Origin of the sequence: Thauera butanivorans (assembly GCF_048398245.1) — a bacterium.
Taxonomy (GTDB): domain Bacteria; phylum Pseudomonadota; class Gammaproteobacteria; order Burkholderiales; family Rhodocyclaceae; genus Thauera; species Thauera butanivorans.
The window spans coordinates 1,218,099-1,274,712 of sequence record NZ_CP183038.1; the positions used below are offsets into that span (position 1 = coordinate 1,218,099).

Sequence of the window (56,614 nt, forward strand, 5' to 3'; positions counted from 1 at the left end):
GCATCACCGTCGTCGCGACCGGCCTCGGTGCGCCGCGTTCGGCCCGCCAGCCGATCATGGAAGTGGTGAAGGGCACCGGTACCTACGGCCCGGCGATGGGCGGCAGCGGCGCGGTCGACATGAACAGCCTCGACGTGCCGGCGGTGATGCGCACCGGCCGCCGCACCACGGTCGAAGCGATGAGCACCAGCGGCGTCGGCACCTACGACATTCCGGCTTTCCTGCGCCGCCAGGCCGACTGACCGCCGTCTGCGCCGATGCCGGGTGCCGCTTCGCGGTGCCTGAGGTCCGACGGACATCTGCCGTGAACCGCCGCCTCCGGTTCGCGGCAGATGCCCGTTTCGTCCTGGGGCGGCAGTGCTTGCATGCCTGCTCCCCGTTTCCATGGCCCATCCCGCGAGTGGGGGAGAGGAGCTGAGCGGCGGCGGGGGTGTCCATGCAACAGCTTTGCTGCATTGCACCCATAGTCCGTACCGTCGGCGGGTGCGTGCTAAACTGCTGGCCGATATAAGGAATTTAACAATGATCAGGCAGCGCACCCTCAAATCCATCGTCAAGGCCACCGGCGTCGGTCTGCACGGCGGGCGCAAGGTGACGCTGGTGCTGCGTCCGGCGGCACCGGACACCGGCATCGTCTTCCACCGCGTCGATCTCGATCCGCCGCTGACCCTGCCGGCCGATCCCTACGCCGTCTGCGACACGCGGATGTGCTCGGGCCTGGAGAAGAACGGCGAGAAGGTCGGCACCGTCGAGCATCTGATGTCGGCGCTGGCCGGCCTCGGCATCGACAACCTGCACGTCGATGTCGATGCGCCCGAGATCCCCATCCTCGACGGCAGCTCCGCGCCCTTCGTGTTCCTGCTGCAGTCGGCAGGCATCGAGGAGCAGAAGGCGCCGAAGAAGTTCCTGCGCGTGAAGAAGCCGGTCGAATACCGCGAAGGCGACAAGTGGGTGCGCCTCGACCCCTACGACGGCTTCAGCCTCGAATTCTCCATCGTCTTCGACCATCCCGCGATCGACCGCACGGCGACCTCGGTCAAGGTCGATTTCGCCACCCACTCCTACATCCGCGACGTCGCCCGCGCGCGCACCTTCGGCTTCATGCAGGACGTGGAGTTCATGCAGTCCAACGGCCTCGCACTCGGCGGCAGCCTCGACAACGCGATCGTGATGGACGAGTACCGTGTGCTCAACGCCGAGGGGTTGCGCTACGCCGACGAATTCGTCAAGCACAAGGTGCTCGATGCCATCGGCGACCTCTACCTGTGCGGCCATCCGCTGCTGGCGTCCTATACGGCGCACAAGGCCGGCCATGCGCTGAACAACCAGATCCTGCGCGTGCTGCTCGAAGACCGCGAAGCCTGGGAGATCGTCAGCTTCGAGCAGCCCAGGGCCGCGCCGCCGGCCGTCGTCCACCAGTTCGGCGACGCCCTGCCGGCCCGGGCCTGATGCCGGCCACGATCACGGAGCGACGGCGATGCTGATCATGCGTCTGCTGCTGTTGCTGGCGGTGCTCGCCATCGGCGGCTCGGTGATCCTGTGGCTGATCACCGGCAACCCGCGCTTCAAGCTGTGGGCGTGGAAGGCTTTCCGCATCGTCGTCGTGCTGCTGCTGGCCGTGCTGGCCTTGTTCGCCATCGAGCGCGTGCTGGTGCCGATGATCTGAACGGCCTTGGGCCGCCTGTTTTCGCGCCCGCCACTTTTCCCGCTGCTACTCGCGCCCGCGCCTGACCAGGCGCTCGAGAGATTCGCGCAAGGGTGAATCCGGTGGCAGCGAGGCGGCGAACTCCGACAGATTGGCCTTGGCATCGGCCGAAATGTGGCGCTCCGTCGCGGGTGGGCGCCAGGCCGTCTGTTCCGGCGTCCCGACCTTGACCCTGATCGTACCCAGCGCGTGGCCGGCGCGCAGGAAATGCTCCTGCAGGCTGGGCAGCATCTGCTTGAGCCGCACCGCGGTGGCGCCGTTGCGCGTGCTGATGACCAGCACGTCGTCCTTCAGGTTGGCCACATGGCACTGCTCCGCCAGTTGCAGGGGCAGCGCGGCTTCCAGCGTGCCCTGCAGCCGCCGCAGGCGGGCGGCGTGGTCCTGCAGGCGGGCGAGGGATTCGGCGCTGCCGAGAAAACGATGGAGAAGGCGGCTCATGGGGCGTGGGAAAGGAGGAATGCGGAAGGTCGTGCCGTGGTGCGCAGTGGGGCGCCCTGCGCGGCATGATAAACTCGCGCCTTTGCCGAATCGACGTCCACCTCCAACATGATCTCCGGCCTGCTCAAGAAAATCTTCGGTAGTCGCAACGACCGCCTCGTCCGCCAGTATTCCCAGACCGTGCGCAAGATCAACGCGCTCGAGCCGGAAATCTCCGCATTGTCCGATGAGGAGCTGCGCGGCAAGACCGCCGAGTTCAAGCAACGCGTGGCGAACGGCGAAGCGCTCGACATGCTGCTGCCCGAGGCTTTCGCGGTGGTGCGGGAGGCCGGCAAGCGCGTGCATGGCATGCGCCACTTCGACGTCCAGCTGGTCGGCGGCATGGTGTTGCACCATGGCAAGATCGCCGAAATGCGCACCGGCGAGGGCAAGACCCTGGTCGCCACGCTGCCCGCCTACCTGAACGCGCTGTCGGGCAAGGGCGTGCATGTGATCACGGTGAACGACTACCTCGCCAGCCGCGACGCCGAGTGGATGGGACGGATCTACGGCTTCCTCGGCCTTTCCACCGGCTGCAACCTGTCGCGCATGTCGCACGACCAGAAGCAGGCGGCCTACGCGGCCGACATCACCTACGGCACCAACAACGAGTTCGGCTTCGACTACCTGCGCGACAACATGGTCTATGCGGCCAGCGAGCGGGTGCAGCGCGCGCTGAACTTCGCCATCGTCGACGAGGTGGACTCCATCCTGATCGACGAGGCGCGCACGCCGCTGATCATCTCCGGCCAGGCCGAGGACCACACCGAGCTCTACCTGAAGATGAACCAGGTCGCGCCGCTGCTGAAGAAGCAGGAAGGCGAGGGCGACAACATCACCGAGCCGGGCGACTACACCGTCGACCTGAAGTCGCACCAGGTGCTGCTGACCGAGGATGGCCATGAGAATGCCGAGCAGATCCTGATGCGCATGGGCCTGCTGGCCGAAGGCACCAGCCTCTACGATCCGGGCAACATCCTGCTGGTGCATCACCTGTACGCATCGCTGCGCGCCCATGCGCTGTACCACAAGGACCAGCACTACGTGGTGCAGAACGGCGAAGTCGTCATCGTCGACGAATTCACCGGCCGCCTGATGGCCGGCCGGCGCTGGTCCGACGGCCTGCATCAGGCGGTCGAGGCCAAGGAAGGCGTGCGCATCCAGGCCGAGAACCAGACCCTGGCCTCGATCACCTTCCAGAACTACTTCCGCATGTACGGCAAGCTGGCCGGCATGACCGGTACCGCCGACACCGAAGCCTTCGAGTTCCACTCCATCTACGGCCTCGAAACGGTGGTGATCCCGACCAACAGGCCCACCCAGCGCAGGGACGAGAACGACAAGGTCTATCGCACCGCGAAGGAGAAGTGGGACGCGGTGATCGAGGACATCCGCGACTGCGTGCAGCGCGGCCAGCCGGTGCTGGTGGGCACCACCTCGATCGAAACCAACGAATTCCTCTCGAACCTGCTGAAGAAGGCCGGGATCGAGCACCAGTTGCTCAACGCCAAGCAGCACGACAGCGAAGCGCAGATCGTTGCCCAGGCCGGGCGTCCGGGGGTGGTGACCATCGCCACCAACATGGCCGGCCGTGGTACCGACATCGTCCTCGGCGGCAACATCGAGCGGCCGGTCGCCGCGGTGCGCGACGACGACAGCGTGCCGCAGGACGAAAAGGAAGCGAAGATCGCCGCGATGCGCGAGGACTGGGCCAAGGTGCATGAGCAGGTGATCGCCGCCGGCGGCCTGCACATCATCGGCACCGAGCGCCACGAGTCGCGCCGCATCGACAACCAGTTGCGCGGCCGTTCGGGCCGCCAGGGCGATCCGGGCTCCAGTCGCTTCTACCTGTCGCTGGAAGACCCGCTGATGAAGATCTTCGCCGGCGAGCGCCTGAACGCGATCATGGTGCGGCTGAAGATGCCCGAAGGCGAGGCCATCGAGCACGGCATGGTCACCCGCTCGCTCGAATCGGCGCAGCGCAAGGTCGAGCAGCGCAACTTCGACATCCGCAAGCAGTTGCTGGAATACGACGACGTCGCCAACGACCAGCGCAAGGTCATCTACCAGCAGCGCAACGAACTGCTCGAGACCGAGGACATCTCCGACACCGTCCAGGCGATGCGCCAGGGGGTGCTGAATGACGTGCTCCGCCGCTACGTGCCGCTGGACAGCGTCGAGGAGCAGTGGGACATCCCCGGCCTGGAGCTGGCGCTGGCCGCCGAGCTGGCGCTGAAGCTGCCGGTGGGCGAATGGATCAAGGCCGAGCCGAGCCTGGACGACGAGGCGATGCTGGAACGTATCATCGCCGCGGGCGAGGAAGCCTATGCCGCCAAGATCTCGCTGGTCGATGTCTCGGCCTGGCATCAGTTCGAACGCAACGTGATGCTGCAGAGCCTGGATACCCATTGGCGCGAGCACCTCGCCGCGCTCGACCATCTGCGCCAGGGCATCCACCTGCGCGGCTATGCGCAGAAGAACCCCAAGCAGGAATACAAGCGCGAAGCCTTCGAGCTGTTCGAAACCCTGCTCGACGCGATCCGCGCCGACGTTACCAAGATCCTGATGACGGTCCAGGTGCGCACCGAAGCCCAGCTCGACGAGGCAGAAATGCCGCCTGCGCTGGAAAACGTGCAGTACCACCATGCCGACCAGGACGAAGTGCTGGCTGCCGCCAATGCCGCGCAGGCGGCGAAGGGGCCGCAGCCTGCGCAGGCCGGGCCGCGCGTCGGCCGCAACGATCCCTGCCCCTGCGGCTCGGGCAAGAAATACAAGCATTGCCACGGCCAGTTGAATTGAGCCTTTTCCGGAGAAGCACATGGCCGTCAATCTGAATACTCCGAATCCTGCCGATCTGCTGCCGGTTGCCGGCGTCCGTCTGGGTGTTGCCGAAGCTGGCATCCGCAAGGCCGCCCGCCGCGACCTGACCGTGCTCGAACTCGCCGAAGGCAGCCGCGCGGCGGGCGTGTTCACCCGCAACCGCTTCTGCGCGGCACCGGTGCAGGTGTGCCGCGAGCACCTGCCGTCCGGGGCGATCCGGGCGATGGTCATCAACACCGGCAATGCCAATGCCGGCACCGGCGAGCCCGGCCTGGCCGCTGCGCGTGGTACCTGCGCGGCGCTGGCGAAGGAAATGAACATCGCTGCCGGGCAGGTGCTGCCGTTCTCGACCGGCGTGATCCTGGAGCCGCTGCCGGTCGACCGGCTGATCGCCGCCCTGCCGCGCGCGATCGCCGATCTGCGCGCCGACGGCTGGTTCGACGCCGCGCACGCAATCATGACCACCGACACGCTGGCCAAGGCGGTGTCGAAGCAGGTGCAGGTCGGCGGCAGGATCGTGACGCTGACCGGCATCAGCAAGGGCGCCGGCATGATCCGGCCGAACATGGCGACGATGCTTGGCTTCCTCGCCTGCGACGCCGCCGTCGCCCAGCCGGTGCTCGATGCACTGGTCCGGGAAGCGGCTGACCTGTCCTTCAACAGCATCACGGTCGATGGCGACACTTCGACCAACGATTCCTTCATCCTGATCGCCACCGGCCGGGCCGGCAACGCCGAGATCGCCGCCGCCAGCGGCGCCGACTACCAGGCGCTGCGCGATGCGGTGGTCGAGGTGTCGATCGCGCTGGCGCAGGCCATCGTGCGCGACGGCGAGGGCGCGACCAAGTTCATGACGGTCGCGGTCGAAGGCGGCCGCGATCGCGACGAGTGCCGCAAGGTCGGCTATGCGGTGGCGCATTCGCCGTTGGTGAAGACGGCCTTCTTTGCCTCGGATCCCAACCTCGGCCGCATCCTGGCCGCGATCGGCTATGCCGGCATCGACGACCTGGAGGTGTCGAAGCTGCGCGTGTGGCTCGGCAATCCGGACGAAGCCGTGCTGGTCGCCGAGCACGGCGGCCGGGCGGCGTCCTACGTCGAAGAAGCGGGCGCGCGCATCATGCAGCACGCCGAACTGTCGGTGCGCATCGACCTCGCCCGCGGCCAGGCTGCCGCGAGGGTATGGACTTGCGACTTCTCGTACGACTACGTCAGGATCAATGCGGATTACCGCTCCTGAGATCCTGCTCGAAAACGACTGCTGCCTGGCGTGCCACTCGCGCGACATCGAGGCTGAGCGCGAGTCCTGATTCATCCAGCTCGTCGAGCTCGAACCACCTTGCTTCGAGTGCGTCGTCTCCGGCGATCGGCTGGCCCGACTGCCACTTGCACAGCACTGCAATCAGGACGAAGTGCCGGCGCAGCCTGCCGTCGCCATCGCGGTCGAAGACATCGACCGCGGTGAAGACCCGATGCGCCTCGGCGTGAACGCCGGTTTCTTCGAGCAGTTCGCGGACTGCCGCATTCTCGATCGTCTCTCCGGCGTCGATCTTTCCGCCCGGGAAACCCCATCGTCCGGCATCGGGCGGATTGGCTCGCCGCACCAGGAGTATGCGGCCGTCGAGAAACACCGCGGCGATGGTCGCTGCGATCGGCCGGAGCGGCGGCTCGGCGGGATGTGAAGGGGAGGTTCTTTCCGGCATGGCATGCTCCCGGGATGAGGCCGGCAGACAGGCGGTATTCCAGCGCCTACCTTTGCCGGGATGGAAACGATAGCTTGGGTTTCCGGCCGCAAGGCATCCGATTATGCCGGTTCTGCCTGTGCCTGGCGGCGGCAGCGACTCATCCGAAGCTCGCGCAGGCATCGCGCAGGGCCGCTCGCATTGCCGGTTCGAAAGGATCGTGCCCCGCGTCGTCCACCCACGCCAGCCGGCTGGCGGGCAGGTGCCGGTGCAGCGCGAGCGCGCCTTCCGGGCGGCAGACCGCGTCCCGGCGGCCGTGCAGCAGGACGATCGGCAGGCCGGCGAGCGCGGCGGCCTGGCGCCGCCATTCGCCCTCGGCCAGGAAGCAGTCGTGGCGGAGGTAGTGGGCCTGCACCCGGTACTTGTCCAGCATGCGTGCGGCGCTTGCCGCGTCGAGTTGCGGCAGCGGCGCCGGCTGGCCGCGGGTGAGGCTGTCTTCCCATTGCATCCAGTGGCGGACGACGTTCAGCGCCAGGCCGTGGCCATTCTCGAGCACCGCGTCGCAGATCCGTTCCGCCAGCCGTCCATTGCCCGGCACGCAGGCGGCGAGCCGGGCATGTGCCGTCGGCTGCAGCGCGGCCGCACCGTCGAAGAACCAGTCGATGTCACTGCGGCGGGCGAGGAAGATGCCGCGCAGCACCGCGCCGAGGCAGGCTGCGCGATGCTGCGCGCTCCAGGCCAGTGCCAGCGTCGAACCCCATGAGCCGCCGCTGACCAGCCAGCGTTCGATGCCGAGATGGCGGCGCAGGCGCTCGATGTCGGCCACCAGGCCGGCCGTGGTATTGGCGGCCGGCGCGCCGCGCGGCGTGCTGCGGCCGCAGCCGCGCTGGTCGAACATCACGATGCGGAAGCGGCTGGCATCGAACAGGCCGGGATGACGCGGACTGCAGCCGCTGCCCGGGCCGCCGTGCAGGAACAGCAGCGGAATGCCGCCCGGGTTGCCGTATTGCCCGAACCAGATCGCGTGGCCGTCGCCGACTTCCAGCATGCCCTGCTGCCAGGGCCGCGAGTGGTCTGCGAAAGAGGCTCCGGAACGGACTTCGTCGGGGGCAGGGTTGTCGTTCATGGTGGCCATGCTACTGCTGCACGGCGGGGCCCGCGCCGGCGGCACACCAGCTTCATGAAAATCTTGAGGGCGGCTTCAGGGCTTTGCCGATGCCCGCGGTCGCGGGCAGGCGCAGGCTATGCACCGTGCCCCGGACGCTTCGTCCCGCACCGCACCGGGCGAACCGGCAAACCCCCGACCACGACAGGAGACACACCATGAAATGGGAAACCCCGACTGCCACCGACATGCGTTTCGGCTTCGAAATCACCATGTACATCGCGAACCGCTGATGCCGTCGCCCGGGAGCTGCGCGGCAGCTCCCGGCCAGGCAGGGATGGAGGGCTGCAGGTGAAAGTACGTGTTCTCGGCTCGGCTGCCGGCGGCGGATTCCCGCAGTGGAACTGCAACTGCCGCAACTGCGATGGCCTGCGCCGCGGCAGCGTGCGTGCCCGTGCCCGCACCCAGTCGTCGATCGCGGCGAGTGGCGACGGCGAGAACTGGGTGCTGTTCAACGCTTCGCCCGACATCCTGCAGCAGTTGCGCGAGACGCCGGAGCTGCAACCGGCACGTTCGCTGCGCGACACCGCGATTCGTGCCATCGTGCTGATCGATGCGCAGATCGACCATACCACCGGCCTGCTGATGCTGCGCGAGCACCGCCAGCCGCACGTGCTGTGGTGTACCGCGCCGGTGCGCGAGGACCTGAGCACCGGCAACCCGCTGTTCGGCGTGCTCGGCCACTACTGCGGGCTGGACCTGCACGAGATTCCGCTGCAGGGCGGCTTCAGCATTCCCGAACTGCCGGGCATCGGTTTCGCCGCGCTGCCGATCAGCAGCAATGCACCGCCGTATTCGCCGCGGCGCGACCGCCCGCAGCCGGGCGACAACATCGGCGTCACGCTGAATTGTGCGGACAGCGGCCGCCGCCTGTTCTACGCGCCCGGCCTCGGCGAGATGACGCCCGACGTCTGGGCGGCGATGCAGGCCGCCGACTGCGTGCTGGTCGATGGCACCTTGTGGACCGACGACGAGATGATCCGTCTCGGCGCTTCCGGCAAGACCTCACGCTCGATGGGGCACCTGCCGCAGAGCGGCCCCGGCGGCATGCTGGAGTGGTTGGAGCAACTGCCGGCCACTACCCGCAAGATCCTGATCCACATCAACAACACCAATCCGATCCTGGACGAGGACAGCCCCGAGCGTGCCGAGCTGGATGCACGCGGCGTGGAAGTCGCCTGGGACGGCATGGTGATCGAACTCTGAGCGGCTGTGCTGCAGCCTGCCGAGGATTGCCCGATGGGAGCGACCGATGGACGCTGAACTGATTGCCCCGCCGCCTGCCGCCCCTGCCGTCGATGACGGGGAGGCGCCGCTGCCGCACGAGGAATTCGAAGCGCGGCTGCGCGGCAAGAGCACGCGCTACCACATCCATCATCCCTTCCACGTGATGATGGCCGAAGGGCGGCTGACGCCGGCGCAGCTTCGTGGCTGGGTTGCCAACCGCTTCTACTACCAGGTGTCGATTCCGCTGAAGGACGCCGCGATTCTCGCCAACTGCCCGGAGCGCGAGATCCGCCGCGAGTGGATCCAGCGCATCCTCGACCATGACGGCCGCGGCGCCGACGACCCCGGCGGCATCGAAGCCTGGATCCGGCTCGGCGAAGCGGTCGGGCTGACGAGGGAGGACGTCACCTCGCTGCGCCTGGTGGCGCCGGCGGCGCGCTTCGCGGTCGATGCCTACGTCAATTTCGCCCGCCGACAGCCCTGGGAGGAGGCGGTCGCTTCCAGCCTCACCGAGCTGTTCGCGCCGCACATCCACCAGCAGCGCATCGACACCTGGCCACAGGTCTACCCCTGGGTCGATCCGGCGGGGCTGCAGTATTTCCGCAACCGCCTCACCCAGGCCAGGCGCGACGTCGACCACGGCCTGCGCTTCACGCTCGAGCACTTCAGCCGCAGCCGTGCCTTGCAGGAGCGTGCGCTGGAAGTCCTGCAGTTCAAGCTCGACGTGCTGTGGGCGCTGGCCGACGCGATCATGCTCGATCAGTGCGAGATCGAGATACGGGGAGCGAAGGCATGAGCCGGGAAAATGTCGCGGAAGCTGCCGGGCCGCTCGCCGGCGCCTGCCCGAAAGTGTCGCGCCGCTTTCGTCTGCAATGGGAGGAGGCGCAGCAGTCCTGGGTACTGCTCTACCCGGAAGGCATGGTCAGGCTCAACCGGAGCGCCGGCGAGATCCTGCGGCGCTGCGACGGCACTCGCACGCTGGAGACCATCGTCGGCGAACTGGAGCAGAGCTTCGGTGCCAGTGATCTGACCGCCGACGTCAGTGCCTTCATCGACATGGCGCGCCAGCAGCAATGGCTCGAAGCCAGGGCAGGCCGGCCATGAACGCGCCGCTGCCAGTTACGCCGGTTGCCTCGCCCGGCCCGCCGCTGTGGCTGCTGGCGGAAGTGACTTATCGCTGCCCGCTGCATTGCGCCTTCTGCTACAACCCGGTCGATTTCGCCCGCCACGATAGCGAACTGGCCACCGAGGACTGGCTGCGGGTGCTGCGCGAAGCGCGTGCCGCCGGCAGCGTGCAGTGCGGCTTTTCCGGCGGCGAGCCGCTGATGCGCGACGATCTCGAAATCCTGGTGGCAGAAGCGCACCGCCTCGGCTTCTACACCAACCTGCTGACCTCGGGCGTCGGCCTCGATGCCAGGCGCGCCCAGGCCTTGCGCGAGGCCGGGCTGGATCACATCCAGTTGTCCTTCCAGGACTCGACCCGCGAACTCAACGATTTCCTCTCGCACACCCGCACCTTCGACCTCAAGCAGCGCGTTGCCGGCCTGATCAAGCACAACGGCTGGCCGATGGTGATGAACTGCGTGATCCACCGGCTCAACATCGACTACGTCGAGAACATCATCGACATGGCGGTCGAGCTCGGCGCCGAATACCTGGAGCTCGCCAACAGCCAGTACTACTCCTGGGCACTGCTCAACCGCGACCAGTTGATGCCCTCGCGTGCCCAGCTCGAGCGCGCCGAGCGTATCGTCAACGAATGCCGGCAGCGCCTCGGCGACCGCATCCGCATCTTCTTCGTCGTGCCCGACTACTACGAGACGCGGCCCAAGAAGTGCATGAATGGCTGGGGCGAAGTCTTCCTGACGGTGACGCCGGACGGCACGGCCTTGCCCTGCCATACCGCGCGCATGCTGCCCGGGCTGGACTTTCCCAACGTCCGCGACATGGACGTGAAGTCGATCTGGTACGGCTCGGAAGGCTTCAGCCGCTATCGCGGCGATGCCTGGATGAAGGATCCGTGCCGAAGCTGTCCCGACAAGGAAAAGGACCGCGGCGGCTGCCGCTGCCAGGCCTGGATGCTGGCCGGCGATCCGGCTGCGGCCGATCCGGTCTGCGACAAATCGCCCCACCACAGCAAGGTCGTGCAGGTGGTGGAACGGGCCAGCGACCCCGGCTGGAAGGGCGGTGCGAAGCCGCTGATCTTCCGCGATCCGCGCCGCTCGCGGGAACTCGGGGCGCTAGAAAAGAGTGCGGCGGACGGCTGAGCCGTCGCCGATGCCGTCATTCAGCCGATTCGGTCCAACACTCCATGTACCGTATCCGTAGGGACGGCTTCAGCCGGGAGCGCCTGGCGGCGAAAGCAGCCGTGGAAGCGCGGCGCAGCCCCGTTCGCGGCCAGGCGCCCCGGGCCAAGCCGCTCCTGCAATGACTGGGCCGTCGTCGGTACGGTGTCATGGCTTCAATGCAGCACATGCGGCATTGCCAGCATGAAAGGCGGAATCGCCGCATCGAAACGATGGCCGTCGGCCGCCACCATCTGGTAGCTGCCATGCATGGTGCCGACCGGCGTTTCCAGCACACAGCCGCTGGTGTAGCCGAAGCTCTCGCCGGGCGCCAGCAGTGGCTGCTCGCCGACCACGCCCTTGCCGCGCACGTCCTGCACCTTGCTGTTGCCGTCGGTGATGATCCAGTGCCGGCTGATCAACTGTGCGGGCAGGCTGCCGGTGTTGCGCAGGCTGATGTGGTAGGCGAACACGTAATGCCCTTCGTCCGGGCGGGATTGCGCGGCGATGTATTCGGCCCTGGCCGATATCTCGATACGGTAGGGGGGCGCCGGGGTGTCTGGGGTATTCACGTCTCTGCCTCTCCTTGGTCTTGTTGTGCTCTGTTTCGCCGGGGCGAAGCGGTAAAATAGCACTTTTGCCCGGAACCGCCGCCATGTCCCAAGTCGTACCGTCTCCGCTCACCGCCCTGTCTCCGCTCGATGGCCGCTACCACGGCAAGGTCGCGGGCCTGCGCGACCACTTCTCCGAGCACGGCCTGATCCGCAACCGGGTGAAGGTGGAAGTCGAATGGCTGAAGGCGCTGGCCGCCGAGCCGGCGCTGGCGGAGATCGCGCCCTTTTCGCCGGCCACGGTCGCGGAACTCGACGGTGTCGTCGCCGCCTTCTCGACCGCGGACGGCGAGGCGGTGAAGGCGATCGAAGCCACCACCAACCACGACGTCAAGGCGATGGAATACTGGCTGAAGAAGCGCCTCGGCCACAACGCCGAAGTGATGAAAGTGTCCGAGTTCATCCACTTCGCCTGCACCTCGGAAGACATCAACAACACTTCGCATGCGCTGATGCTGGCCGAAGGCCGCGACCAGGTGCTGCTGCCGGCGCTCGATGCCGTGATCGCCCGCTTCCGCGAACTGGCCCACGCGCTGGCTGAGCTGCCGATGCTGTCGCGCACCCACGGCCAGCCCGCCAGCCCGACCACGCTGGGCAAGGAGATGGCCAACATCGCCGCTCGCCTGATGCGTGCCCGCGCGGCGATCGCCGGCGTGGCGATGACCGCCAAGTTCAACGGCGCGGTGGGCAACTACAATGCCCACCTGTCGGCCTGGCCGGCCTTCGACTGGGAAGGCTTCAACCGCCGCTTCATCGAATCGCTCGGCCTCGCCTTCAACGAATACACCATCCAGATCGAACCGCACGACGCGATGGCCGAACTGTTCGACGCCGTCGCCCGCGCCAACACCATGCTGATCGACGCCTGCCGCGACATCTGGATGTACATCTCGCTCGGCTACTTCAAGCAGAAACTCAAGGAAGGCGAAGTCGGCTCGTCGACGATGCCGCACAAGGTCAACCCGATCGACTTCGAGAACGCCGAAGGCAACTTCGGCATCGCCAACGCGGTGCTGAAGCACTTCTCCGAGAAGCTGCCGATCTCGCGCATGCAGCGCGACCTGACCGACTCCACCGTGCTGCGCAACATGGGCGTGGGCTTCGGCCACACCGTGCTGGCGCTCGACAGTTGCCTGCGCGGCCTGGGCAAGCTCGAAGCCGATCCGGCCCGCCTCGCCGCCGATCTCGACGAATGCTGGGAAGTGCTGGCCGAGCCGGTGCAGACCGTGATGCGCCGCTTCGGCATCGAGAACCCCTACGAGCAGCTCAAGGCGATGACGCGCGGCAAGGGCATCACCCGCGAAGCGCTGCAGGACTTCATCCGCACGCTGGCGATTCCCGCCGAAGCGCGCGACCACCTGCTGGCGATGACGCCGGCCAGTTACGTCGGCAAGGCTGCCGAACTGGCGCGCCGCATCTGAGTCCCGCAGGCGAGGATACGCAGGATGCGGACGGCATCATGCCGGCCGCATCCTGACAATGAAAACGAGCGCCACCTGCGGGTGGCGCTGTGCCGTAAGCAAGGAGCAAGCACATGGCTTTTGCCGACAACCTGAAAGCGATGCCCGGCGTGTCGCATCTTTGCGCCCTGAACCTGATCGACGCTGCCGACAGCACCGTCGCCACCATCGAGAACAAGCCGGGCCAGGCGGGCTCGCTGGTGGTCTACAACCACCTCGCCCAGCTCTATGGCGCGATCACGCCCGAGGCGGCGAAGAAAGGCCTGGAGCTCTACGCCGAGCACACCGAGGATGCCCGTACCAACCCCGGCAAGCATCCCAACATCGACCGCCTGATCGGGCTGATGGAGCGGGGCGAGACCCTGCGCGTGAAACAGGTGTTCGCCGTCTGATCGTCTGTGGCCCTCGTCTGCGGGCGAGGGGGCGTTCAGGCTTTCCGGGCGAGGAAGAAGGCGGTGTCCACAGTGAAACTGCCATCTTCCTCGATCTCGAAGCATTCCTTCACGGCAGGCGTAGCCTGATCCTGCAGCGAGCGGATCGCGGCGACATGCGGTGCCGGCGTGTTCATGCGCGCGACCCAGGTGGGAAAGGCGAGGCGCAGGCGGAAGGTCCTGCATTCCTCGATGGCGAAGCCCGCGCGCGCCAGTGCCGCCAGCCATTCGGCGGCCGAGGCGTTGCGCACGTGGGAAGGGTCGCGCAGCAGTTCGAGGCTTTGCAGCCAGGTGTCGAGCAGGAAGCTGCCGGGCGACACCACGTCCATGAAGATGGCCGTGCCGCCGGGCTTGAGGACGCGCTGCATTTCGGCCAGCCCGCCGTCGAAGGCGGGCCAGTGATGGGCGCCGAAGCGCGTTGCCTGCTCGAATACGTGCTGCTGGCAGAAGAAGCGCCGAAGCCGCGTCGCATCGGCGGCGCCGGCCGCGTCTGAGCCAGGCGTATGGAAAGGGCTGCGGGAGACCCGAAGGTTCGGAGCCGAAAGCACGGCCGGTTCAGCAAGGGGTGTTGTACAGCGCGCTCGAAAGTATCTCTATACGGTACTTTTGCTCAGTATGAAGATTGAAAGTGTTTTCAGGACTATGCTGCGAACCCTGTCATCACTTCCCGAATTTCTACGCCATGAGCACTTCCGCCGATCTCGTCGCCGCGCTGAAAGCCGAACTGCGCGAGGCCCGCATCACCTATGCCGAGCTGGCCGAGCGCATCGGCCTGGCCGAATCCAGCGTCAAGCGCATGTTCGCCCAGGGCGGCGACATGCCCTTGTCGCGCGTCGATGAAATCTGCCGCGTGCTGCGGCTGGACTTCGCCGATCTCGCCCGCCGCGTGGCGGAGCGCCAGCCGCTGCTTGCCGAACTGACGCTGGAACAGGAACAGGCGGTGGTGGCGGATCGGCGCCTGCTGCTGGTGGCGACCTGCTGCATGAGCCAGTGGAGCGCCGAGCAGATCGTCGCCACCTACCGTATCGACGCAGCCGAATGCACCGCCCATCTGCTGCGGCTGGACCGCCTCGGCATCATCGAGCTGCGGCCGCTCAACCGTTACCGCTTGCGCGTGGCGAAAGGCTTTCGCTGGCGTCCGCACGGCCCGGTGATGAGTTATTTCCGCAGCGAAGTGCTGGACGAGTACTTTGCCGGCGGCTTCGACGGCGAAGCCGAGATGCTGAGCGTGGTCCATGGCCAGCTCGGCGTCGGCGTGGCCGAAGGCTTCCGCGAACGGCTGATGCGCATCGGCGAGGACTTTTCCCGCCAGCACGTGGCCGACCAGAAACTGCCATCCGCCCGGCGCCGTCCCTACACCTTGGTGATCGCGATGCGTTCGTGGCTGATGTCGGCGTTCCGCGACCTCAAGCGCGACGACGTCGCCTGGCCGGATGCAGGCTGAAGCTTCATCTGGCCCCTCATCTGGTCGAATCCTGCCGCTTGCCGGGCTTCATTCCTTTCCCCGTTTTCCTGTCCGGACCCGACATCATGTTCCGTTCCCTGCTCAAGACCGTGCTGCGCGCCGCCGCACGGGTGCTGTTCCGCGTCCGCGTCGAAGGTCGCCTGCCCGCGCAGCCGTCGCGGCTGCTGGTCATCGCCAACCACGAGTCCTTTCTCGACGGCCTGCTGCTCGCGCTGTTCCTGCCTTACGACCCGGTGTTCGTCGTCAATACCCGGATCGCCGAGCATCCCTTCTTCCGCCTGCTGCTGGCGCTGGTCGATCACCTGAAAGTCGATCCGAGCAGCCCGATGGCGATGAGGCAGGTGGTGCGCCTGATCGAATCCGGCCGCCCGGTGGCGATCTTCCCGGAAGGGCGCATCACCACTACCGGCAGCCTGATGAAGACCTACGACGGTCCGGCCTTCGTCGCCGCCCGCACCGGCGCCACCTTGCTGCCGGTGCGCATCGACGGCGCCGCGCGCACCTATTTCTCCCGCCTGGGCGGGCGCTATCCGCGCCGCCTGTTGCCGCAGATCAGCCTGTTCGTGCAGCCCGCCACGCGCATCGACATGCCGTCGGCGCCGACCGCCCGCGAACGTCGGCGCAAGGCGGGCGAGGCGATGCGCCGGGTGATGCAGGAGATGATCTTCGCCAGCCGGCCGCGCCAGACCCTGTTCGAAGCGCTGCTCGACGCCAGCGCCATTCACGGCGCCCGGCGGCCGGTGGTGGAAGACGTCAAGCAGCAGGAATACAGCTACGGCGAAGTGTTGCGCATGGCGCTCGGCCTGGGGCGGCTGGTGTCGCGCCATACCGAGGCGGGCGAGAACGTCGGCGTGCTGCTGCCCAATCTGGCGCCCACGCTGGCGCTGGTGTTCGGTTTGAGCGCGCAGCGCCGCGTGCCGGCGATGCTCAACTACACTGCCGGCGTGGACGGCATGCAGGCTGCCTGCACTGCCGCCGGCATCCGCACCGTGCTGACCGCCCGCGCCTTCGTCGACCAGGCCAGGCTGGGCGACAAGCTGGCGGCGCTGCAGGGCGTGCGCGTACTGTACCTGGAAGACCTGCGTGCCGGCATGTCGCTGGCCGACAGGCTGTGGCTGGTGCTGTGGGCGGTACGCTTCCCGCGCCTGGCCAGTCACATCGGCGATGCAGAGGATCCGGCGGTGATCCTGTTCACTTCGGGTTCCGAAGGCAAGCCCAAGGGCGTGGTGCTGTCGCACCGTGCGCTGCTCGCCAACATCGCCCAGATTCGTGCGGTGGTGGATTTCTCGGTGGATGACAAGGTGCTGGATGCGCTGCCGCTGTTCCATTCTTTCGGCCTGACGGCCGGCGGCCTGCTGCCGGTGCTGTGCGGCGCGCGGGTGTTCCTGTATCCCAGCCCGCTGCACTACCGGGTGATTCCGGAACTGGCCTACGATCGAGGCTGCACTGCGCTGCTGGGTACCTCGACCTTTCTCGGCAATTACGCCAAGCACGCCCACCCTTACGATTTCCATCGCCTGCGCTACGTCATCGCCGGCGCCGAGAAGCTGGCCGAGCCGGTGAGGGAGGCCTGGTTCGACAAGTTCGGCATCCGTATCCTCGAAGGCTATGGCGCCACCGAAACCGCCCCAGTGATTGCGGTGAACACGCCGATGGCCTTCCGCCGCGGCACCGTCGGCCAGATCCTGCCCGGCCTGCATGCGAAGCTGGTGCCGGTGGCGGGCATCGACGATTTCGATGGCCGGCGCGGCATGCTGCACGTGCAGGGGCCGAACCTGATGAGCGGCTACCTGCGCGCCGAAGCGCCGGGTCTGCTGCAGCCGCCGGTGTCGGAGCTGGGCGAAGGCTGGTACGAAACCGGCGACGTGGTGGAGATCGACGACGACGGCTTCGTGCGCATCGTCGGCCGCGTCAAGCGCTTCGCCAAGCTTGCCGGCGAAATGGTCAGCCTGGAGGTGGTGGAGAAGATCGCCGCACTGGCTTCGCCCGCTGCCCAGCATGCTGCCAGCAGCCGTGCCGATACGGCGCGCGGCGAGGCGCTGGTGCTGTTCAGCACCGACCCGGCGCTGGGCCGCGAGGCGCTCACCGCCGCGGCGCAGAAGGCCGGCATGGCCGAACTGGCGGTGCCGCGCCTGATCGTACCGGTGGCGGCACTGCCGCTGCTGGGCACCGGCAAGACCGACTACGTCACCCTCAAGCAATGGGCGGAGGCCGCATGATGAAACCCGTCCCGAAGATCGCTTCGCCCGCGCGCCGACGCTGGCTGCGCGCAGGGCTTGCTGCCGGCGTGCTGGCAGCGGGTGGCGGCGTGGCTGCCAGGATGGCCCAGTCCCGGCTGCTGAATCCCTGCCTTGCGGCATTGCCGCCGGAATGGGCCGAGCATCCGCTGGTGGCGGCTGCGTGGCAAGGGCTGGACCCGGCACAGGTGTGGGACTGCCATGTGCACCTGGCCGGCACCGGCGATGGCGGCCATGGCATCGAGATGTCGCCGGACATGCTGAGCCCCTTGAATCCGCTGCAATACCTGCAGCGTCTGTTCTACCTCAATGCCGGCTGCGTGCATCAGGCGCCGGGCCGGGTGGACGACAGCTACGTCGAGCGCCTGCTGAACCTGAGCGACGGCATGGCGCCCGGTTACAAGAGCATGCTGTTCGCCTTCGACCGCGCCCATGCGGCGGACGGTACGCCGATGCCCGAGCACAGCGCGCTGTACGTGCCGGACGCCTATGCCCGCAAGCTGGCGCAGGCGATGCCGGAGCGTTTCGAATGGGTGTGCTCGGTGCATCCCTACCGCACCGATGCCGAGGACGCCTTGCAGCAGGCGGCGGAGCAGGGCGCCCGTGCAGTGAAGTGGCTGCCGCCGGCGATGGGCATCGACCCCGCCGATCCGGCCTGCGATCGCGTCTACCGGATGCTGGCACGGCTGGGGCTGCCGCTGATCACCCATGTGGGCGAGGAAAAGGCGGTACACGGCGTCGGCCGGCCGGAATGGGGCAATCCGCTGCGCCTGCGCCGCGCGCTGGACCTGGGGGTGCGGGTGGTGATGGCGCATTGCGCGACGGTGGGCGAGGATGTCGATCTGGACCGGGGCGAGGCCGGCCCGCGTGTGCCGAGCTTTGCATTGTTCGAGCGCATGATGGTGGAGCCGGCCTGGCGGAGCTTGCTGTTCGGCGACATCTCGGCCGTCGTGCTGCGCAATCGTGAGCCTGAACGCCTGCGCGTGCTGATCGAGCGCGAGGACTGGCATCCGCGCCTGCTGTATGGTACCGACTACCCGCTGCCCGGCATCCTGCCGCTGATCTCGCCTGCCGCGCTGGCGCGCGAGGACATGCTGGACGAGAAGGCCGTACCCTTGCTCGAAACGATTCGCGAGCACAATCCGCTGCTGTTCAGTTTCGTGCTGAAGCGCCTGCTGCACAGCAAGGGTAGCCGCTTTTCGGCAGCAGTGTTCGAAACCCGCCGTTTCTTCGACCGGAATCCTGTATGAGCAGCCAGTTCAAGCTGATGGAGCAGCGCCGCTTCCTGCCTTTCTTCCTGACCCAGTTCCTCGGCGCCTTCAACGACAATTTCTACAAGAATGCGCTGGTGGTGCTGATCACTTTCCAGGCCGCCCGGCTTACCGAGCTGTCGCCCGGCGTGCTGGTGAATCTGGCGGCGGGGCTGTTTATTCTGCCTTTCCTGCTGTTTTCCGCGATTGCCGGGCAGTTCGCCGACAAGTTCGAGAAGAGCCGGCTGATCCGCTGGACCAAGCTGCTGGAAATCGGCCTGATGCTGCTCGCCGCGCTCGGCTTCGCGCTGATGTCGCTGCCGCTGCTGCTGGCGACGCTGTTCCTGATGGGCACGCAGTCGGCGATCTTCGGCCCGGTGAAATACGCCATCCTGCCGCAGATGCTGGACGAAACCGAACTGGTCGGCGGCAATGCGCTGGTGGAATCGGGCACTTTCCTGGCGATCCTGCTCGGCACCATCGTCGGCGGCCTGCTGATCGAGGCGCCGAACGGCGTGGCCTGGGTGTCGGCCGGCACGCTGGCGGTGGCGGTGCTGGGCTATCTGAGCAGCCGCGCGATTCCGCCGGCGGCCGCGGTCGATCCGCAGATGAAGATAGCCTGGAGCCCGGTCCGCCAGACCTGGCAGATGATCCGCTTCGCCGCCGACGAGCGCACGGTGTTCCTGTCCATCCTCGGCATCTCGTGGTTCTGGTTCTACGGCGCGATGTTCCTGTCGCAGTTTCCCGGTTTCGCCGCCACCGTGCTGGGCGGCGACGAGAAAGCGGTCACCCTGTTGCTGGCAGTGTTCTCGCTCGGCATCGCGCTCGGTTCGCTGCTGTGCGAGCGGCTGTCGGGCAAGCAGGTCGAGATCGGCCTGGTGCCTTTCGGTTCGATCGGCCTGACCCTGTTCGGCCTGGACCTGTGGTGGGCGAGCGCGGGGCTGGAAGCCGGCGCGGCGATGCGTCCGCTCGCCGAACTGCTGGCCGAGCCGGCGGTGTGGCGCATCCTGTTCGATCTGGTGATGCTGTCGCTATGCGGCGGCTTCTACATCGTGCCGCTGTACGCGCTGGTGCAGGGCCGCTCCGCGCCTTCGCACCGTTCGCGCATCATCGCTGCCAACAACATTCTCAATGCGCTGTTCATGGTCGCGGCGGCCGGTCTGGGGGCAGGGCTGCTGGCGGCCGGCGCCAGCGTGCCGCAACTGTTCCTGGTGACGGCGCTGCTCAATGCCGCGGTGGCAATCTACATCTACACCCTGGTGCCGGAGTTCCTGCTGCGCTTCATCGTCTGGCTGCTGGTGCATACGGTGTACCGGCTGCGCGTCGAGGGCATCGAGCAGGTGCCGGAGAAGGGCGGCGCGGTCATCGTCGCCAACCACGTGAGCTTCGTCGATGCGCTGATCATCATGGCGGCCTGCCGGCGGCCGATCCGCTTCGTCATGGATCACCGCATCTTCCGCTGGCCGATCCTGTCCTTCATTTTCCGCACCAGCCGCGCGATTCCGATCGCGCCGGCCAGTGAAGACCGGGCAATGATGGAGCGCGCCTTCGACGAAGTGGCGCGGGCGCTGGAAGCCGGCGAACTGGTGGGCCTGTTTCCGGAAGGGAAGATCTCCGGCGACGGCGGGATGTCGCCTTTCCGCCCCGGCATCGCACGCATCGTCGCCCGCACGCCGGTGCCGGTGGTGCCGATGGCCTTGCGCGGGCTGTGGGGCAGCTTCTTCAGCCGCAAGGGCGGCGCGGCGATGACGCGGCCTTTTCGCCGCGGTGCCTTCAGCCGCATCGAGCTGGTGGCGGATGCGCCGATCGAAGCCGCCGAGGTTTCGCCCGAAGCCTTGTATCAGCGGGTGGCAGCTCTGCGCGGCGACCGGGCTTGAGTGGCGGGCCGGGCGGATTGGCACGACGGCAACAAGGAAAACGCGCGGCGCTATCTGGCCTGGGAGACGGACTTGGTCGGCCAGCTCGATGAGCAGGAGCCGGCGTCTTTCCGTCTGCCTGCCGGCCCTGCTGCTTCGCACAACGCCTGATCGGAGGACTGTGCCCTGTCCGGGCGTTTCGCCGCGGTGACGGACCTGCCATGCCGGGATTCGGCGCAGTCCAGCGGAACCCGGTGCCGAAATGAAAAAGGCGCCCGGGTGGGGCGCCTTTTCCTCAGCGTGTCGGGCCGTATCAGACCACCGCTTCTTCTTTCTCCTTCTTCACCTTCACGAACTGCTCGCGCTTCATGCCGAGCCAGATCGCCAGCGGGCTGGCGACCAGCACCGAGGAGTAGATGCCGAAGCAGATGCCGATGGTCAGCGCCAGGGCGAAGTAGAACAGCGTCTCGCCGCCGAAGATCAGCATCGACAGCACCATCATCTGCGTGCTGCCGTGAGTGATGACGGTACGCGAGATGGTGCTGGTGATGGCATGGTCGACCACCTGCTCGGTGGTGTAGCCGCGCTTCTTGCGGAAGGTTTCGCGCACGCGGTCGAAGATGACCACCGATTCGTTCACCGAGTAGCCCAGCACCGCCAGCGTCGCCGCCAGTACCGCCAGCGAGAATTCCCACTGGAAGAAGGCGAAGAAGCCCAGGATGATGATGACGTCGTGGAGGTTGGCGACGATGGTGGCGACGCCCAGGCGCCATTCGAAGCGCAGCGCCAGATAGACGATGATGCCGATGATCACCAGCAGCAGCGCCATCGCGCCGTCGCTGGCGAGCTCCTTGCCGACCTGCGGACCGACGAACTCGACGCGGCGCAGTTCCGGCGCCGGCGTGTCCATCTTGTGCAGCGTGGCCATCACGCGGTCGGCGATGCCGTTGCTGTCGACGTCGTCGCGGTTGGGCAGGCGGATCAGCACGTCGCGCGCGCTGCCGAAGTGCTGCACCAGGATGTCGGTGTTGCCGTCGGCCGCGAGTGCGCTGCGGATCGGCTCCAGTTGCTGGGCTTCGGCGTAGGTGACTTCGACCAGCGTGCCGCCGGTGAACTCCACCGACAGGTGCAGGCCGCGGGTGGCGATGAAGAACACCGCGAGCAGGAAGGTGGCGAAAGAGATCGCGTTGAACACCAGCGAGTGGCGCATGAACGGGATGTCTTTCTTGATGCGGAAGAATTCCATGATTGTGCGTTCCCTTGTCCCGCGCTCAGTTGCTGTCCGGTTTCCAGACCTGGCCGATGGACAGGCTGTCGATCTTGCGGCGGCGGCCGTAGATGAAGTTGATCAGCATCCGCGACACCAGGATGGCGCTGAACATCGAGGTCAGGATGCCGAGGCAGTGCACCACGGCGAAGCCGCGCACTGGCCCCGAACCGAACACCAGCAGCGCGATGCCGGCGATCAGGCTGGTGACGTTGGAGTCGAGGATGGTGTTCCAGGCGCGGTCGTAGCCGGCGGCGATTGCGGCCTGCGGGCTGGAGCCGTTGCGCAGTTCCTCGCGGATGCGCTCGTTGATCAGCACGTTGGCGTCGATCGCCATGCCCAGCGTGAGCGCCATCGCGGCGATGCCGGGCAGCGTCAGCGTGGCCTGCAGCAGCGACAGCAGCGCCACCAGCAGCAGCAGGTTGGCGGCCAGCGCAATCGACGACACGACGCCGAACAGCGCGTAATACAGGCACATGAACACGGCGATGGCGACGAAGCCCCACAGCGTCGAGTTGAAGCCCTTGGTGATGTTGTCGGCGCCGAGGCTGGGGCCGACGGTGCGCTCCTCGATGATTTCCATTGGTGCGGCGAGCGAGCCGGCGCGCAGCAGCAGGGCGACGTCGTTCGCTTCGGTGGTGGTCATGCGGCCGGAGATCTGCACGCGGCCGCCGCCGATCTCGGTGCGGATCACCGGCGCGGTGACGACTTCGCCCTTGCCCTTCTCGATCAGCAGGATCGCCATGCGCTTGCCGACGCTCTCGCGCGTGACGTCGCGGAAGATGCGGGCGCCGGCGGCGTCCAGCGTCAGATGCACCGCGGGTTCGTTGGTCTGGCCGTCGAAGCCGGGCTGGGCGTCGGTGAGGCGGTCGCCGGTCAGCACGACCTGCTTCCTGACCAGCAGCGGGCCGCCGCCACGTTCCGAATACAGTTCGGTGCCGAAGGGGATGTTGCCCGCCAGTGCCGATTCGAGCGCGCCGGGGGTGTCGTCCACCATGCGCACTTCCAGCGTCGCGGTGCGGCCGAGGATGTCCTTGGCCTTGGCCACGTCCTGCACGCCCGGCAGCTGGACGACGATGCGATCCGCGCCCTGCTGCTGGATCACCGGCTCGGCGACGCCGAGTTCGTTGATGCGGTTGTGCAGCGTGGTGATGTTCTGCTTGATGGCGAAATCGCGCATCGTCTGCTGCGCCTGCGGCGTCAGCGTGGCGACCAGGCGCAGGTCGTCGGCGCCGGCGTCGCGGTCGCTCAGTTGCAGATCGGCGGTGTTGTCCTGGATGGCTCGGCGGCCGGCCTCGCGCTGGGCGGCCTCGCGGAAGCGGATGACGACGGTGTTGCCTTCGCGGCTGATGCCGGCGTGACGGACGTTCTTGTCGCGCATCAGCGTGCGCAGGTCGCCGGTGGTGGAGTCGAGGCGCTTGGTCAGCGCGCCCGGCATGTCCACTTCGAGCAGGAAATGCACGCCGCCGCGCAGGTCGAGGCCGAGGTACATCGGCAGCGCGTGGATCGCGGTCAACCAGGCGGGCGAGGCCGGCAGCAGGTTCAGCGCGACGACGTAGGACGGGTCTTCGGCGTCCGGGTTGAAGGCGCGCTCGATGACGTCCTTGGCGCGCAGCTGGATGTCGGTGCTGGCGAAGCGGGCACGCACGCTGCCGGCGTCGGAGAAGATGCCGTCGTGTTCGATGCCGGCGTCCTTCAGCGCATTGGCGACGCGATCGGAGGCGGCAGCGGGGTCGAGCCTCAGCGTGGCCTTGGCGCTGGACACCTGGACTGCGGGAACCTCGCCGTAGAAGTTGGGCAAGGTGTAGATCAGACCCCACAACAGCACGAGGCCGATCATGAGGTTCTTCCAGAGGGGATAGCGATTCATCGTCGGCGGCAGACAGTATGGTGCCGGGCCGCGACCATCGCCTGGGGCGGTGGCGGGCGGGGCAGCCGGGATTGCGCAAAACCGGGCAAGCCTCTGGGGAGGACACCCGGCTCCACGGCAAATGGGATCAAAGGGACTTCAGGGTGCCCTTGGGCAGCACGGAGGCGACGGCCTGCTTCTGCACCGCGATCACGGTGTTGGCAGCCACTTCGACCTGCACGAAGCTGTCACCGACTTCGGTCACGCGGCCGGCGATGCCGCCACCGGTGATGACTTCGTCACCCTTGGCCAGGGCTTCGACCATGGCCTTGTGTTCCTTGGCGCGCTTCATCTGCGGGCGGATCATCAGGAACCACAGCACCACGAACATCAGGATCAGGGGCAGCAGGCCCATCAGGCCGCCGGTCGGGTCGCTGCCCGCAGCTTGGGCATAGGCATTGGAAATCAGCACGTTGGTTACTCCGGGTTAGCGAAAAAGCGCTCGATTATAGCAGTTGCCGGCGAGTGCTCCGGCCGGGTGAGACGTTGCCGGGCGCGCGGGGTTCAATGCGCGCCTCGTGCGCGTTCCTCGCGGAAGCGGCGCACATGGGCCTCGAAAGCCTGGCCGGCGATGGCTTCGCGCAGTTCGGCCGTCAAGGTCTGGTAGTAGCGCAGGTTGTGCACCGTGTTGAGCATGCTGCCGAGAATCTCGCCGGTACGGTGCAGGTGGTGCAGGTAGGCGCGGCTGAAGTTGCGGCAGGTATAGCAGTCGCAGGATGGATCGAGCGGGCGGGGGTCGGCCTTGTGCACCGCATTCTTGATCTTGACGTCGCCGTAGCGGGTGAACAGCCAGCCGTTGCGTGCGTTTCGGGTCGGCATCACGCAGTCGAACATGTCGATGCCGGCGGCCACGCCTTCGACGATGTCCTCGGGCGTGCCCACGCCCATCAGGTAGCGCGGCTTGTGCTTCGGCAGGCGCGGCGCGGTGTGGGCGAGGATGCGCGCCATGTCTTCCTTCGGCTCGCCAACCGACAGCCCGCCGATGGCGAAGCCGTGGAAGCCGATGTCTTCCAGCGCGCCGAGCGATTCGTCGCGCAGGTCCTCGTACATGCCGCCCTGGACGATGCCGAACAGGGCGTTGGGGTTCTCGAGGCGGTCGAACTCGTCGCGCGAGCGGCGCGCCCAGCGCTGCGACAGCCGCATCGACTTCGCCGCCTCGTCGCGGCTGGCGGGGTAGGGCGTGCATTCGTCGAAGATCATGACGATGTCCGAGTTCAGCACGGCCTGGATCTGCATCGAGATTTCCGGCGTCAGGAACAGCTTTGCGCCGTCGATCGGGCTGGCGAACTTCACTCCTTCCTCGCTGATCTTGCGCAGCGCGCCCAGGCTGAAGACCTGGAAGCCGCCCGAGTCGGTGAGGATGGGCTTGTCCCAGGCCATGAAGCGGTGCAGGCCCTCGTGCGCGCGGATGATGTCCAGCCCCGGGCGCAGCCACAGGTGGAAGGTGTTGCCGAGGCAGATCTGCGCGCCGATGTCGGCGAGCATGGACGGCGTCATCGCCTTGACCGTGCCGTAGGTGCCCACCGGCATGAAGACCGGTGTTTCGACCGTGCCGTGGTTCAGCGTCAGGCGGCCGCGGCGGGCGCCGCCGTCGGTGGTGAGGAGTTCAAACTGCATCGTGTTCGGCGTTTTCGTTGCGGGTGAGGAACATCGCGTCGCCGTAGCTAAAGAAGCGGTAGCGCCGGGCGATGGCGTGGGCGTAGGCACGGCGGATCTCGTCCATGCCGGCGAAGGCGGAGACGAGCATCAACAGCGTGGACTTGGGCAGGTGGAAATTGGTGATGAGCGCATCGACGACCTGGAAGTGGAAGCCGGGCAGGATGAATATCTCGGTCTCGCCGCTGCCGGCGGTGAGCGGGCCGTCCTGCGCAGCGGCCTCCAGCGCCCGCATGCTGGTGGTGCCGACGGCGATGACGCGGCCGCCGGCGGTGCGGGCGGCCGCGATGGCATCGACCGTCTGCTGCGGGATCACGTAGCGCTCGCGGTGCATGCGGTGTTGACCGAGGTCGTCGACGCGCACCGGCTGGAAGGTGCCGGCGCCGACGTGCAGCGTCAGCCAGGCGCAGCGCGCGCCCTTTGCCGCGAGGCGGGCGAGGGTGGCTTCGTCGAAATGCAGGCCGGCAGTCGGTGCGGCGACCGAGCCGGGCTCGCGCGCGAACACGGTCTGGTAGCGGCTTTCGTCGTCGTCACCGGCGGCGCGCTGGATGTAGGGCGGCAGCGGCAGCTTGCCGTGGCGTTCCAGCAATTCGAACAGGCCTTCGCCGGCGGGAAAGCGCAGGTGGTAGAACTCGCCGGCGCGGCCGAGCACCTCGACCTCGAAGGCATCGGCCAGGCGCAGCGTGCTGCCGGTTCTGGGCGACTTGCTCGCGCGTACCTGGGCGAGCGCTTCGTGCGGGCCGACGGCGCGCTCGATCAGCACTTCGACCTGGCCGCCGCTGGCCTTGACGCCGTGCAGGCGGGCATGGATCACGCGGGTGTCGTTGAACACCAGCAGGTCGTTCGGGCCGATCAGCTCGGGCAGATCGGCAAAGTGGCGATCGAGAAGGGGCACGTCCTTGTCCGCGGGCACGACCAGCAGGCGGCTTGCGCTGCGCTCGGCGAGCGGCGCCTGGGCGATCAGTTCCGGCGGCAGGGGATAGTCGAAATCGTTCAGCGTGAGCTGCATGTGATCAGGGGATGATGTTGAATGGAAGGCTGCAGGCGCAGCCTGCGCTCGGCCCTCGGCGTCCTGCTTGCCGCGGCGAGCAGTATTCGTGGATAATGCGCGCCTTCCTTGCCGGGATGGCGGAATCGGTAGACGCAGCGGATTCAAAATCCGCCGCCGCAAGGTGTGTGGGTTCGAGTCCCACTCCCGGCACCATGAATGAAATCAAAGGGCTGCCTGACTCCGGCACGGCGAAAGCCGGCCATTCTAGAGTTTTTGCTGCAAGTTTGCAGCACCAAGCCCGGTTTCCTCCTCCTCTGGCCCATATCTGGTACCACAGCGCTTCGGCGGCATTCGCTGCAGGCGCGAGGATGTCATGGCGCTCAATCTCGAGCGGCATGCACCTGCCATCGAGCGACCCCAGGCACCATTCTGGTGATCCGGGCACCGTTGTAGTGCGTCGGTCGTGGGCGGCCTGAGCCCTTGCTCCCCGGAAACACGCTCATTTCTCCCTGATTTCATTACTGGCACGAGACCTGCTTTATAGCCATTGCTCGCCAGCAACGGCGCTGCGAGCGAGAACCTCCGCCAATGACGGTGGATGCTGGTGGACATGGCCCTGCTTCGGTCCGTGTCGGCCACGGAATCCATCTGATTTCGAACCGCGTTCCGCGGAGGTCTTCATGCTTGCGCCGGGTCGAATCCGCTGCGCCGGTATCGCCAGCCTCCCGGGGCCCGAATGAGTGATACCCGCATGAAGATCGTTCTCGTTGGCCACGGTATGGTCGGCCACAAGTTCCTCGAAGCGCTCCGGCAGTTGCAGTTTCCGGCAGCCGACGTCACCGTGTTGGGCGAGGAGCCGCGTACGGCTTACGACCGCGTACATCTGTCGGATTTCTTTGCCGGCAAGACGGCGGAAGACCTGTCGCTGGTCGAGCCCGGTTTTTTCGCCGACACCGGCTTCGATCTGCGTCTGAACAGCCGTGCGGCGGCCATCGATCGCCGCGCGAAAACGGTGACGACGCAGGACGGTGTCACCCTCTCCTACGACAAGCTGGTGCTGGCCACCGGGTCCTATCCTTTCGTGCCGCCGGTCAAGGGTAGCGACCGTGGGCAATGTTTCGTCTATCGCACGATCGAGGACCTCGAGGCGATGAAGGAGGCCAGCGCGATCTCGCGCAAGGGCGTCGTGGTGGGCGGTGGGCTGCTTGGCCTGGAGTGTGCCAAGGCCTTGCGCGACCTTGGCCTGGAGACCCATGTGGTCGAGTTTGCGCCGCGGCTGATGGCGGTGCAGGTCGACGACGATGGCGGGCGCATCCTGCGCAGCAAGATCGAGGCGCTGGGCGTGCAGGTGCATACCGAGCGCAACACCCTGGAGATCACCGACGGCCGCCAGGCCCGCCACCGGATGGTGTTCGCTGATGGCAGCCATCTGGAAACCGACATGATCGTGTTCTCCGCCGGCATCCGCCCGCGCGACGAACTGGCGCGCCAGAATGCGCTCGCGGTCGGCGCCCGCGGCGGTATCGCGATCGACGACCAGTGTCGCACCAGCGACCCGGACATCTACGCCATCGGCGAATGCGCGGCCTGGCGCGACCAGACTTTCGGTCTGGTCGCGCCAGGCTACGAGATGGCGCGTATTGCCGCGCGCCAGCTTGCGGGTGAGGCCGGGGCGGTTTTCGCCGGCGCCGACATGAGCACCAAGCTCAAGCTGATGGGGGTCGATGTGGCCAGCATCGGCGACGCCCACGGTCGGACGCCGGGCTGTCGCAGCTTCCGTTATACCGACGAATGCAAGCAGATCTACAAGAAGATCGTCGTCAGCGCCGACGGCAAGCACCTGCTCGGCGCAGTGCTGGTGGGCAATGCCGACGAATATGGCACCCTGCTGCAGATGGCCCTGAACGGCATCGCGCTGCCGGAGGCTCCGGAGTTCCTGATCCTGCCGGCAGGGGACGGCAAGGCCCGGCCCGGCCTCGGTGCGCATGAGCTGCCCGACAGTGCGCAGATCTGCTCGTGCAACAACGTCAGCAAGGAGCAGATCTGCACTGCGGTGGCCGAGGGCGCAACCAGCATCGGCGAGATCAAGGCCTGCACCCAGGCCGGCGCCACCTGCGGCGGCTGCGTGCCGCTGGTGACGCAGATCATGAAGGCCGAAATGGCCAAGCTCGGCATGGCGGTAACCGACCACCTGTGCGAGCATTTCCCCCATTCGCGCCAGGAACTGTATCACCTGGTGCGCGTCGGCGGGATCCGCAGCTTCGATGAACTGCTCGCCCGCCACGGCCGCGGTCTGGGCTGCGACATCTGCAAGCCGACCGCGGCCTCGATCTTCGCCTCGTGCTGGAACGACTTCGTGCTCAAGGGCGAGCTTGCCAGCCTGCAGGACAGCAACGACTACTTCCTCGGCAACATCCAGAAGGACGGCAGCTACTCGGTGGTGCCGCGCATGCCCGGTGGCGAGGTGACGCCCGACGGCTTGATCGCAGTCGCCCAGGTGGCGAAGAAGTACGGCCTCTACACCAAGATCACCGGTGGCCAGCGGGTGGACCTGTTCGGCGCCCGTGTCGAGCAGTTGCCGTTGATCTGGGAAGAGCTGATCGCCGCCGGCTTCGAATCCGGCCATGCCTACGGCAAGTCGCTGCGCACGGTGAAGAGCTGTGTCGGCTCGACCTGGTGCCGCTACGGCGTGCAGGACTCGGTGGGCTTGGCGGTCGAACTGGAGAACCGCTACAAGGGCCTGCGCGCACCGCACAAGATCAAGTTCGGCGTCTCCGGCTGCACCCGCGAATGCGCAGAGGCGCAGGGCAAGGACGTCGGCATCATTGCCACCGAGCGCGGCTGGAACCTCTACGTCTGCGGCAACGGCGGCATGAAGCCGCGCCACGCCGAGCTGATCGCCAGCGATCTCGACAAGACCGCCCTGGTGCGTCTGATCGATCGCTTCCTGATGTTCTACGTGCGCACTGCCGACCGCCTGCAGCGCACCAGCACCTGGCGCGACAACCTCGAAGGCGGGCTGGATTACCTGAAGGCGGTGCTGATCGACGATTCGCTGGGCATCGGCGACGAACTCGAGCGCCAGATGCAGCACGTGGTCGATACCTACCAGTGCGAGTGGAAGACCGCGGTCACCGACCCCGGCGTGCGCAGGCGCTTCCGCAGTTTCGTGAACGACCCGCAGCCCGACGCGCGCATCGTCTTCGTCGAGGAGCGCGGCCAGATCCGGCCCGCCCGCGCCGACGAGCGCGTCCCGGCGTTGGCGGCAACTGCCGAACTGAGCACCTGAATCCACCGAGGAACACCCCATGAGTACCAAGAAACCGCGCTGGACCGCCGTCTGCAAAATCGGCGACATCTTGCCCGGCACCGGCGTCTGTGCGCTGGTGGAGGACCACCACGTTGCTGTCTTCCGCCTGGGCGAGGACGGCTTCTACGCCATCGACAACATCGACCCCCGCTCCGGCGCCAGCGTGCTGTCGCGCGGGCTGATCGGGAATCTCGGCGAGCATCTCGTCGTCGCCTCGCCGCTGTACAAGAACCACTTCGACCTGCGCACCGGCGCCTGCCTGGAGGCGCCCGAGCATTCGGTGCGTGCGCACCGGGTGCAGGTGCGCGGTGAAGCGGTCTTCGTTTCCCTTTCCACCCTTTCCTGATCCAAGACCATTTTCCGAGAGGTCCTTCATGGCATACCTGGCTCCTGCCGAATTCGTCACCAAGATGATCGACGCCGGCGAATCCAAACTCCTGATGTCCACCCGCGACACCCTGATCCGTGCCTACATGGCCGGCGCCATCCTGGCATTGGCTGCGGCCTTCGCCGTGTCGGTGACGGTCAACACCGGCAATCCGCTGCTCGGCGCGCTGCTCTTCCCGGTCGGCTTCTGCATGCTCTACCTGCTCGGCTTCGACCTGCTCACCGGCGTGTTCACGCTGGCACCGCTGGCGGTCTTCGACCGCCGGCCCGGCGCCACCTGGGGCGGGGTGATGCGCAACTGGTCGCTGGTGTTCATCGGCAACTTCGGCGGTGCGATCACGGTGGCGGTGTTCATGGCCATCATCTTCACCAACGGCTTCACCGAGGCGCCCAACGCCATCGGCCAGAAGATCGGCCACATCGGCGAAGGCCGCACCGTCGGCTACGCCGAGCACGGCGCGGCCGGCATGCTGACCCTGTTCGTGCGGGCGGTGATGTGCAACTGGATGGTGTCGACCGGTGTGGTCGCGGCGATGATGTCCACCAGCGTGTCGGGCAAGGTGATTGCGATGTGGATGCCGATCCTGGTGTTCTTCTACATGGGTTTCGAGCACAGCATCGTGAACATGTACCTGTTCCCCTCCGGCCTGATGCTCGGCGGCCAGTTCACCTTCATGGATTACATGTTGTGGAACGAGATCCCGACGGTGCTGGGCAATCTGGTTGGCGGCCTCACCTTCGTCGGCGCCACGCTGTACTCCACACACTACAAGACCGCGCCCAAGCGCAAGGTCGCCTGAGCGCCGCCGGCTGCCGATGCGCAAGCCGCCACGCGTATCCGTCGGCCAGCATTCGCTGGTCGGCGCCCATCCCGTCAACCAGGATTTCCACGGCGCCATGCTGCCGGGCGGAAACCTGCTGGCCACCAAGGGCATCGTGCTGGCGCTGGCCGACGGCATCAGCTCGAGCCGCGTCAGCCATCTGGCCAGCCAGACCGCAGTCCACTCCTTCCTGGAGGACTACTACGCCACTTCCGAAGCCTGGACGGTGCGCCGCGCGGCGCAGTGTGTGCTGGGCGCGACCAACGCCTGGCTGCATGGCCAGACGCAGCGCGGCGAGGGCTGCTTCGACAAGGATCGCGGCCATGTCTGCACCTTCAGCGCGCTGGTGCTGAAAGGGCGTGATCTGCACCTGCTGCACGTCGGCGATTCGCGCATCTATCGGCTGCATCCGCAGTCGCTGGAGCAATTGACGGAGGACCACCGGATCCGCCATTCGTCGGTCGAGAGCTATCTCGCCCGCGCGCTCGGCACCAGCCCGCACGTCGAGATCGACTACGCTTGCTGGGAGGCCGAGCGTGGAGAAATCTATGTGCTGGCGACGGACGGGGCCTATGAATATCTCGACGCCACACTCGTCCATCGCGGTATCGCCCGCCATCCCGACGATCTCGATGCAGCGGCCGCGTGGCTGGTGGCGCAGGCGCGCGCGGCCGGCAGCGAGGACGACGCCACACTGCAATTGCTGCGGATCGACGAACTGCCGCAGGACGAAGCGCCAAAGGCGCAACTGCGGCGGGAAGGGCTGGCCCTGCCGTCGGTGCTGACGCCGCGCGCGGTGTTCGAAGGTTTCACCATCGTGCGCGAGCTGCAGGTGAGCGCGCGCAGCCACGTCTTCCTCGCGGTGGATGAGGACAGCGGCCGGCAACTGGTGCTGAAGACGCCGTCGATTGATCTGCGCGGGGATGCGGACTATCTCGACAGTTTCGTGCTGGAGGAGTGGGTGGCGCGTCGCGTCGATAGTCCGCACGTCATCAAGGCCTGGCCGGGCGAGCGCCGGCGTGCTCATCTCTACGTGGCGATGGAGTACATCGAGGGGCAGACGCTGGCGCAATGGATGATCGACCATCCGAAGCCGCCGCTCGACGTCGTGCGCGGAATCGTCGGCCAACTGGCGCAGGGCCTGCAGGCATTGCACGGCCGCGACATGCTGCATCGCGATCTGCGCCCCGAGAACGTGATGATCGATCGCGACGGCACGGTCAAGCTGATTGACCTGGCGAACGTGCATGTCGCCGGACTGGCCGAGGGGTGGCGCGAGCCGGCGCATACCATCCCGCCCGGCACCCTGCAGTACATGGCACCGGAATGCCTGCTCGGCCAGGCGGCCGGCGTGGAGGCGGATCTGTTCTCGCTGGCCGCCATCTCCTACCAGATGCTCTGCGGCCAGCTACCTTACGGCCTGAGCGCAGCGCGCGTAAGGACGCTGCATGATCTGCGCAAGCTGCGCTACGTGCCGCTGCGCCACTTCCGGCCCGAATTGCCGCCGTGGCTGGATGCGGTGCTCGGCAAGGCGCTGCATCCGGTGCCGGCGAAGCGGCAGCAAGTGATTTCGGAGTTCGTGCACGACCTGAGCGCGCCGGATGCGAGTTTCCTGCGATCACGGCGAACGCCGTTGGCGGAGCGCGATCCGGTGCTGTTCTGGAAGTGCCTTTCGATCGTGCTGGCGCTGCTCGTCGTGGCGCTCGTGTTCTACATCGACATGGGGCGGCATTGAGCCGGCGGATGGGTGAGGGCTTCTGTCCGCGCGGCTTACGCCGACTGCTGGCCTTCGTTCGCCGCGGCGCTGATCGCGCGTACCGCAGGGTGGGTCAGCCGGCGCTCCACCGAGATGGCGTAATAGGTTTCGACGACGCCGTCGGCCGTGCCCAGATGCACCATCGCATCCTGGCGGCAGAGCTGCTCGCCGACCGCCTGGGCGCTGGGGAAGATGCCGGCGCCGGCTTCGGCGAAGGCGCGCATCAGCGCGCTGTCGTCGAATTCACCGACGATGTGCGGCTTCAGCCCGGCGGCGTCGAGCCAGCGCAGCAGCGGGCCGCGTACCGCGGCTTCGCTGCCCGGCAGCAGCAGCGGCGCGCCGTTCAGGCTGTGCGGAAAGTCGCTGCTCAGGGCCTCGGCCAGGCTGGGCGCGGCGAAGAAGCCGATGGTCGATTCGCTCAGCTTGTGGCTGTAGCCGCGCACGTCCATGTTCGACGGCATCGGGCCGTCGGCGAGTACGACGTCGAGCTTGTGGATCGCCAGTTCCCCGAGCAGGGCGTCGAACTTGCCTTCGCGGCAGACGATGCGCATCGGCTCGGCCAGCGTCATCGACGGCGCCAGCAGCAGCCAGGCGATCGTCTTCGGCACCACGTCGGCGACGCCGACCCGGAAGGGAACCGCACGTCCGCTGGCGCGGCTGCGGATCGCTTCTTCCAGTTCGTCGCCAAGACGGAAAATTTCTTCGGCATAATCGAGGGCGACGCGCCCGGTGTCGGTCAGCGCCAGCCCGCGCCCCTGGCGCTTGAACAGGCTGACGCCGAGTTCGGCTTCGAGTGTGGCGATCTGGCCAGACAGGGTTTGTGGTGCAAGTCCGGAACGTTCTGCGCCGCGCACGATCCCACCTGCTCGGGCGACGGTCCAGAAGTGATGCAACTGCTTGTAGTTGATCATGGCTGGCTCCCGGGTGTCGTGAATACTTCGAAAAAATCGGATGCATATTCTGTTGAACCGAGATTCTATCGAAGCGTCTGAGGTTTAGTATCCGGCAGGCGTCCAGCCTGGCGGTGATGCGCAACTACCAATAAGGAGACTCGAGATGCGAATCGATCTGCATTGTGAGGGCGTCGAAGCCGCGCCCGTCCTGCGTGATTACGTGACCCGCCGGATGGGCTTCGCAATCGGACGTTTTCGTGACCACATCCAGTGGGCGCGCGTGAAAGTGGCCGACGTCAATGGCCCGCGCGGCGGCCAGGACAAGCGTTGCGTGGTACAACTGCGCCTGCGCAACCTGCCCGACGTGGTGTTCGCCATCACGCAGCTCGACGTCCGCGCTGCGATCGACCAGGCTGCCGAGCGTGTCGCCCGTGTGCTTGCCCAGCGCGTGCGTCGTGTCCAGCGTCCGAACCGGGCCCGCATCGCGTCGATGCAGGTACAGCCGGCCTGACGTCATAGTACTGAGGCCGGGCCATCCCGATACACCCAAAACAAAACCCCCTGACCGGAGGAAGCAAGACCATGGAAAACCGCCTTTCGACGACGACTCGCTCCGAAGCATCGGTGCTGTCGACCAACAAGGTCATTCGCAACACCTACATGCTGCTGTCGCTGACGCTGGCCTTTTCCGCACTGACGGCCGGGCTGTCGATGGCGATGGGGCTGCCGCACCCGGGGCTGATCATCACCCTGGTCGGCTATTTCGGACTGCTGTTCCTGACCAGCAAATTCCGCAACAGCGGCCTGGGCATCCTGTTCGTGTTCGCGCTGACGGGCTTCATGGGCTTCACGCTCGGCCCGATCATCTCGGCCTACCTGTCGCTGCCCAACGGCAGCAGCATCGTGATGCAGGCGATGGCCGGTACCGCAGCGATCTTCCTCGGCCTGTCGGCCTACGCGGTGACGACGAAGAAGGACTTCTCCTTCATGGGCGGCTTCCTGATGGTCGGCATCCTGGTGGCCTTCCTGGCCGGCCTGGGCGCGATCTTCTTCGAGACCCCGGCGCTGTCTCTGACCGTTTCCGCCGCCTTCGTGCTGCTGATGTCGGGCCTGATCCTGTACGAGACCAGCAACATCATCCATGGCGGCGAGACCAACTACGTGATGGCGACGGTGACGCTGTTCGTGTCGATCTTCAATCTCTTCACCAGCCTGCTGCACCTGCTGGGCTTCATGAACAACGACTGATCGCCGGCACTGCCGGAGTCGTGTGCGGGGTGGTTGCCGGAAGGCGGCCACCCCGCTTGTTTTGGGCGTTCAGGCGGGCACCCCGGACATGTTCGTCCGAATGTGATGGGCACGGTCCGGGCCGTGTGGCGCTACAATGGCGCACATTTCTCAGTGGGAACGGTTGGATGAAGACCACTTTTCTGGATTTCGAACAGGCGGTTGCCGAACTGGAAGCGAAGATCGACCAGTTGCGTTTCGTGGCGGACGACCCCGCCGTGGACATCTCCGAGGAGATCGCCCGTCTCGAAGCCAAGAGCCAGTCGCTGACCAAGGATATCTACGCCAAGCTGACGCCATGGCAGATCGCGCAGGTCGCGCGCCACCCTCAGCGGCCCTACACGCTCGACTACGCCCAGCACATCTTCACCGACTTCGAGGAGCTGCACGGCGACCGCGCGTATGCCGACGACAAGGCCATCGTCGGCGGCCTGGCGCGTTTCAACGGCGAGAGCTGCGTCGTCATCGGCCACCAGAAGGGCCGCGACACCAAGGAAAAGATCGCACGCAACTTCGGCATGCCGCGGCCCGAGGGCTATCGCAAGGCGATGCGGCTGATGAAGCTGGCCGAGAAGTTCGGCCTGCCGGTGTTCACCTTCATCGATACGCCGGGCGCCTATCCTGGCATCGGTGCCGAGGAGCGCGGCCAGTCCGAGGCCATCGGCCACAGCCTCTACCTGATGGCCGAACTGCGCGTGCCCATCATCGCCACCATCATCGGCGAAGGCGGTTCCGGCGGCGCGCTGGCGATCGCGGTCGGCGACCAGGTGCTGATGCTGCAATACTCCACTTATTCGGTGATCTCGCCCGAAGGCTGCGCGTCGATCCTGTGGAAAAGTGCCGACAAGGCGGCCGAGGCGGCCGAGACCATGGGCATCACCGCGGCGCGGCTGAAGTCGCTCGGCCTGGTCGACAAGGTCGTCAGTGAACCGATCGGCGGTGCCCATCGCGATCACCGCGCGATGGCGGCGTCGCTGAAACTGGCGTTGGCCGAATCGCTGCGCCAGCTGGAACATCTGTCGCCTTCCGAACTCGTGGCGCAACGCTACGAGAAGCTGATGAGCTACGGCCGCTTCAAGGAACAGGCGGCCTGAAGCCATGTTGCCGGAGGCCGCTTCCCGCAGCTTGAAGGCAGCGGGAGTCGGCCCGGGCGCGCGGCTGTGCTGCGCGCTGTCGGGCGGCGTCGATTCGGTCGTGCTGCTCCATGTCCTGCATGTCCTGGCGCCGCGCCTGGGGTTTTCCCTTCAGGCCGCCCACGTCCATCATGGCCTCAGCCCGAACGCGGATGCGTGGGCCGAAGCCTGCGGGCGGCTCTGCGCACAGTTGCAGATTCCCTTCTCCTCGTTCCGCGTGACCGTGCCGCGCGACGATGCCGCCGGGCTCGAAGCCGCCGCCCGGCGCGAGCGCCATGCGGCGCTCGATGGCGTCGATTGTGACTGGCTGGCGCTGGGCCACCACCTCGACGACCAGGCCGAAACCTTGCTGTTCCGGTTGTTGCGGGGCAGCGGCGTGCGCGGTGCGGCGGCGATGGCGGCATGCGAGCCGCCGCAGGCCGGCCGGCCTGGGCGGCTGCGGCCGCTGCTCGACTGCCGCCGTGCCGGGATCGAAGCCTGGGCGCGGAGCCACGGGCTGAGCTGGGTCGAGGACGAAAGCAACGCCGTGCTGGATTACCGCCGCAATCATCTGCGCCATCGCGTGCTGCCGGTGATCGGTGAGCGCTTTCCGGCGGCAACTGCGACGCTGGCGCGGGCGGCAGGGCATTTCCGCGAGGCGAGCGATCTGCTCGACCAGCTTGCCGAACTGGATCATGCCGCCTGCGGTGGGCGGGCGCTGAAGCGCGAGCGCCTGCTGGCCCTGCCCGATGCCCGCATCGCCAATCTGCTGCGCTGGCTGGCGCGGCGGCAGGGCTTCCGTGCGCCCGGTCAGGTTCGGCTGGGCGAAGCGCTGCGCCAGTTGCGTGCGGTGCCGGCTTCCCGTCCATTGCGCCTCGAACTGGGCGATCTGGCCTGCTGCATCTACCGGGGCGAACTGTGGCTGGAGGAGAATTTCGCCGGCCGTCCGCAGCCGCAGCTCTGGCAGGGCGGCGCCCGCCTGCCGTGGGGGACGGGCAGCGTCGATTTCCGTCCCGCGGTCGGTGCAGGCATCGCCCGTGCCGCAGTCGATGGCCTGGCGCCGGTCGTGCTGGATGCGTATCGGTCCGGCCTGCGCATGCGCCTGGGCATGGGGCGGCCGCGGCGCAGCTTCAGGAAGCTGTGCCAGGAAGCGGGGATTCCGGCCTGGATGCGCGAGCGCTTGCCCGTGCTGTGGATCGGCGGCGAAGCGGCCTGGATCGGCGGCATCGGTGTCGCCGCGGACTTCGCCTGCGAGGCCGGTGGCGCCGGCCTGGTGCCGGAGTGGAGGCCGGGGGGAGAAAGCCGGTGACAACCGGCCCGCAGCAGCTTCAGTCGCGCAGGTCGGTCAGGATCTGTACCAGTTCCACCGCCGAACGGACGGCCATCTTGTCGAAGATGCGGGAGCGGTGCGCTTCGACCGTGCGCATCGAGATCGAGAGCTCGTCGGCGATGACCTTGTTGTACTTGCCTGCCAGGATCAGGTCCATGACTTCGCGTTCGCGCTGCGTCAGCGTCGCCAGCCGGGCTTCGATCGCTTCGCGGCCGGCCGCGGCGCGCAGGCGTTCGGCATCGAGCGCGAGCGCCTTTTCCACCAGTTCGACCAGATCGTGGTCGTTGAAGGGTTTCTCGATGAAATGGAACGCGCCTTTCTTCAGCGCGGCCACCGCCATCGGCACGTCGCCATGGCCGGTGATGAAGATCACCGGCAGGCGACAGCCGCGTGCCAGCAAGGCGTCGAAGCATTCGAGCCCGCTCATGCCTGCCATGCGGATGTCGAGGACGATGCAGCCTTGCCATTCTGCCTGCCAGGCGGCGAGGAATTGTTCGCCGCCTTCCCAGGCCCGGCAAGCGACGTTGCGGGTCTTGAACAGCCACTGGAGGGCATCACGGATGGCGTCGTCGTCGTCGATGATGTGCGCGAAAGCCGGGTTCATGCGTTTTCCACGGGGAGCGTCAGGGTGAAGATGGTACCGCTGCCGGGCGTCGTGTCGAAAGTGAGACGGCCGTGGTGAAGTTCGGCGATCGAGCGGCAGATGTTGAGCCCCATGCCCATGCCTTCGCTCTTGGTGGTGAAGAAGGGTTCGAACAGGCGGGCGGCGGTGTCGGCCGGAATGCCGCAGCCGTGATCGGTGACGCGGACCGCGACCGATCGGCCTTCGAGCCGGGTGGTGACGAGGATCTTCCGCTTGGCGGCCGGTGTGTCGCGCATTGCGTCCATGCCGTTGCGCACCAGGTTGACGACGATCTGTTCGATCATCACCGCGTCGGCCGTGACCTGGGGAAGGTCCGGGGCCAGATCGAGGACGAGTTGCATCCGCCGCTTGCGGACGTCGGCTTCGGTCAGGCCAGCGGCGTCGCGCACGACGGCATTGAGATCGAGCGGACCGAGTCGCGGCTCCGAGCGGCGCACGAAGTCGTGCACCCGGCGGATGATCTCGCCGGCGCGGCGGGCCTGGCGCCCGATCTTGCGCTGGATGTCGAGCAGATCGTCGCGGTTGGTGTCGGCTGCTTGCAGGTGGTTCAGGCAACCGTCGGCATAGCTTGCGATGGCGGTGAGGGGCTGGTTGAGCTCATGCGCGAGGGTGGAGGCCATCTCGCCCATGGTGACCAGGCGTGACGTGGCCTGCAGCCGCTCGTTCTGCTGGCGTGCCAGTTCCTGGGCCTGTTTCTGTTCGGTGATGTCGAGGACCGATCCCATCCAGCCGGTGTGGCGGCCGGCGGCATCGATCAGGGGGGCTTCGAACAGCAGCACGTCGACCATCTCGCCATTCTTGCGGCGGAAGCGCAGTTCGATGCCTTCGGGTGTCGAGCCGGTGTCTTCCAGGCGGTCGAGCAGTTGCTGGCGCTGTTCGGTGTGGTTCGGCAGCCAGTAGGGCAGCGGGGGCTCGAGGCCGACCAGTTCGTCGGCGCTGTAGCCGGTCATGCGGCAGAAGGCGGAGTTCACGTAGGTGAGGCGGCCGTCGAGGTCGCGGGCGCGCATGCCGGTCAGCATCGAGTCCTCCATCGCCTTGCGGAAAGCCGATTCGGCGCGCAGTGCGATCTCGGCCTGCTGGCAGCGGGCGAGCTGGCGCCGGAGCTGGGCCACGCTCCAGACGATGACGCCGCCCAGCAGCACGATCGAGGCGGTCAGCAACACGGGGATCCAGCGTGTCTCGGGCCGGTACGCGGTGATCTGCAGGCTCAGGCCGTGGCCGGGCGGCTCGAAGGGAATCTGGTAGTCGAGCTGCGACGACAGCGGTGCGACTTTCGATTTGGCGGCGATCTCGCGCCCGTCGCCATCGAGTACCGCGACCCGGTAGCGCGCCGAGAACCACCAGGGCAGATCGCGGACGACGATGTCGTTCAGCGAGTAGACGCCGGTCACCAGGCCTTTCAGCGCGCTGTCGGACCAGACCGGGATGTGCACTTCGAAGCGATGCTTGCCGTTGCCTCCCGGATAGGGCGGGCCGTAAGTGGGGCGACCGATGTTGCGTGCGAGCTGAAAGGGCGTGTCGGTGAGGGAAGGCTCGGTCGCCTCGTCCGGATTCGGCGCAGGCAGTGGCGGCATGGCGCCGACCAGGGTGCCGTCGGGTGTGCGCCAGAGGATGCGCACCAGCCCCCGACCCTGGGTCAGCAGATGCGCCAGCCGGGCCTCGGTTTGCTGGTGCCGCTGGGGAACGAACAGATCCGGGCCGAGTTGCTGGAGATCCGCTTCGTTGCGATCCAGTTCGAAGCGGAGGTTCTGCTCCATCCACAGCACGTCGCTGATCAGCGTCGATCGTTGCTCGTCGGCGTCGTACTGGCGCGTCAGCCACACGAGTGCGGCGATCGCAGCCAGGAACAGCGGCAGGGCGAAATAGGAGACCCGGCCTACCCAGCGGGCGCGTCCGGCCGTGGCCTGGGGGAGGGTGTCGTCGGCGTGGGTCATGAGGCTTGGGGCGTGGAGTCTGTGGATGGATGGAACCCGGCTGGAACTGCGGATTTCCACAATAGAACCTGTTGGCGGGCACAAAGGATACTGATGGGGCTGTGCAGAAAAACTTATCGGTGCAGTCAGCCGCGTTGGGCACCATCGTCCGGCGGGGGAATGGAAACGTCAATATGAACGCTGTTCGTTCGGAGGAGAGAAATCCATGAAGATCCGTGCACTTCTGGTGGGTCTGGTCGCTGTCGGCCTGTCGGCTGCCGCTGTCGCCGCAGACCCGATCGTCATCAAGTTCAGCCACGTCGTCGCGCAGGACACGCCCAAGGGCAAGGCTGCGGAGAAGTTCAAGGAACTGGCCGAGAAATACACCGGCGGTGCGGTCAAGGTCGAGGTGTACCCGAACAGCACGCTGTACAAGGACAAGGAAGAGATGGAAGCGCTGCAGCTGGGTGCGGTGCAGATGCTGGCGCCATCACTGGCCAAGTTCGGTCCGCTGGGCGTGCGCGAGTTCGAGGCCTTCGACCTGCCCTACATCTTCGACAGCTACGAGGCCCTGCACAAGGTCACCAAGGGTCCGGTCGGCCAGCAGCTGCTCGACAAGCTGGAGCCGCGCGGCATCAAGGGCCTGGCCTACTGGGACAACGGCTTCAAGTCCTTCTCGGCCAACAGCCCGATCACCAAGCCGGAGGATCTGCGCGGCAAGAAGATGCGCATCCAGTCGTCCAAGGTGCTCGAAGAGCAGATGCGCCAGATCAGGGCCTTGCCGCAGGTGATGGCTTTCTCCGAAACCTACCAGGCCTTGCAGACGGGCGTGGTCGACGGCACCGAGAACCCGCACTCCAACCTGTACACGCAGAAGATGCATGAAGTGCAGAAGCACCTGGCGCTGACCGACCATGGCTATCTGGGCTATGCGGTGATCACCAACAAGCGCTTCTGGGACGGCCTGCCCGCCGAGGTGCGCAGCCAGCTCGACAAGGCGATGGACGAGGCGACCGACTACGCCAACCAGATCGCCATGGAAGAGAACGACAAGGCGCTGGAAGCGGTGCGCGCCTCGGGCAAGACCGAGATCCGCGCCCTGAGCGACGAAGAGCGTGCGGCCTTCATCAAGGCGCTGCTGCCGGTGCACAAGAAGATGGAATCGCGCGTGGGCGCGGCGACGATCAAGTCGATCTACGAAGCCACCGGCTTCGATCCGGACAAGTTCTGATCGCTGGCCGGCTGATGCCCTGCTGCGCCCGTCGGGGCGCGGCGGGCCTCATGGGGGAGTCACCATGGTACTGAAACTACTCGATCGCCTGGAAGAGGTGCTGGTCGCCTTCTTCATCGGGGCGGCGACCGTGATCATCTTCGTGGCGGTGGTGCACCGCTACCTGTCCGGGTTCGAGATACCGGGGCTGCAGGACATGCTGCTGGACATCAACCTGGGCTGGGCGCAGGAGCTGTGCATCATCATGTTCGTGTGGATGGCCAAGTTCGGCGCGGCCTACGGCGTGCGCACGGGCATCCACGTCGGCGTCGATGTGCTGATCAACCACCTGTCGGACGCGGTGCGCCAGAAGTTCATCATCTTCGGTCTGCTGGCCGGAGCGCTGTTTACCGGCATCATCGGCACGCTGGGCGCGCACTTCGTGTGGGAGAACGGCATGGCCTACGCGGTGCTGAGCACGCTGGGCGCGGACACGGGCCACTTCTTCGAAGGCCCGGTCACGCCGGACCTGGAATGGCCGACGTGGATCGTGTATTCGGCGATTCCGCTGGGCTCCTACCTGATGTGCTTCCGCTTCCTGCAGGTCACGGCCAGCTTCTGGCGCACGGGCGAGCTGCCGCACCACGACCACGGCCACGTCGACGGCATCGACGAGGAAGGGCACGTGCCGGTCGATGTGAACTACTTCGAAATGGACGACGACCTGCACCCGCACGACCTCAAGCACAAGCACCCGCCGTACGACAGCGACGACAAGCGCAATGGCAGCCATCGCAACGGCGGCCAGGGAGGCAAGCCATGACCGCCGCGATCATCTTCGTACTGCTCACGGTCCTGATGCTCACCGGCATGCCGGTGTCCATTTCGCTGGGCCTGACGGTACTCACCTTCCTGTTCTTCTTCACCGACGTCCCGCTCGAATCGGTGGCGCTGAAACTCTTCACCGGCATCGAGAAGTTCGAGATCATGGCGATCCCGTTCTTCGTGCTGGCGGGCAACTTCCTGACCCACGGCGGGGTGGCGCGGCGCATGATCGACTTCGCCACGGCGATGGTCGGGCACCTGCGTGGTGGGCTGGGCATCAGCTCGGTGTTCGCCTGCGCGCTGTTCGCCGCGGTGTCGGGCTCGAGCCCGGCCACGGTGGTGGCGATCGGCAGCATCATGATCCCGGCGATGATGAAGGCAGGCTACCCGAAGCCGTTCGGTGCGGGCGCGGTCGCCTCGGCCGGGGGCCTCGGGGTGCTGATCCCGCCCTCGATCGTGATGGTGATGTACGCGGTGTCGACCAACAGCTCGATCGGCGCGCTGTTCATGGCCGGCGTCATCCCGGGGCTGCTGTGCGCATTCATGCTCGGCTTCACTACCTGGTGGGTGGCGCGCAAGGGCGACTTTCCGCGCGAACCCAAGCGCAGCTTCGCTGACGTGTGGGTGGCGTTCCGGCGGGCGATCTGGGGGCTGGCGCTGATCATCGTGGTGATGGGCGGGATCTACTCGGGCATGTTCACGCCGACCGAAGCGGCGGCGATGAGCGCGATGTACGCGTTCTTCATCGCGATCTTCGTGTACAAGGACCTGAAGCTGTCGGACGTGCCGAAGGTGCTGCTCAATTCGGCCAACATGAGCGCGATGCTGCTGTACATCATCACCAACGCGGTGCTGTTCTCGTTCATCCTGACCAACGAGCAGATTCCGCAGGGGATCGCGCAGTGGATCATGGACTCGGGGATGGGGATGATCGGGTTCCTGATCGCGGTCAACATCCTGCTGCTGGTGCTGGGCAGCTTCATGGAGCCCTCGTCGGTGATCCTGATCACGGCGCCGATCCTGTTCCCGATCGCGATGACGCTGGGGATCGACCCGATCCACTTCGGCATCATGATCACGGTGAACATGGAGATCGGTCTGATCACGCCGCCGGTGGGGCTGAACCTGTACGTCGCGAGCGGCATCAGCAAGCTGGGGCTCACGGCGATGGCCAAGGCGGTGTGGCCGTGGCTGGTGACGATGCTGGTGTTCCTGATGTTGATCACCTACGTGCCCATCATCTCCACCTGGCTGCCAACCGCGCTTGGAATGATGTAGGCGACTGACGCAGCAAGCGAGGAGCGACGAAGCCCGGCGATGAGCCGGGCTTCGTCTTTCGTGTGCGCCCAGCATGGGCGCCCTCCTGCGGGTGCAAGTCCCGCCGTAAGTTGATCACAGCGAACGAAGTGAAGCGCAACTGCGTGAGGGTGACCGAGCGTGGGGAGGAAGCGTGGAGCATAAGCTGCGAGCCGATGGACAAGAATCGGATAGAAGGCGCTGCGGAGCAGGGCGAGCGAGCACGTAATCGCGAAGCTCTCGTGATCAAGGCGAAGTGGCGTAGATCCGGCGGTTGTGCAGCGAAGGAGTGCGTTCTTACCTGGGGAGGTCTCGCCTTGTGCCTGAAAGGGCGACGGCGCTTAACCGGAGCGAGAAGTCAGCAGAGGCCGTAGTAGCCGCTGGTTTGGGGCGAAGGGCCGAACGAGTAGGAGGGCCGAAGGCCGTGTTGCTCGGACGTGAAGTGCATCAGAAGCTCGGGGAGCCGGGGCGCAATGCGGGAGGGCTCGGTGAAGCCGCGTCCGAAGCAGTGCGTGATGAAGCACGGACGGCGCGGCATGGAACTGGAAGCCCGGGGCGAGATGACCTGCTTGCGCAGGTGCTCGCGAGCGCGAACATGGAGGCGGCGTGGAAACGCGTCAAATCCAATCGCGGCAGTGCTGGGGTGGATGGGTTGTCGATCACCGAGACGGCGGAGCAACTGAGAGCGCACTGGCCCCGGATTCGGGAATCCTTGCTGGATGGCAGCTACCGGCCCCTGCCGGTGCGCCGTGTCCAGATCCCGAAGCCCGATGGTGGGGTGCGCGAATTGGGGATTCCGACGGTGACGGATCGGCTGATCCAGCAAGCCCTGCTGCAAGTCTTGCAGCCCAGGATTGATCCAACGTTCTCTGAACACAGCTACGGCTTCCGGCCGGGACGCCGTGCCCACGACGCGGTGCTCGATGCACAGCGCTACGTGCAGGACGGTTACCGGGTGGTGGTCGATGTGGATCTGGAGAAATTCTTCGATCGAGTCAATCACGACATCCTGATGGAACGGTTGTCGAGGCGAATCGAGGACAAGGCCGTGCTGCGGCTGATCCGTCGTTACCTCGTGGCCGGGATCATGGATGGCGGCGTGGCCATGGCGCGCTACGAGGGGACGCCGCAAGGCGGCCCACTGTCGCCGCTGCTGGCCAATGTGCTGCTTGACGAGGTGGATCGGGAACTGGAGCGACGGGGCCACCGTTTCGTTCGCTATGCCGACGACTGCAATGTATATGTACGCAGTGGTCGCGCAGGCGAACGGGTGCTGGCGGGCCTGACCAAGCTCTACGAACGACTTCACCTGAAGGTCAATGACGCCAAGACGGCCGTTGCGCCGGCCTCGGGCCGCAAGTTTCTGGGCTACGCCTTCTGGTACGGCCCGGGCGGACAGGTCAAGTGCAGGGTGGCCGACAAGGCGCTCAAGACCTTCAAGCAACGCATCCGGCAATTCACGCGTCGCTCGGGTGGGCGCAACCTGACCGAGATTGCCGAACGGCTGCGGGCCTACATGCCGGGCTGGAAGACGTACTTCCAGCTTGCGCAGACACCCAAGGTGTTCCGCAAACTCGACAAGTGGATAAGACACCGGCTGCGTGCGGTGCAGCTCAAGCACTGGCGTCGGGGTACGACGATGTACCGGGAGTTGAAAGCGATGGGCGCCTCGGAAGAGGATGCCCGCAAGGTGGCGGCGAACAGTCGGTGCTGGTGGCGTAACAGCCGCATGCGATTGAACCGCGCGATGCCTGTCGCTTACTTCGACCGACTCGGCGTCCCTCGGCTCTCATAACCTCAACGACTCGAACCGCCCGGTGCGGACCCGCATGCCGGGTGGTGTGGGAGGGGTCGGCCGGGTAAGCTGGCCGCCCCTATCCCGATGTGCGCCCAGCATGGGCGCCCTCCTGCGGGTGCAAGTCCCGCCGTAAGTTGATCACAGCGAACGAAGTGAAGCGCAACTGCGTGAGGGTGACCGAGCGTGGGGAGGAAGCGTGGAGCATAAGCTGCGAGCCGATGGACAAGAATCGGATAGAAGGCGCTGCGGAGCAGGGCGAGCGAGCACGTAATCGCGAAGCTCTCGTGATCAAGGCGAAGTGGCGTAGATCCGGCGGTTGTGCAGCGAAGGAGTGCGTTCTTACCTGGGGAGGTCTCGCCTTGTGCCTGAAAGGGCGACGGCGCTTAACCGGAGCGAGAAGTCAGCAGAGGCCGTAGTAGCCGCTGGTTTGGGGCGAAGGGCCGAACGAGTAGGAGGGCCGAAGGCCGTGTTGCTCGGACGTGAAGTGCATCAGAAGCTCGGGGAGCCGGGGCGCAATGCGGGAGGGCTCGGTGAAGCCGCGTCCGAAGCAGTGCGTGATGAAGCACGGACGGCGCGGCATGGAACTGGAAGCCCGGGGCGAGATGACCTGCTTGCGCAGGTGCTCGCGAGCGCGAACATGGAGGCGGCGTGGAAACGCGTCAAATCCAATCGCGGCAGTGCTGGGGTGGATGGGTTGTCGATCACCGAGACGGCGGAGCAACTGAGAGCGCACTGGCCCCGGATTCGGGAATCCTTGCTGGATGGCAGCTACCGGCCCCTGCCGGTGCGCCGTGTCCAGATCCCGAAGCCCGATGGTGGGGTGCGCGAATTGGGGATTCCGACGGTGACGGATCGGCTGATCCAGCAAGCCCTGCTGCAAGTCTTGCAGCCCAGGATTGATCCAACGTTCTCTGAACACAGCTACGGCTTCCGGCCGGGACGCCGTGCCCACGACGCGGTGCTCGATGCACAGCGCTACGTGCAGGACGGTTACCGGGTGGTGGTCGATGTGGATCTGGAGAAATTCTTCGATCGAGTCAATCACGACATCCTGATGGAACGGTTGTCGAGGCGAATCGAGGACAAGGCCGTGCTGCGGCTGATCCGTCGTTACCTCGTGGCCGGGATCATGGATGGCGGCGTGGCCATGGCGCGCTACGAGGGGACGCCGCAAGGCGGCCCACTGTCGCCGCTGCTGGCCAATGTGCTGCTTGACGAGGTGGATCGGGAACTGGAGCGACGGGGCCACCGTTTCGTTCGCTATGCCGACGACTGCAATGTATATGTACGCAGTGGTCGCGCAGGCGAACGGGTGCTGGCGGGCCTGACCAAGCTCTACGAACGACTTCACCTGAAGGTCAATGACGCCAAGACGGCCGTTGCGCCGGCCTCGGGCCGCAAGTTTCTGGGCTACGCCTTCTGGTACGGCCCGGGCGGACAGGTCAAGTGCAGGGTGGCCGACAAGGCGCTCAAGACCTTCAAGCAACGCATCCGGCAATTCACGCGTCGCTCGGGTGGGCGCAACCTGACCGAGATTGCCGAACGGCTGCGGGCCTACATGCCGGGCTGGAAGACGTACTTCCAGCTTGCGCAGACACCCAAGGTGTTCCGCAAACTCGACAAGTGGATAAGACACCGGCTGCGTGCGGTGCAGCTCAAGCACTGGCGTCGGGGTACGACGATGTACCGGGAGTTGAAAGCGATGGGCGCCTCGGAAGAGGATGCCCGCAAGGTGGCGGCGAACAGTCGGTGCTGGTGGCGTAACAGCCGCATGCGATTGAACCGCGCGATGCCTGTCGCTTACTTCGACCGACTCGGCGTCCCTCGGCTCTCATAACCTCAACGACTCGAACCGCCCGGTGCGGACCCGCATGCCGGGTGGTGTGGGAGGGGGCGGCCGGGTAAGCTGGCCGCCCCTATCCCGATGCGCCGGCCGCGAGTGTTTCATCGTGCATCCTGCAACATGCAGGAGCGCGCGCTCGGGGTAGAATCCCGCGCGCCCCGCCTGCTCGGAAACCTCATGGAATACATTGCCCTGCTGGTCGACCTGCTGCTGCACGTCGACCGCCACCTTGCCGCCTTGCTGGCCGAATACGGCAACTGGATCTACGCGATCCTGTTCCTGATCGTGTTCTGCGAAACCGGTCTCGTCGTCACGCCCTTCCTGCCCGGCGATTCGCTGCTGTTCGTGGCCGGCGCGCTGGCCGCCGGCGGCGGCATGGACCCGGCGATCCTGATCGGCGTGCTGTTCGTTGCCGCGGTGCTGGGCGATTCGGTCAATTACTCGATCGGCAGGCATTTCGGCGGGCGCATCTCGCAGTGGCCGGACAGCCGCTTCTTCAACCGCCGCGCGCTGGAGTACACCCGCACTTTCTACGAGCGCCATGGCGGCAAGACGATCATCATCGCCCGCTTCATGCCGCTGATCCGTACTTTCGCCCCCTTCGTCGCTGGCATGGCGCCGATGGATTACCGGCGTTTCGTCGTCTTCAACGTGCTCGGTGCTGCGCTGTGGGTCGGCCCGCTGGTGATGCTCGGCTACTGGTTCGGCAATCTGCCGGTGATCCAGAACAACCTGACGCTGGTGATCCTGGGCATCATCGCGCTGTCGCTGATGCCGTTGTTCATCGGCTGGCTGCGCCATCGCGCCGGGGCGGCGCGCGCGCGCGCCTGAGTTCGAGGCAGGGTCTCGGCCGTTCCGCGCCAGCGGCCTGGCGACTGCGGCTGATCTCCCGTGTTCAGCCTGGTCTCCGAGCCGAGGTGGAAACCTGCTAAAATTCCCTGTTTTTCTCAAACACCGCTTGGAGCTTTTCATGGCAATCGAACGCACCCTTTCCATCATCAAGCCCGACGCCGTGGCGAAGAACGTCATCGGCCAGATCTATGCCCGCTTCGAAGCCGCCGGGCTGAAGATCATCGCTGCCAGGATGGTGCACCTGTCCGAACAGGAAGCCGGCCAGTTCTACGCCGTGCACAAGGAGCGTCCGTTCTTCAAGGATCTGGTGTCCTTCATGACCTCCGGCCCGGTGATGGTCCAGTGCCTCGAAGGCGACAACGCGATTGCCAAGAACCGCGAGCTGATGGGCGCCACCGACCCGAAGAAGGCCGACAAGGGCACCATCCGCGCCGATTTCGCCGATTCGATCGACGCCAACGCGGTGCACGGCTCCGATGCGCCGGAAACCGCTGCCGTGGAAGTGGCTTTCTTCTTCCCCGGAATGAACGTTTACTCGCGCTGAACGGTCCCTTCCCACGGCCCGTCGCGCACGCCGCGGTGCTCAGGCGCCGCGCGCGGCGTGGTCGGGCCGTTTGCATTACAGGACTGAAGTTTCAGGCATGAGCATTTCCAAGCCGCCATCCCGGTCGATCTCCAAGCCGGTCAATCTGCTCGATTTCGACGTCGACGGTCTCGTCGCCTGGTTCGCCGGGCTGGGCGAGAAGCCGTTCCGCGCCCGCCAGGTGATGCGCTGGATGCATCGCGAAGGCTGCGCCGACTTCGACGCGATGACCGACGTCGCCAAGGCCTTGCGCGCCAGGCTCAAGGAGTCGGCGGTGATCGCGCCGCCGGTGCCGGTGCGCGATTCGGTGTCGGCCGACGGCACGCGCAAGTGGCTGCTCGACGTCGGCAATGCCAACGCGGTCGAGACCGTGTTCATCCCTGAAACCCACCGCGGCACGCTGTGCGTGTCCTCGCAGGCCGGCTGCGCGCTCGATTGCGCTTTCTGTTCGACTGGCAAGCAGGGCTTCAACCGCAACCTGTCGGCGGCCGAGATCATCGGCCAGCTGTGGCTGGCCAACACCTTGCTCGGCGCGGCGCGGGACGAGGGGCAGGTCGGGGGGCAGGACCTCGAAGCCGGCGAGAAGGACAACGGCCGCATCATCAGCAACGTGGTGATGATGGGCATGGGCGAGCCGCTGGCCAACTTCGACAACGTCGTCACCGCCTTGCGCCTGATGCTCGACGACCATGCCTATGGCCTGTCGCGCCGCCGCGTCACGGTATCGACTTCGGGCATCGTGCCGGCGATGGACCGGCTGCGCGACGAATGCCCGGTGGCGCTGGCAGTGTCGCTGCATGCCTCCAACGATGCCTTGCGCGACCGGCTGGTGCCGATCAACCAGAAATACCCCTTGCGCGAGTTGATGGCCGCCTGCCAGCGCTATCTGGAGCGGGCGCCGCGCGACTTCGTCACTTTCGAGTACGTGATGCTCGACGGCGTCAACGACAGCGAGGCCCATGCGCGCGAACTCGTCGCGCTGGTGCGCGACACGCCGTGCAAGTTCAACCTGATTCCGTTCAATCCCTTTCCGAATTCGGGTTTCCTGCGCTCGCCGGCGGAACGCATCCGCCGCTTTGCCGCTATCCTGATCGACGCCGGCATCGTCACCACCACGCGCAAGACGCGCGGCGACGACGTGGATGCGGCCTGTGGGCAGCTTGCCGGACAGGTCCAGGACCGGACCCGGCGCACGGTGCGCCTGAAGCAGGCAACGGAGGGACGTTCATGAAGCAAAACCTTGCGCTGGCCGGTGCGCTGCTTGCAGCCATGCTCGCCGCGGGCTGCGCCACGGCGCCCGGGACGCGGGGGGCGGGCGATGCGGCGGTCAGCCGGCCGATGTCCGACACATCGCCTTCGACGCCGGCCGAAACCCGTGCCCGCGTGCATGTCGATCTCGGCATGGCCTACTTCGAGATCGGGCGCAACGACGTGGCGCTGGACGAAGCGCGCATCGCGCTCAACGACAGTCCCGGCTATGCGCCTGCCTACCATCTGCTCGGGCTGGCCTACATGATGATCGAGGAGAACGGTCTGGCGCGGCAGAATTTCGAGCTGGCGCTGCGCCATGCGCCGGGCGATCCCGAGTTCAACAACAGCTATGGCTGGTTCCTATGCACCCAGGGCGAGGAGGTGCGCGGACTGGAGCGGCTCGCCCAGGCGGCCCGCAATCCCTATTACCGGCATGCGACGCGTCCCTACACCAATGCGGGGCTGTGCCACCTGCGGCTCGGCGACCTTGCCGCGGCCGAAACCCAGTTTCTCGCCGCCGTGCAGGCCGACCCGTCGAACAACCAGGCGCTGTACCAGCTGGCGGACATCGCCTATCGTGGCGGGCGCTACGATCAGGCCAGTGCCTTCCTGATCCGCCTGCATCGGCAAATCAATCCGACCGCGGCCTCGGTCTGGCTCGGCCTGCGCGCGGAACGCCGCCTGGGCAACCGGGATGCCGAGGCCAGCTATGCCGCGCAGCTCGAGAGCCGCTTCGGTTCGTCCGAGGAATACCAGAAGATGACGCAAGGGAAGTACGAGTGAGCAGCATTCAATCCCAAGCTTCCGCTACGCCGGAGGCCGAGTCCGCCGCGATCTCTCCCGGCGCCCGTTTGCGCCAGGCACGTGAGCAGCGCGGCGAGTCGGTGAGCGAGGCCGCGTTCGCGCTGAAGCTGAATCCGCGCCAGGTCGTGGCGCTGGAGTCGGACGACTTCGCCGCGCTGCCGGGCATGGCCTTCGTGCGCGGCTTCATGCGCAACTATGCGCGCTACCTCGGGCTCGATCCCGCGCCGCTGCTGGATGAGGTGCAGCGCCTGAGCGGTGGCGCCGCGGTCGATCTGACGCCGATCCGCAACGCCGAAGGGGAAATGCCGAACGGCAGCGGTTCGAAAGCGCGCACGGCGCCGATCGGCGGGATCGTGCTCGCACTGCTGCTGATGGTGCTGGTCGGCTGGTACTTCGACTGGTTCCAGACCGAGCCCTCGACCGCCGAGGCCACGCTCGAAGCGCCGGTGATGGGCGGTGTCCGCGTCGAGCCGGCGCCGCCGCCTGCAACGATGACACCGCAGGCCGTCATGCCGCCGGCAGCGGCCGAGCCGGCTCCTGCCGTGGCGAGCGAGGCCCCGGTGGCCGGCGTCCCGGCGACCGACTCTTCGGCCGCCGATGCAGCGCCGTCGGAGCCCGTTCCGCCAGCTGAAGGCGGTGCGGACGCGAGCGTGGCCCAGACCGATTCCGGTGCTGCCGAAGCCGGCTCGGCCGGCAACGGGGTACTCGCTTTCCGCTTCAACGGCGAGTCCTGGATCGAAGTGCGTGATGCCAGCGGAAGCATCGTCTATTCGGGCATCAATCGTGCCGGTGCCACGCGCAACGTCCAGGGCAGGCCGCCGTTCGCGCTCGTCGTCGGCAATGCGGCAAACGTGAGCCTCGAATTCGATGGCAAGCCGGTAGACCTGGCTGCCCACACCAAGGTTTCGGTGGCGCGCCTCACCGTCCAGTAAACGATGCCGATCAACATGATCCAAGACGATAAGTCCTTCTCATTCGCTGCCGGGCCACGTGGCCGGCATCCGACGCGCCAGGTGGCGATCGGCCGCGTGCGCGTCGGCGGCGATGCGCCGGTGGTGGTGCAGTCCATGACCAATACCGATACCGCGGATGTGCTCGGCACCGCGATGCAGGTCGCCGAACTGGCGCGGGCCGGTTCGGAACTGGTCCGGATCACGGTGAACAACGAAGCCGCGGCCAGGGCCGTGCCCCACATCCGCGACCGCCTGCTGGCGCTGAACATGGACGTGCCGCTGGTCGGCGACTTCCACTACAACGGCCACAAGTTGCTGACCGATTTCCCGGCCTGTGCCGAGGCGCTGGCCAAGTTCCGCATCAACCCCGGCAACGTCGGTGCCGGCGCCAAGCGCGATCCGCAGTTCGCCGCCATCGTCGAGCTTGCCTGCCGCTACGACAAGCCGGTGCGGATCGGCGTCAACTGGGGCAGCCTCGACCAGTCGGTGCTGGCGCGGATCATGGACGAGAACGCCCGCCGTGCCGAGCCGAGCGACGCCGGCGCGGTGATGCGCGAGGCGCTGGTGGTGTCGGCGCTCGAATCCGCTGCCAAGGCCGAGGAATACGGCCTGGCCGGCGACCGTATCATCCTGTCGGCCAAGGTCTCGAGCGTGCAAGACCTGATCGGCGTCTATCGCGATCTCGCCCGCCGCAGCGACTATGCGCTGCACCTGGGGCTGACCGAGGCTGGCATGGGCAGCAAGGGCATCGTCGCGTCGACCGCGGCGTTGTCGGTGCTGCTGCAGGAAGGCATCGGCGACACCATCCGCATCTCGCTGACGCCGGAGCCCGGCGGCAGCCGCACGCAGGAAGTCGTGGTCGCGCAGGAGATCCTGCAGACCATGGGCCTGCGCGCGTTCACGCCGATGGTCACGGCCTGCCCGGGCTGCGGCCGCACCACCAGCACTTTCTTCCAGGAGCTGGCGTCCGGCATCCAGGACTACGTGCGGGCGCAGATGCCGGTGTGGCGGGAGCAGTACGATGGCGTCGAGAACATGACGCTGGCGGTGATGGGCTGCGTGGTCAATGGGCCGGGCGAGTCCAAGCATGCCAACATCGGCATTTCGCTGCCCGGCACCGGCGAATCGCCGGCCGCGCCGGTCTATATCGACGGCCAGAAGGCCGTCACGCTGCGCGGCGACAACATCGCCGCCGAATTCAAGGCCATCGTCGATGACTACGTGGTCAGCCATTACATGAAGAAGGGTGCCTGAACCTGCGGCGCCCGGCACGGCCGGGCGTCAGGTAATCTCCCAAATCCAGCCAGCAACGACAATGCCTCCGGGCGACACCGACAAGACCAAGCACTCATGAGCCAGACCCTGCAAGCCGTGCGCGGGATGAACGACATCCTGCCCGACGACGCCGAAACCTGGGAATACTTCGAAGACATCGTGCGCGACTGGCTGCAAAGCTACGGCTATCGTCCGATCCGCATGCCCATCGTCGAACCCACGCCGCTGTTCAAGCGTGCCATCGGCGAAGTGACCGACATCGTCGAGAAGGAGATGTATTCCTTCGAGGACGCGCTGAACGGCGAGCACCTGACGCTGCGCCCCGAAGGCACGGCCTCCTGCGTGCGTGCGGCGATCCAGCACAATCTCGTCGCCTCGGGCGGCCCCCAGCGGCTGTACTATTACGGCCCGATGTTCCGCCACGAGCGCCCGCAGAAAGGGCGCTACCGCCAGTTCCACCAGATCGGCGTCGAGGCGCTGGGCTTCGCCGGCGCGGAAACCGATGCCGAACTGATCCTGATGTGCGCCCGGCTGTGGGAAGATCTCGGCCTCGAGGACGTCGCCCTCGAGATCAATTCGCTGGGTGCGCCGGAAGAGCGTGCCCGGCATCGTGCCGCGCTGATCGCCTACCTGGAGCAGTACCAGGACAAGCTGGACGAGGACGGCAAGCGGCGCCTGTACACCAACCCGCTGCGCATCCTCGACACCAAGAACCCGGATCTGCAGCCGATCGTCGAAGCCGCGCCCAGGCTGGCGGACTACCTCGGCGAGGAGTCGAAGGCGCATTTCGAGGCGGTGCAGATCTTCCTGAAGGATGCCGGCATTCCGTTCCGCATCAATCATCGCCTGGTGCGCGGCCTCGACTACTACAACCGCACGGTGTTCGAGTGGGTGACGACGCGGCTGGGCGCGCAGGGTACGATCTGCGCCGGCGGGCGCTACGACGGCCTGGTCGAACAGCTCGGCGGCAAGCCCCAGCCGGCGGCCGGTTTCGCCATCGGTATCGAGCGCCTGCTGCTGCTGTGGAAGGATTGCGGCGGCGAGGCCGAGCGGCCGGTGGTCGATGCCTATGTCGTGCATATGGGCGATGCCGCGGCACGGCTGGCTTTCCGCGCCGCCGAGGCCTTGCGTGCGCATGGCTTTGCCGCGATCCTGCATTGCGGCGGCGGCAGCTTCAAGTCGCAGATGAAGAAGGCCGATGCCAGCGGCGCGCCGGTGGCGCTGGTGATCGGCGAAGATGAAGCCGCCGCGGGCGAAGTGGGCCTGAAGCCGATGCGCGGCCCGGGTGCGCAGCAGCGCGTGGCGCTCGATGCGCTGCCCGAGGCGATGGCGCAGCTGCTGTATGGCGGTGATGACGAAGAAGGGGCTGAATGATGGCGGTATATGATCTCGAGGAACAGGAACAGATTTCCGAGCTGAAAGCCTGGTGGGCGCAGTACGGCAATCTGGTGGCGACGATCGCGGCGCTCGTAGCGCTGGCGTCGGTTGGCTGGCAGGGCTGGCAGTGGTACCAGAACCGCAATGCCGCCGAGGCCGGCGCGCTGTACCACGCCGTGCAGAAGGCGGCGGACGGCAATGAGGCGCAGCAGGCGCGCGACGCCGCCGGCCGCCTGATCGGCGACTACCCGGGCACGACTTACGCGCAACTGGGGGCGCTGTTGTCGGCAGGCACCCAGTTCAGGGCCGGCGAGCTGGACAATGCGCAGGCGCAGCTCGAATGGGCGGTGGACAAGGGCCAGGATCCGGCATTGCGCGATCTGGCCCGTCTGCGCCTGGCCACGGTGCTGCTGCAGAAGGGCGAATTCGACGCTGCGCTGGCCCGCCTGCAGGCGGCGCCGGTGGAGGCGTATGCCGCGCGCTTCTCCGACCTGCGCGGCGACGTGCTCGCCGCGCAAGGCAAGGCGGCGGAGGCCCGCAATGCCTATCAGGCCGCGATCGACGCGCTCGCCCGCGAAGGCGAGCAGGCCGTGACCCTGCGCGAAGTGGTGCGGGTGAAACTCGAATCCCTGGAAGGCTGACCGATGAAGCTCGCTTCCCTGCGTCTCATACCGCTCGTCGCAGCAGCCGTGCTGGCTGCCGGCTGCTCGTCCCTCAACCCCTTCGCCAGCGACAAGCCGAAGCCGGCACCGCTGGCCGAGTTCAAACCCACTGCCGAGCTGATCCAGCTGTGGCGTGCCGACATCGGTGAAGCCGGCCCCTATCTGTTCGAGCCCGCGGTGGTCGGCGACAGCGTCTATGCCGCCGGCGAGGACGGCGACGTCGCCCGTTTCGAAGGCGGTCGCGCGGTGTGGCGGGTGGATGCCGACACCCGGCTGTCCGCAGGCGTCGGCGCCAACCGCAGCCTTGCCGTGGTGGTTACCGCGAGCGGCGTCGCGATTGCCTACGATGCCGACAGCGGCAGCGAGCGCTGGCGTTCGAACATCGGCGCCGAAGTGCTGGCGCAGCCGGCGGTCGATGGCGATCTGGTCGTGCTGCGTGCCTCGGACAACCGCCTGATCGCATTGAACGCACGCGACGGCAGTCGGCGCTGGATCTACCAGCGCGCCAATCCGCCGCTGGCGCTGCGCAACTTCTCGGGTGTCGTGCTCGAAGGCAACGTCGTGCTCGCCGGCTTTCCGGGCGGCAAGCTGGTCGTGATCAACGCGGTCAACGGCGGTGCGATCACCGAGCTGTCGGTGGCGAATCCGAGGGGCTCCACCGAGCTCGAGCGCGTCGCCGACGTCGCCGGCACGCCGATCGCGGGCCGCCGCGAAGTGTGCGCGGTGACCTACCAGGGGCGCATGGTCTGCTTCGACACCAGCAACGGCAATGCGCTGTGGGCGCGCGACTTTTCGAGCAGCGTCGGCATGGACCGCGATGCGCGCTTTGCCGTTGCCACCGACGACCGCGATGCAGTGCATGCGCTCGACGTCTATAGCGGCGCCAGCGTGTGGAAGCAGGATGCGCTGGCGCGGCGCGCGGTGTCGCGGCCGCTGATCGTCGGCGACCACATCGTCGTCGGCGACATCGAGGGCTATGTCCACGCGCTGGACCGCGACACGGGCGCCTTCTCCGCGCGCAGCCGCGCCGGCGACGGCCCCTTGTCGGCGGCGCCGCGGCCCTACGGGCGCGGCTTCATCGTGCAGGGGCGCGACGGCACGGTCGCGGCCTATGAACTGCGTTGAGGCGGGCGCCCTGAAGTGAAACCTACCATCGTTCTGGTCGGCCGGCCCAACGTCGGCAAGTCGACCCTGTTCAATCGGCTCACGCGCACGCGCGATGCCCTGGTGGCGGACCAGCCGGGCCTGACGCGCGACCGTCATTACGGCGTCGGCCGGGTCGGGGAGCGCGACTACCTGGTCGTCGATACCGCCGGCTTCGATCCTGTCGCCAAGGACGGCATCATGCACGAGATGGCCCGGCAGGCCGAGCAGGCCATCGCCGAAGCCGACGTGCTGCTGTTCCTCGTCGATGGCCGCGCCGGCCGCACGCCGCACGACGAGCAGATCGCCGCCCGCCTGCGCCGTGCCGGCCGGCCGGTGCATCTGGTGGTCAACAAGGCCGAAGGCCTGGACCGCGCGATCGTCGCCGCCGATTTCCATGCCCTCGGCCTGGGCGATCCGCTGCCGGTGTCGGCGGCGCACGGCGACGGCGTCAAGCAGCTCGTCGAGATCGTGCTGGCGCCGTTTACGCTCGAAGACGAAGCGGAGGCTGCAGAAGACAGCGGCCCCAAGGTCGCGATCGTCGGCCGTCCCAACGTCGGCAAATCGACCCTGGTCAACACCCTGCTCGGCGAGGAGCGGGTGATCGCCTTCGACCTGCCGGGCACCACGCGCGATGCCATCGCGATTCCGTTCGAGCGCGGCGGCAGGCGCTATACCCTGATCGACACCGCCGGCCTGCGCCGCCGCGGCAAGGTCTTCGAAGCGGTCGAGAAGTTCTCGGTGATCAAGACCCTGCAGGCGATCCAGGAGGCGAACGTGATCGTCCTCGTGCTCGACG

Annotated in this window: 52 protein-coding genes and 1 tRNA gene (2 of these 53 only partly in view); 40 read left to right on the forward strand and 13 right to left on the reverse strand. The window is 66.7% G+C overall.

What is annotated here, in order from left to right:
* The 3 genes from ftsZ to ACNQFN_RS05860 all read left to right on the forward strand — a co-directional run.
* On the forward strand, positions 1-242 hold the end of the coding sequence (gene ftsZ, locus ACNQFN_RS05850; RefSeq protein WP_068636016.1) for a cell division protein FtsZ. Its footprint begins 907 nt before the window's first position; the window shows 242 of its 1,149 coding nt (coding positions 908-1,149); its start codon lies off the left edge, out of view; its stop codon occupies positions 240-242.
* A gap of 280 nt (positions 243-522) precedes the next feature.
* A complete protein-coding gene (gene lpxC, locus ACNQFN_RS05855; protein WP_418648240.1) occupies positions 523-1,449 on the forward strand; it encodes a UDP-3-O-acyl-N-acetylglucosamine deacetylase in 927 nt (308 codons plus the stop codon).
* A 28-nt stretch (positions 1,450-1,477) separates the two neighbouring features.
* Positions 1,478-1,666, forward strand: a complete 189-nt coding sequence (locus ACNQFN_RS05860; protein ID WP_068636018.1) for a hypothetical protein — start codon at positions 1,478-1,480, stop codon at positions 1,664-1,666.
* A gap of 45 nt (positions 1,667-1,711) precedes the next feature.
* Here ACNQFN_RS05860 and ACNQFN_RS05865 read toward each other — a convergent pair whose 3' ends face one another.
* Positions 1,712-2,143, reverse strand: a complete 432-nt coding sequence (locus tag ACNQFN_RS05865; protein WP_418648241.1) for a DciA family protein — start codon at positions 2,141-2,143, stop codon at positions 1,712-1,714.
* A 108-nt stretch (positions 2,144-2,251) separates the two neighbouring features.
* Between ACNQFN_RS05865 and secA the strand changes: the two genes are divergently transcribed.
* Both secA and argJ read left to right on the forward strand, forming a co-directional pair.
* Positions 2,252-4,981: a preprotein translocase subunit SecA gene (gene secA, locus ACNQFN_RS05870; protein ID WP_418648242.1), complete on the forward strand. Its 2,730-nt coding sequence runs from the start codon at positions 2,252-2,254 to the stop codon at positions 4,979-4,981.
* 19 nt (positions 4,982-5,000) lie between these two features.
* A complete protein-coding gene (gene argJ / locus ACNQFN_RS05875; protein WP_418648243.1) occupies positions 5,001-6,239 on the forward strand; it encodes a bifunctional glutamate N-acetyltransferase/amino-acid acetyltransferase ArgJ in 1,239 nt (412 codons plus the stop codon).
* Here the strand turns inward: argJ and ACNQFN_RS05880 are convergent.
* Both ACNQFN_RS05880 and ACNQFN_RS05885 read right to left on the reverse strand, forming a co-directional pair.
* Positions 6,217-6,630: an NUDIX hydrolase gene (locus ACNQFN_RS05880; protein ID WP_418648244.1), complete on the reverse strand. Its 414-nt coding sequence runs from the start codon at positions 6,628-6,630 to the stop codon at positions 6,217-6,219. The two genes, argJ and ACNQFN_RS05880, sit on opposite strands and share 23 nt — an antisense overlap.
* 211 nt (positions 6,631-6,841) lie before the next feature.
* Positions 6,842-7,807, reverse strand: a complete 966-nt coding sequence (locus ACNQFN_RS05885; RefSeq protein WP_418648245.1) for an alpha/beta fold hydrolase — start codon at positions 7,805-7,807, stop codon at positions 6,842-6,844.
* Between the two features lie 197 nt (positions 7,808-8,004).
* Between ACNQFN_RS05885 and pqqA the strand changes: the two genes are divergently transcribed.
* Genes pqqA through pqqE form a run of 5 tightly spaced genes read left to right on the forward strand, consistent with a single transcriptional unit; the run spans position 8,005 to position 11,340 of the window.
* Positions 8,005-8,079, forward strand: coding sequence for a pyrroloquinoline quinone precursor peptide PqqA (gene pqqA / locus ACNQFN_RS05890; RefSeq protein WP_068636095.1), 75 nt, complete (start codon positions 8,005-8,007; stop codon positions 8,077-8,079).
* A gap of 58 nt (positions 8,080-8,137) precedes the next feature.
* Positions 8,138-9,052 carry a pyrroloquinoline quinone biosynthesis protein PqqB gene (pqqB, locus tag ACNQFN_RS05895; protein ID WP_418648246.1) on the forward strand — a complete coding sequence of 305 codons (915 nt, stop codon included), beginning with the start codon at positions 8,138-8,140 and terminating at the stop codon, positions 9,050-9,052.
* 46 nt (positions 9,053-9,098) lie between these two features.
* On the forward strand, positions 9,099-9,869 hold the full coding sequence (gene pqqC, locus ACNQFN_RS05900) for a pyrroloquinoline-quinone synthase PqqC (protein ID WP_418648247.1): 771 nt from the start codon (positions 9,099-9,101) through the stop codon (positions 9,867-9,869).
* On the forward strand, positions 9,866-10,177 hold the full coding sequence (pqqD, locus tag ACNQFN_RS05905; RefSeq protein ID WP_418648248.1) for a pyrroloquinoline quinone biosynthesis peptide chaperone PqqD: 312 nt from the start codon (positions 9,866-9,868) through the stop codon (positions 10,175-10,177). The genes pqqC and pqqD overlap by 4 nt, the downstream gene beginning before the upstream one ends.
* Positions 10,174-11,340 (forward strand): pyrroloquinoline quinone biosynthesis protein PqqE, encoded by a 1,167-nt coding sequence (gene pqqE, locus ACNQFN_RS05910; RefSeq protein ID WP_418648249.1) that lies wholly within the window; start codon positions 10,174-10,176, stop codon positions 11,338-11,340. The genes pqqD and pqqE overlap by 4 nt, the downstream gene beginning before the upstream one ends.
* A gap of 194 nt (positions 11,341-11,534) precedes the next feature.
* Here the strand turns inward: pqqE and apaG are convergent, their stop codons facing one another.
* Positions 11,535-11,930, reverse strand: a complete 396-nt coding sequence (gene apaG / locus ACNQFN_RS05915; RefSeq protein WP_068636027.1) for a Co2+/Mg2+ efflux protein ApaG — start codon at positions 11,928-11,930, stop codon at positions 11,535-11,537.
* 83 nt (positions 11,931-12,013) lie between these two features.
* On the opposite strand from apaG, the gene purB reads away from it, so the two are divergent.
* Both purB and ACNQFN_RS05925 read left to right on the forward strand, forming a co-directional pair.
* Positions 12,014-13,390: an adenylosuccinate lyase gene (gene purB / locus ACNQFN_RS05920; protein ID WP_418648250.1), complete on the forward strand. Its 1,377-nt coding sequence runs from the start codon at positions 12,014-12,016 to the stop codon at positions 13,388-13,390.
* Between the two features lie 113 nt (positions 13,391-13,503).
* Complete coding sequence (locus tag ACNQFN_RS05925) at positions 13,504-13,821, forward strand: DUF2322 family protein (RefSeq protein WP_418648251.1); 318 nt, start codon at positions 13,504-13,506, stop codon at positions 13,819-13,821.
* Between the two features lie 35 nt (positions 13,822-13,856).
* Here ACNQFN_RS05925 and ACNQFN_RS05930 read toward each other — a convergent pair whose 3' ends face one another.
* Positions 13,857-14,408, reverse strand: a complete 552-nt coding sequence (locus ACNQFN_RS05930) for a class I SAM-dependent methyltransferase (protein ID WP_418648252.1) — start codon at positions 14,406-14,408, stop codon at positions 13,857-13,859.
* A gap of 134 nt (positions 14,409-14,542) precedes the next feature.
* On the opposite strand from ACNQFN_RS05930, the gene ACNQFN_RS05935 reads away from it, so the two are divergent.
* From ACNQFN_RS05935 to ACNQFN_RS05950, 4 genes are all read left to right on the forward strand, one after another.
* The gene (locus ACNQFN_RS05935; RefSeq protein ID WP_418648253.1) at positions 14,543-15,304 is read left to right on the forward strand and encodes a helix-turn-helix domain-containing protein; all 762 of its coding nucleotides are present in this window, start codon (positions 14,543-14,545) and stop codon (positions 15,302-15,304) included.
* A gap of 86 nt (positions 15,305-15,390) precedes the next feature.
* Positions 15,391-17,544, forward strand: coding sequence for a bifunctional acyl-ACP--phospholipid O-acyltransferase/long-chain-fatty-acid--ACP ligase (gene aas / locus ACNQFN_RS05940; RefSeq protein ID WP_418648254.1), 2,154 nt, complete (start codon positions 15,391-15,393; stop codon positions 17,542-17,544).
* Positions 17,541-18,812, forward strand: coding sequence for an amidohydrolase family protein (locus tag ACNQFN_RS05945; protein ID WP_418648255.1), 1,272 nt, complete (start codon positions 17,541-17,543; stop codon positions 18,810-18,812). The genes aas and ACNQFN_RS05945 overlap by 4 nt, the downstream gene beginning before the upstream one ends.
* Entirely contained in the window at positions 18,809-20,689 is a 1,881-nt protein-coding gene (locus ACNQFN_RS05950; RefSeq protein ID WP_418648256.1) for an MFS transporter, read from the forward strand. The genes ACNQFN_RS05945 and ACNQFN_RS05950 overlap by 4 nt, the downstream gene beginning before the upstream one ends.
* A 292-nt stretch (positions 20,690-20,981) precedes the next feature.
* On the opposite strand, the gene secF is transcribed toward ACNQFN_RS05950, so the two are convergent.
* The 5 genes from secF to queA all read right to left on the reverse strand — a co-directional run bounded on the left by secF (position 20,982) and on the right by queA (position 26,509).
* Entirely contained in the window at positions 20,982-21,914 is a 933-nt protein-coding gene (gene secF, locus ACNQFN_RS05955; RefSeq protein WP_418648257.1) for a protein translocase subunit SecF, read from the reverse strand.
* 25 nt (positions 21,915-21,939) lie between these two features.
* Positions 21,940-23,805 (reverse strand): protein translocase subunit SecD, encoded by a 1,866-nt coding sequence (gene secD, locus ACNQFN_RS05960; RefSeq protein WP_418648258.1) that lies wholly within the window; start codon positions 23,803-23,805, stop codon positions 21,940-21,942.
* A gap of 127 nt (positions 23,806-23,932) precedes the next feature.
* A complete protein-coding gene (gene yajC / locus ACNQFN_RS05965) occupies positions 23,933-24,256 on the reverse strand; it encodes a preprotein translocase subunit YajC (protein ID WP_068636035.1) in 324 nt (107 codons plus the stop codon).
* 92 nt (positions 24,257-24,348) lie between these two features.
* Positions 24,349-25,461, reverse strand: a complete 1,113-nt coding sequence (gene tgt / locus ACNQFN_RS05970) for a tRNA guanosine(34) transglycosylase Tgt (protein WP_418648259.1) — start codon at positions 25,459-25,461, stop codon at positions 24,349-24,351.
* On the reverse strand, positions 25,451-26,509 hold the full coding sequence (gene queA, locus ACNQFN_RS05975; RefSeq protein WP_418648260.1) for a tRNA preQ1(34) S-adenosylmethionine ribosyltransferase-isomerase QueA: 1,059 nt from the start codon (positions 26,507-26,509) through the stop codon (positions 25,451-25,453). The genes tgt and queA overlap by 11 nt, the downstream gene beginning before the upstream one ends.
* 110 nt (positions 26,510-26,619) lie before the next feature.
* Between queA and ACNQFN_RS05980 the strand changes: the two genes are divergently transcribed.
* From ACNQFN_RS05980 to ACNQFN_RS06000, 5 genes are all read left to right on the forward strand, one after another.
* Positions 26,620-26,704, forward strand: a tRNA-Leu gene (locus ACNQFN_RS05980).
* Positions 26,705-27,242: 538 nt separating this feature from the next.
* Complete coding sequence (gene nirB / locus ACNQFN_RS05985) at positions 27,243-29,780, forward strand: nitrite reductase large subunit NirB (RefSeq protein ID WP_418648261.1); 2,538 nt, start codon at positions 27,243-27,245, stop codon at positions 29,778-29,780.
* Between the two features lie 19 nt (positions 29,781-29,799).
* Positions 29,800-30,147, forward strand: coding sequence for a nitrite reductase small subunit NirD (nirD, locus tag ACNQFN_RS05990; protein WP_068636039.1), 348 nt, complete (start codon positions 29,800-29,802; stop codon positions 30,145-30,147).
* 28 nt (positions 30,148-30,175) lie between these two features.
* Positions 30,176-30,988: a formate/nitrite transporter family protein gene (locus ACNQFN_RS05995; protein WP_418648262.1), complete on the forward strand. Its 813-nt coding sequence runs from the start codon at positions 30,176-30,178 to the stop codon at positions 30,986-30,988.
* A gap of 16 nt (positions 30,989-31,004) precedes the next feature.
* Positions 31,005-32,744, forward strand: coding sequence for a bifunctional protein-serine/threonine kinase/phosphatase (locus ACNQFN_RS06000; RefSeq protein ID WP_068636041.1), 1,740 nt, complete (start codon positions 31,005-31,007; stop codon positions 32,742-32,744).
* Positions 32,745-32,779: 35 nt separating this feature from the next.
* Here ACNQFN_RS06000 and nhaR read toward each other — a convergent pair whose 3' ends face one another.
* Positions 32,780-33,676: a transcriptional activator NhaR gene (nhaR, locus tag ACNQFN_RS06005; protein ID WP_068636042.1), complete on the reverse strand. Its 897-nt coding sequence runs from the start codon at positions 33,674-33,676 to the stop codon at positions 32,780-32,782.
* Positions 33,677-33,821: 145 nt separating this feature from the next.
* Between nhaR and ACNQFN_RS06010 the strand changes: the two genes are divergently transcribed.
* The 4 genes from ACNQFN_RS06010 to tilS all read left to right on the forward strand — a co-directional run bounded on the left by ACNQFN_RS06010 (position 33,822) and on the right by tilS (position 37,366).
* Entirely contained in the window at positions 33,822-34,169 is a 348-nt protein-coding gene (locus tag ACNQFN_RS06010) for an HPF/RaiA family ribosome-associated protein (RefSeq protein WP_068636043.1), read from the forward strand.
* Positions 34,170-34,240: 71 nt separating this feature from the next.
* Complete coding sequence (locus ACNQFN_RS06015; RefSeq protein WP_418648263.1) at positions 34,241-34,906, forward strand: Bax inhibitor-1/YccA family protein; 666 nt, start codon at positions 34,241-34,243, stop codon at positions 34,904-34,906.
* Positions 34,907-35,073: 167 nt separating this feature from the next.
* Positions 35,074-36,039, forward strand: a complete 966-nt coding sequence (locus ACNQFN_RS06020) for an acetyl-CoA carboxylase carboxyltransferase subunit alpha (protein ID WP_068636045.1) — start codon at positions 35,074-35,076, stop codon at positions 36,037-36,039.
* Positions 36,040-36,043: 4 nt separating this feature from the next.
* Positions 36,044-37,366: a tRNA lysidine(34) synthetase TilS gene (gene tilS / locus ACNQFN_RS06025; RefSeq protein WP_418648264.1), complete on the forward strand. Its 1,323-nt coding sequence runs from the start codon at positions 36,044-36,046 to the stop codon at positions 37,364-37,366.
* Positions 37,367-37,385: 19 nt separating this feature from the next.
* Here tilS and ACNQFN_RS06030 read toward each other — a convergent pair whose 3' ends face one another.
* Positions 37,386-37,991: a response regulator transcription factor gene (locus ACNQFN_RS06030; RefSeq protein WP_068636047.1), complete on the reverse strand. Its 606-nt coding sequence runs from the start codon at positions 37,989-37,991 to the stop codon at positions 37,386-37,388.
* Positions 37,988-39,964 carry a sensor histidine kinase gene (locus ACNQFN_RS06035; protein ID WP_418648265.1) on the reverse strand — a complete coding sequence of 659 codons (1,977 nt, stop codon included), beginning with the start codon at positions 39,962-39,964 and terminating at the stop codon, positions 37,988-37,990. Before ACNQFN_RS06035 ends, ACNQFN_RS06030 begins: the two co-directional genes overlap by 4 nt.
* Before the next feature lie 205 nt (positions 39,965-40,169).
* Between ACNQFN_RS06035 and ACNQFN_RS06040 the strand changes: the two genes are divergently transcribed.
* The 15 genes from ACNQFN_RS06040 to der form a co-directional block, all read left to right on the forward strand.
* Complete coding sequence (locus ACNQFN_RS06040) at positions 40,170-41,174, forward strand: TRAP transporter substrate-binding protein (RefSeq protein WP_418648266.1); 1,005 nt, start codon at positions 40,170-40,172, stop codon at positions 41,172-41,174.
* A gap of 64 nt (positions 41,175-41,238) precedes the next feature.
* On the forward strand, positions 41,239-41,976 hold the full coding sequence (locus ACNQFN_RS06045) for a TRAP transporter small permease (protein ID WP_083953697.1): 738 nt from the start codon (positions 41,239-41,241) through the stop codon (positions 41,974-41,976).
* Complete coding sequence (locus tag ACNQFN_RS06050) at positions 41,973-43,256, forward strand: TRAP transporter large permease (RefSeq protein WP_418648141.1); 1,284 nt, start codon at positions 41,973-41,975, stop codon at positions 43,254-43,256. Before ACNQFN_RS06045 ends, ACNQFN_RS06050 begins: the two co-directional genes overlap by 4 nt.
* A 442-nt stretch (positions 43,257-43,698) precedes the next feature.
* A complete protein-coding gene (gene ltrA / locus ACNQFN_RS06055; protein ID WP_418646661.1) occupies positions 43,699-45,069 on the forward strand; it encodes a group II intron reverse transcriptase/maturase in 1,371 nt (456 codons plus the stop codon).
* Between the two features lie 469 nt (positions 45,070-45,538).
* Positions 45,539-46,909 (forward strand): group II intron reverse transcriptase/maturase, encoded by a 1,371-nt coding sequence (gene ltrA / locus ACNQFN_RS06060; protein ID WP_418646661.1) that lies wholly within the window; start codon positions 45,539-45,541, stop codon positions 46,907-46,909.
* Between the two features lie 183 nt (positions 46,910-47,092).
* The gene (locus tag ACNQFN_RS06065; RefSeq protein ID WP_418648267.1) at positions 47,093-47,746 is read left to right on the forward strand and encodes a DedA family protein; all 654 of its coding nucleotides are present in this window, start codon (positions 47,093-47,095) and stop codon (positions 47,744-47,746) included.
* 139 nt (positions 47,747-47,885) lie between these two features.
* Positions 47,886-48,311: a nucleoside-diphosphate kinase gene (gene ndk, locus ACNQFN_RS06070; protein WP_068636053.1), complete on the forward strand. Its 426-nt coding sequence runs from the start codon at positions 47,886-47,888 to the stop codon at positions 48,309-48,311.
* A gap of 97 nt (positions 48,312-48,408) precedes the next feature.
* Entirely contained in the window at positions 48,409-49,581 is a 1,173-nt protein-coding gene (gene rlmN / locus ACNQFN_RS06075) for a 23S rRNA (adenine(2503)-C(2))-methyltransferase RlmN (protein WP_418648268.1), read from the forward strand.
* Positions 49,578-50,384: a type IV pilus biogenesis/stability protein PilW gene (pilW, locus tag ACNQFN_RS06080; RefSeq protein WP_068636055.1), complete on the forward strand. Its 807-nt coding sequence runs from the start codon at positions 49,578-49,580 to the stop codon at positions 50,382-50,384. Before rlmN ends, pilW begins: the two co-directional genes overlap by 4 nt.
* Complete coding sequence (locus tag ACNQFN_RS06085; RefSeq protein ID WP_418648269.1) at positions 50,381-51,337, forward strand: helix-turn-helix domain-containing protein; 957 nt, start codon at positions 50,381-50,383, stop codon at positions 51,335-51,337. The genes pilW and ACNQFN_RS06085 overlap by 4 nt, the downstream gene beginning before the upstream one ends.
* 15 nt (positions 51,338-51,352) lie before the next feature.
* Positions 51,353-52,612 (forward strand): flavodoxin-dependent (E)-4-hydroxy-3-methylbut-2-enyl-diphosphate synthase, encoded by a 1,260-nt coding sequence (ispG, locus tag ACNQFN_RS06090; RefSeq protein ID WP_418648270.1) that lies wholly within the window; start codon positions 51,353-51,355, stop codon positions 52,610-52,612.
* Positions 52,613-52,708: 96 nt separating this feature from the next.
* Complete coding sequence (gene hisS, locus ACNQFN_RS06095; protein WP_068636057.1) at positions 52,709-54,007, forward strand: histidine--tRNA ligase; 1,299 nt, start codon at positions 52,709-52,711, stop codon at positions 54,005-54,007.
* The gene (locus ACNQFN_RS06100; RefSeq protein WP_174524518.1) at positions 54,007-54,651 is read left to right on the forward strand and encodes a YfgM family protein; all 645 of its coding nucleotides are present in this window, start codon (positions 54,007-54,009) and stop codon (positions 54,649-54,651) included. The genes hisS and ACNQFN_RS06100 overlap by 1 nt, the downstream gene beginning before the upstream one ends.
* Positions 54,652-54,654: 3 nt before the next feature.
* Complete coding sequence (bamB, locus tag ACNQFN_RS06105; RefSeq protein ID WP_418648271.1) at positions 54,655-55,797, forward strand: outer membrane protein assembly factor BamB; 1,143 nt, start codon at positions 54,655-54,657, stop codon at positions 55,795-55,797.
* Positions 55,798-55,812: 15 nt separating this feature from the next.
* On the forward strand, positions 55,813-56,614 hold the 5' portion of the coding sequence (gene der / locus ACNQFN_RS06110; protein WP_068636060.1) for a ribosome biogenesis GTPase Der. Its footprint extends 527 nt past the window's final position; the window shows 802 of its 1,329 coding nt (coding positions 1-802); its start codon is at positions 55,813-55,815; its stop codon lies off the right edge, out of view.

Coding starts and splice junctions, on each gene's coding strand:
- ACNQFN_RS06045 (WP_083953697.1), top strand. CDS start 41,239: ATGGTACTGAAACTACTCGATCGCCTGGAAGAGGTGCTGGTCGCCTTC.
- tgt (WP_418648259.1), bottom strand. CDS start 25,461: ATGCAGTTTGAACTCCTCACCACCGACGGCGGCGCCCGCCGCGGCCGC.
- argJ (WP_418648243.1), top strand. CDS start 5,001: ATGGCCGTCAATCTGAATACTCCGAATCCTGCCGATCTGCTGCCGGTT.
- ACNQFN_RS06100 (WP_174524518.1), top strand. CDS start 54,007: ATGGCGGTATATGATCTCGAGGAACAGGAACAGATTTCCGAGCTGAAA.
- hisS (WP_068636057.1), top strand. CDS start 52,709: ATGAGCCAGACCCTGCAAGCCGTGCGCGGGATGAACGACATCCTGCCC.
- ispG (WP_418648270.1), top strand. CDS start 51,353: ATGATCCAAGACGATAAGTCCTTCTCATTCGCTGCCGGGCCACGTGGC.
- pqqC (WP_418648247.1), top strand. CDS start 9,099: ATGGACGCTGAACTGATTGCCCCGCCGCCTGCCGCCCCTGCCGTCGAT.
- rlmN (WP_418648268.1), top strand. CDS start 48,409: ATGAGCATTTCCAAGCCGCCATCCCGGTCGATCTCCAAGCCGGTCAAT.
- purB (WP_418648250.1), top strand. CDS start 12,014: ATGTCCCAAGTCGTACCGTCTCCGCTCACCGCCCTGTCTCCGCTCGAT.
- secA (WP_418648242.1), top strand. CDS start 2,252: ATGATCTCCGGCCTGCTCAAGAAAATCTTCGGTAGTCGCAACGACCGC.
- nirB (WP_418648261.1), top strand. CDS start 27,243: ATGAAGATCGTTCTCGTTGGCCACGGTATGGTCGGCCACAAGTTCCTC.
- ACNQFN_RS05860 (WP_068636018.1), top strand. CDS start 1,478: ATGCTGATCATGCGTCTGCTGCTGTTGCTGGCGGTGCTCGCCATCGGC.
- secD (WP_418648258.1), bottom strand. CDS start 23,805: ATGAATCGCTATCCCCTCTGGAAGAACCTCATGATCGGCCTCGTGCTG.
- ACNQFN_RS05945 (WP_418648255.1), top strand. CDS start 17,541: ATGATGAAACCCGTCCCGAAGATCGCTTCGCCCGCGCGCCGACGCTGG.
- ACNQFN_RS05995 (WP_418648262.1), top strand. CDS start 30,176: ATGGCATACCTGGCTCCTGCCGAATTCGTCACCAAGATGATCGACGCC.
- nhaR (WP_068636042.1), bottom strand. CDS start 33,676: ATGATCAACTACAAGCAGTTGCATCACTTCTGGACCGTCGCCCGAGCA.
- nirD (WP_068636039.1), top strand. CDS start 29,800: ATGAGTACCAAGAAACCGCGCTGGACCGCCGTCTGCAAAATCGGCGAC.
- ACNQFN_RS06020 (WP_068636045.1), top strand. CDS start 35,074: ATGAAGACCACTTTTCTGGATTTCGAACAGGCGGTTGCCGAACTGGAA.
- ACNQFN_RS05885 (WP_418648245.1), bottom strand. CDS start 7,807: ATGAACGACAACCCTGCCCCCGACGAAGTCCGTTCCGGAGCCTCTTTC.
- ACNQFN_RS05865 (WP_418648241.1), bottom strand. CDS start 2,143: ATGAGCCGCCTTCTCCATCGTTTTCTCGGCAGCGCCGAATCCCTCGCC.
- ACNQFN_RS06010 (WP_068636043.1), top strand. CDS start 33,822: ATGCGAATCGATCTGCATTGTGAGGGCGTCGAAGCCGCGCCCGTCCTG.
- lpxC (WP_418648240.1), top strand. CDS start 523: ATGATCAGGCAGCGCACCCTCAAATCCATCGTCAAGGCCACCGGCGTC.
- queA (WP_418648260.1), bottom strand. CDS start 26,509: ATGCAGCTCACGCTGAACGATTTCGACTATCCCCTGCCGCCGGAACTG.
- ACNQFN_RS06035 (WP_418648265.1), bottom strand. CDS start 39,964: ATGACCCACGCCGACGACACCCTCCCCCAGGCCACGGCCGGACGCGCC.
- ACNQFN_RS06030 (WP_068636047.1), bottom strand. CDS start 37,991: ATGAACCCGGCTTTCGCGCACATCATCGACGACGACGACGCCATCCGT.
- pilW (WP_068636055.1), top strand. CDS start 49,578: ATGAAGCAAAACCTTGCGCTGGCCGGTGCGCTGCTTGCAGCCATGCTC.
- ACNQFN_RS06000 (WP_068636041.1), top strand. CDS start 31,005: ATGCGCAAGCCGCCACGCGTATCCGTCGGCCAGCATTCGCTGGTCGGC.
- ACNQFN_RS05935 (WP_418648253.1), top strand. CDS start 14,543: ATGAGCACTTCCGCCGATCTCGTCGCCGCGCTGAAAGCCGAACTGCGC.
- secF (WP_418648257.1), bottom strand. CDS start 21,914: ATGGAATTCTTCCGCATCAAGAAAGACATCCCGTTCATGCGCCACTCG.
- ACNQFN_RS05950 (WP_418648256.1), top strand. CDS start 18,809: ATGAGCAGCCAGTTCAAGCTGATGGAGCAGCGCCGCTTCCTGCCTTTC.
- ACNQFN_RS06050 (WP_418648141.1), top strand. CDS start 41,973: ATGACCGCCGCGATCATCTTCGTACTGCTCACGGTCCTGATGCTCACC.
- aas (WP_418648254.1), top strand. CDS start 15,391: ATGTTCCGTTCCCTGCTCAAGACCGTGCTGCGCGCCGCCGCACGGGTG.
- pqqD (WP_418648248.1), top strand. CDS start 9,866: ATGAGCCGGGAAAATGTCGCGGAAGCTGCCGGGCCGCTCGCCGGCGCC.
- ACNQFN_RS06040 (WP_418648266.1), top strand. CDS start 40,170: ATGAAGATCCGTGCACTTCTGGTGGGTCTGGTCGCTGTCGGCCTGTCG.
- ACNQFN_RS06065 (WP_418648267.1), top strand. CDS start 47,093: ATGGAATACATTGCCCTGCTGGTCGACCTGCTGCTGCACGTCGACCGC.
- ACNQFN_RS06015 (WP_418648263.1), top strand. CDS start 34,241: ATGGAAAACCGCCTTTCGACGACGACTCGCTCCGAAGCATCGGTGCTG.
- ACNQFN_RS05925 (WP_418648251.1), top strand. CDS start 13,504: ATGGCTTTTGCCGACAACCTGAAAGCGATGCCCGGCGTGTCGCATCTT.
- ndk (WP_068636053.1), top strand. CDS start 47,886: ATGGCAATCGAACGCACCCTTTCCATCATCAAGCCCGACGCCGTGGCG.
- tilS (WP_418648264.1), top strand. CDS start 36,044: ATGTTGCCGGAGGCCGCTTCCCGCAGCTTGAAGGCAGCGGGAGTCGGC.
- pqqE (WP_418648249.1), top strand. CDS start 10,174: ATGAACGCGCCGCTGCCAGTTACGCCGGTTGCCTCGCCCGGCCCGCCG.
- bamB (WP_418648271.1), top strand. CDS start 54,655: ATGAAGCTCGCTTCCCTGCGTCTCATACCGCTCGTCGCAGCAGCCGTG.